Below are 57,671 nucleotides of genomic sequence, written 5' to 3'. Positions count from 1 at the left end.
ATGACAATCGCACCGGCTGACAAACATGGTCGTTGATTCGAGATGGGCGCCATTGTGGCGCGCCGATGGTCACTGGCGATCTTTGCCAAGTCAGCCATGTCGAAGGCCGGTGCAACGGTGTTTGCCTGTGGGCCATTGGCCACCGGCGGCCGTTTTCGCGAGGGGGGTTGCAACAGGCGCCCGCCACACGCCACGCCGGTCTCAGGGCAATCGAGGCAGGCGGGACGCGATGGTCAGGGGGCCGCTATACGCAGGAGAGTGTCCCTATGGAATCATCGCATGCCAGCGCATTGTTGACCAAGCACGCCGGTCTGGAAAAGCGCATTCAGCAGGAAATGACCCGCCGCCCGCCGGACCTCTCGATGATCAAGGCTCTTAAGAAGCAGAAGCTGCGGATCAAGGACGAATTGTCGCACGGTTGAGACCTTCGGCATGAACATGTCGTAGAGTCCCGAAAGATCGTACCGGCGCTGTGGCGATGAGGCTGCGGCGCCGGTTTTGCGTCTGATGTGGCCAAAGGAACCATCATCGACAGAAAAAACGTTTTCCTGGGGCGAATTCGGATGTGCTTGCCCTTGCTGGCGCGTTTGCAAAGCGCGCAACATGGGCTAACCCATGGGGCATGACCAACGCACCTCTGGGCCCGACCACCACTTCCAGCGCGGTCAAGGCCGCCCGCACCATCCTGACCCGCCTGCATGAGGTGATGGCATCGCGCAGCCATGCGCAGGCCAAACTGAACACCGTGGTCGAGGTGATCGGCGAAAGTCTCGATAGCGAGGTGTGCTCGATCTACCTGCTGCGCGAGGGGATGCTGGAACTGTTCGCCACGCGCGGGTTGGCGCAGGAGGCGGTCCACGTCACCCGCATGGCCATCGGCGAAGGGTTGGTCGGCACCATCGCCGCCAAGGCGGAAATGCTGAACCTGGCCGAAGCTGCCGCGCACCCTGATTTCTCGTACCGCCCCGAAACGGGCGAGGACAAGTTCCACTCGTTCGCGGGCGTGCCCATTGTGCGGCGCGAACGCTGTGTCGGGGTGGTCTGTGTGCAGCATGTCGATCCCCGCCGGTACGAAGAGGTGGAGATCGAGGCGTTGCAGACGGTGGCCATGGTGCTGTCCGAACTGATCGCCAATGCCGAACTGGTGGACGAGGAAGAGGCGCTGGGCCTGACCGCCGCCCAGACCGGGCCGGAGCAGTTGCGCGGCCTGACGCTGGTCAAGGGGCTGGCCAGCGGCGTGGCGGTGTTCCACCAGCCGCGCATCACCATCGAACACGTCATGGCCGAGGACACCGAGGCCGAGCGTCAGCGCGTATATATGGCCTTTGACAAAATGCGCGAGCAGATCGACCGCATGGCAGGCCAAGCCGAGTTTGGCGTGGGTGGCGAGCATGAGGAAGTGCTCGAGACGTACAAGATGTTCGCCTATGACGAAGGCTGGAGCCGCCGGATCAACGAGGCGATCGACAGCGGCCTGACCGCCGAGGCCGCGATCGAGCGTGTGCAGCAGCGCACCCGCATGCGCATGCGCCAGATCGACGATCCGCTGTTGGCCGACCGGATGCATGATCTGGAGGATCTGTCGAACCGCCTGTTGCGCATCGTTTCGGGCCAGTTGGGCACGGCGGCCAGCATGGGGCTGCGGTCTGACGCGATCCTGATCGCCCGCAATCTGGGGCCGGCCGAACTGCTGGAATATGACAAGCGCCGCCTGAAGGGCGTGGTGCTGGAGGAAGGCTCGCTTACGGCGCATGTGGTGATCGTCGCGCGGGCGATGGGCATTCCGGTGCTGGGCCGGGTCAAGAGCCTGCGCGGCATCGTGCGTGAGGGCGATCCGCTGTTGCTGGACGCGGATCAGCAATTGCTGTTCGTGCGGCCGACGCGCGACATGGCGATCGCCTTTGACGAACGCTTTGCCAAGACCAGGGAGCGGCAGGCGACCTATGCCGCCTTGCGTGAAGTTCAGCCGGTGACGGCCGATGGCACGCGGATTGTCGTCAATATCAACGCCGGCCTGCGTGAGGATATGCCCAATCTGCAACTGACGGGTGCGGATGGCGTGGGCCTGTTCCGGACTGAGTTCCAGTTTCTGGTCTCGGCCACGCTGCCCAGCCGCGAGCGGCAGACGCGCCTCTATCGCGAGGTTATGGATTCGGCCGGGGCCAAGCCGGTGATCTTTCGCACGGTTGATATCGGTGGCGACAAATCGCTGCCCTATCTGCGTCACGATGGTGAGGACCACGAGGAAAACCCGGCGATGGGCTGGCGCGCGCTGCGCGTGGCGCTGGAGCGGGACGGCTTGCTCAAGGTGCAGGCCCGCGCGCTGCTGGAGGCGGCGGCGGGACGCACGCTGCACGTCATGTTCCCGATGATTTCCGAGCCTTGGGAGTTTGACGCGGCCAAGGCCGTGTTCGAGGGCCAGATCGCCCATATGCGCAACCTGAAGAAGGCTTTGCCCGAGGCGGTGAAATATGGCGCGATGCTGGAAGTGCCCGCGCTGGCAGAGGTGCTGGACATCCTGTTGCCCAAACTGTCGTTCCTGTCGATCGGCACCAATGACCTGACGCAGTTCCTGTTGGCGGCCGACCGTTCCCATCCCAAGCTGGCCGAGCGCTATGACTGGCTTTCGCCCGCCATCTTGCGCTTTATCCGCCGCATCGCCGCCGAAGGGCATGCCCATAACGTGCCGATGACGGTGTGCGGTGAAATGGGGGGGCGTCAGCTCGAGGCTTTGGCCTTGCTGGGGCTGGGCATCCGGCAGTTGTCGATCACGCCTGCCTCGGTCGGGCCGACCAAGGCGCTGGTGAGCAAGGTCAACCTGCCCGAGATCACCGCCGCGATGGCTGGATGGCTGGCCAATCCGCCCGCCGACATGCGCGGCACGCTGATGGCATGGGCGGTCGAGCGCGACCTGTTGGCCGACTGATTCGCGCCGTTCGTCCAAAGAGTGTTTTCGCCGCCCCCGTTTCGCCTCACTGGCCGGGGGTGATGGGGGCTGTTGCATTGTTGCTGGAAACGATTTCCGCACCCACGCTGCACCTGCGCGCGGTTTGTGCGGCCGCAACGACGCAACCGCCGCAAGACTGTTGACTTTTATGTGCTTATCCCTTTGTGTCCCGTTCGGGGACGCAAACCGGGCATTGGGATTATTATGGGCGGGGACGATACGGACGTGCAGATGACACCCTCAACGGCCAGCGGCAAACTGGTGGCTGCGCGGCAGGCTTTGGGGTTGAGTGTGACGGACATTGCCGCCGCAACCCGCATTCCCGAACGCCACCTGATCGCGCTGGAAGCGGGCGATTTCGCCAGCCTGCCGGGGCGTACTTATGCGGTGGGTTTCGCGCGTTCCTATGCCCGTCAGGTTGGGCTGGACGAAGAGACGATCGTGCGGGCGATGTCGGCCGATTATCGTGGCGCCGCGCCATTGGCCGATCTGCCGACCGCGCCTGCCTTTGCCCCCGGTGATCCGGCCCGCGTGCCCAGCGCGCGTTTCGCCATGATCGCGGGCGCGGTGGCGCTGGTGGTGGGCATCGGCGGTTTCGCTTGGTGGCAAAGCACGCTGCCCGGTGCCGCCGGGTTGCCCTCGCTGTTGCCGGACGAGACGGCCAGCGCGGCCGTGAGCGCGCTGCCCAGCGTGGCCGCGACGCAGCCAGCCGGGCCGGTGGTCTTCACGGCGCAGGACGACAACATCTGGGTGCGGATCTATGATCAGGCCGGGACGGTCTATCTGGAAAAGCTGATGACCAAGGGCGAGAGCTTTACCCTGCCGTCAGACGCGCCCGCGCCGTTGATCCGTACCGGGCGCCCGGATGTGATCGACATTACCGTGGGCGGTCAGGTGATCCCGCATCTGTCGGACAAGTCTGAAATGATCCGCGATGTGCCGGTGTCGGCGCAGGCGTTGCTGGCCCGCGCGAGCGCCGCTGCTGCGGCCGCGGTGGCCTCGGCCGCGCCCAGTGCGGCCGCCAGCGCCGCGCCTGTGGTTACCGCCAGTGGCGCCGCGCCGATCCCCGGCGCCGCGCCCACGCCCAGCGCCAGCCCTGCGGCCAAGCCAAAGCCTCGGCCCAAGCCCAAGCCGCGTGTGACCGCCAGCGCCACCCCGGCGCCGGCAGCCACGCCTGTGGTGGCGGCCCCGGCCGTCCCTGCGGCTGAATAAGGGCTCGGCTGGGCGATATTCCACCATTTAGGAACGGGGCTCGCTCGACAGGAAGGGCGGCCCTGTGGCATCTTTATCAGCCGTTAATGCGATAGACGGACCGGCCCTTGCGTCTTGTCACGCGGCCCGTCCGGCAAGTGGAGCTGTGACAGCATGAAGGAACTGCGGCTTTGGCATAAGGCAGGCGTGGCGATGATCGCGCTGGTGGGCGTTGGCTCACTGGCGGGGATCCCGGCGCTGGCGCAGGATGGCAACAGTTTGGACCTGCGCCTGCGCAAGATCGAGGCTGAGGTCAAGGCGTTGCAGCGTCAGGTGTTCCCCGGCGGCGATCCGCAATTCTTTCCGCGCGATGCGCAACAGGGCGGCGGCCCGGCACCGGCCCCCGCCACCACCGCCGTCACCGATCTGTTGACCCGCATGGACGCGATGGAGGCCCAAAATGCCCGCCTGACCGCGCAGGTCGAGGAATTGTCCAACCGCGTCCGCATGGCCGAGGCGCGCGCTGCCGCCGTTGCCGCGCAACAGCCGGTGATCCAGCCCCAGCCTGCCCCGGTCGCGCAACCTTTGCCGGCGCCGCAACCCGCCCCGCTCAAGCCTTTGGCCGCGCCCAAGCCTGCGCCCGCTGGCCCTGTGGCCAAGCCGTCGGCGGCGCGCGTCGCGGCGGTCAAGGCGATCGTCAAGCCCGACACAGGGGACGTCGGTGAGGACGAATACACCTATGGCTACAAGCTGTGGGAGGCCAAGTTCTATCCCGAGGCGGCGCAGCAGTTGAAGCTGTTTGTCGACCGTTACCCCAACCACAAGCGCATCAGCTTTGCCCGCAACCTGCTGGGCCGGGCACTGCTGGACGATGGCAGGCCGAATGACGCCGCGCTGTGGTTTGCCCAGAACTATCGCGCCGACCGTCGCGGGGCCCGCGCGTCCGACAGCCTGCTGCTGTTGGCCGACACGATGGTGCGGATCAAGGACACCAACCGCGCCTGCATCGCGCTGGCCGAATTTGCCGACCATTACCAGCCTGAGGCGACTGGCCGACTGAAGGGCCAGTATGACGAGGTGCGCACGCAGGTGAAGTGCAACTGAGCCACGTGATCGAGCGTTTTGCGCAAGACTTGGCGCGCGTCTGGCCCGAAGGGGACGCGGACGCGCAGGCCATTCTGGGCGTGGCGGTATCGGGCGGGCCGGACAGTCTGGCGCTGTTGCTGATGGCGGCGCAGGCACGGCCCGGCGCGGTGCGGGCGGCCACCGTGGACCATGGGTTGCGCGCCGACAGCGCGGCCGAGGCGGCGATGGTGGCCGATTTGTGCGCGCGGATCGGTGTGCCGCACGCCACGCTGACGATCACCGTGGCCGATGGCAATATGCAGGCCGAGGCCCGCGCCGCGCGTTACGCCGCGTTGGCGCAGTGGATGGAGGCGCAGGGCATCGCCGCGCTGGCCACCGCACATCATTCCGATGATCAGGCAGAAACGCTGGTAATGCGGTTGAACCGGGCCAGTGGCGTGGCGGGGCTGGCCGGGGTGCGTGACCGCGCGCCCGTGCCGGGGGCTGATTTGTTGCTGGTGCGCCCGGTGCTGCATTGGCGGCGGGCGGAATTGGCGGCGGTGGTGGCTCAGGCTGGTGTGGCGGCGGTGGATGATCCCAGCAACCGCAATCCGGCCTTTGACCGCGTGCGGGTGCGCGGGGCGCTGGCTGATGCCGACTGGATCGACGTACCCGCGTGGAGCCGTGCGGCGGGCCATCTGGCCGATGCCGATGCCGCTCTGGATTGGGCCGCCGACATGGAATACCGCGCCCGCGTGCAGCGCGAAGGCTTGGGCGTGATCTATCGCCCCGTTGCCCCGCGCGCGATTGCCCTGCGCGTCATGGCACGGGTGGTGTGCGACATCACCGGAGAGGCACCGCGCGGCAGCGTACTGGCCCGCGCCTTTGACCTGTTGATGGCGCGCCAGCCCGCGCCGATTGGCGATCTGATCGTGCGGCCGATGCCCGGCGCGTTCAGCTTTGTCCGGGCGCCCAAACGTCGGACGCCGCCCGCTTAATCCACCAGCGCGTCGCCCAGCGTGATTTTCTTGCCCCGGGTGATGAACACCTTGTCGCCCAGACGGGCGGCGGCGAACAGCTTTTGCGCAAAGGGCAGGGGCACGCCGATGCAGCCGTGGCTGGCATAGCCATTGCGCACGTTGGACGCATGGATTGATATGCCGTCATTGGTCAGCCGCATCATGTATGGCATCGGCGCGTCATACAGGCTGGAGACGTGGTCCTTGTTCTTTTGGCTGATGGGAAAGACGCCCAGCGGGGTGGGTTTGTCCTGTGTGCCCAGCAGCACAGCCGCGGCGCCAATCTCGTACCCGCCGCGAAAGATCGACAGGACGCGGGCCTGAAGATCCACGGCGATGACGATCGGGCCTTCGGGCACGCCGCTTTCGTCCCAATGCCATTCGCCATATTTGATCGCGCCGCTGATCGGCAGGATGCGTTTGACCACCAACGAGCGGTCCACCGAGAACGGGCTGGCGGTGGAGCGGGGGGCGGGGGCGTCCTCGCCTTCGCCGGGGGCGCGGTTGGCGATGGAGGTGGCCTCGTCGTCCGCGATCGGTGCGCCGGGTGCGTCTTCCAGCACGAGATCGGGGCGGTGGGCGCGCAATTCGGCCCATGACAGATGCGCCGTGCCCAGCCGCTCGTCCGCGCGGATCAGGGCGATGCCGCCCAGCGCCGTGGCCACCGCGCCCACCGTCAGAATGCCCAATCGCGCCATCTGCACGGGCGATATCGGCGGCGCATCATTGGGGGCATAGGTGGTCATCGGCGCAATGCGTGCGGGGGCGCACGCCTCCATCTGAATGGTTAAGTCAGATGGTTACCGCGCCGTTAACCTTTGGCCAAGCGAGTCGGCGGCGCCGTCCCAGTGTGGGACAGTGCCGCCTTTGCGCGGGCCTCAGCCGTGGGCGCCGAATTCGTTGGCGATGGCCGTGCCGATGCGCAGCGCCAGACCATAGGCGCGTTCGATCGGCTCGATATAGTCGCGGCGGATCGCGCTATAGCCGGTGGCCGCCTCGTCCGGATAGTCGGCCGGTTCCTCGACATGGAAATCGGTCAGGCTGGGGAAACTGGTGGGGAAGGCGCGGCGCAATTGGCTTAAGGCTTCGTCCACGCGCAGGGTGAACACCATCTCCAGCACGTCCTCGCGCGCGATGTCGTTGGCGCGGCTGAATTGCGGCACCATCACCACCCGCAGGAACATATGCTGGAACAACGCAAGACGCAGAGCCTGCAACACCCCGATCATGCGGCGGGTATGCTCGCGGTCGGGCAGGGGGGCTTCGTCGGGGATCAGCGCCAACAGGCGGTGGAGCTTCATCGCGTCCACCCGCAGGCGCGTGGACAGGCGGCGGAACACGCCCGCACGGTCATCGCTGGTCAGATATTCGGCCAGCGCCAGACAGCCGTCCTCGATATGCTCTTCATGGCCGCGATAGGGGCGGCTGGCCCAATAGGCGCTGTTGAACAGCTCGCCAAAGGCGGTGACGGTCTTGATGCTGGCCAGCGCGTTGGCCGCCCGCACCAGTCGCACCAGTTGCCGCCCGCGCGCGCTGTCGCGCAACAGGCCCGCCAGCGCCTCGATATTGCCATCTGCCGCCGTGCCAAAACCGCCGATGATGTTCACCGGATAGCCCAGCTGTTGCAGCACGGCATTATGCGGGATGGCGCGGATCTGGCGCAGCGACATGTTGCGGTCGGCGGCGATGTCGGACTGGCGGCGGCTTTTGCGGCTGCCGGTGTCGTTCAGCAGGCCCAAGCCAAAGGCCGTCACCGCGCGAGAATAGGTGCCGCTGTTCAGATGGCGCTGTTGCACCCGGCGGATGGCGCGATAAAAGTCCAGGCTCAGATCGGTGCGGCGATAGAACGGGTCGGTCGGCGCATAGGGATCGGTTTCGGCGGGCGAGAGTTCGATGAAGCGGGTGAGGGTGGCCAGCGCCAGCGCATCCGTGCCAAAGAACAGATAGCCATCGCCGCCCTGAAAGCTGACCTCTGGTTCCAGCCGGATGCCCGCGCGGACAAACCGCCGCCGCGCCCAAGGTGACAGCGGCCACGCCAGACGATCGGCCATGCTGGCCGGATGCGCGCCGCGGCCCATGCTTTCGCCATGGGTGTTGAAAATCAGCGCCGAGACATCCGACAGCTCATTGGCGGCCATTGCTTCGGCCAGACGGCCTTGCAGGCGCTCGATGGCCAGCGCCGCCGGGATCTGCCCGACAAAGCGGCCCGCGTCGGAAAAGCCGGTCTGGATCGCCACCCGCCCCCGCGCGCGGGCATAGGTGCGATAGGCAGGTTCGGCCAACAGCGCGTCCAGAAAACGCCCGCCATGCTCCAGCGCGGTCTCGGTTTCGAACAGGGGGGACACGTCCACCTTGTCTTCCACCCCGAACAGCTTGGCGAAATAAAGCGCGGCCAGCACGGTGGTGGGCTGTTCGCATTCTGCCACCAGCATGCGGATCGGGCTGTCGGCGTCGATGTGGTGCAGGATCTGCGCCATGGTCAGGAACAGGCGCACAGCGGTGCTGTTCTCGATCGCCAGTGCCGCGAAATTGGCGCGCAGCGGGCGGGCATTGGCCAACAGCTCGCGCATTTTCATCAAGGCGGCCTGACTGGCCAGATCCAGCGTGCCATCGGGATCCATGCGGCGGCGGATGGCGTTTTGCAACTGGCTGGAATTGACGCGGAAATGCACCCAGCCCATGCCCAGCCCATCGGCCCGCATCGCGGCCGCGGCAGTCAACAGGGCCTGCGCGTCATCATCGCTGGCCCCGGCGGCCATCGCCTCGATCTCGGCCAGCACGGGCGCCAGCGAGATCAGCTTGTCCGGGTGATCGGCGGTCAGCGTGTTGGCGGCGGCCGACAGGGCGTCGGGATCGGTCATGTCACCGGCAAACAACGCGGCCATTTCCTGCGCGCGTTCGCTGGCCGACAACAGGCGCGTGGCCAGATCGGGCGCGGCATCGGCCAGCATGGTGGCATATCCGGCCAGCCGCTGGCTTTTTTCCATCAGGCGATAGCGGATGCAGGTGTTCCATCCGATGTCGGTCCGCCCGTCCATGTCATAGCCGACCCAGCTGGCAAAACGCACCGGATTGGGCGACAGGCGGCGCCAATCCTTGGGCCAGCGGGTGCGGGCGGTGTCAAACAACGCGGTGTTCAGCCGGTCCCGCGCGCTTTGGCCACGAGCGATGGCAGCCAGCGCGGCGTCATGTTCGCTGTCCAGCGTGATGGTGTCGCGTGCGGCGGGGGCGGCGCAGGCGGTTGTGCCAAAATCGCCGGTGCTGGCGGCCCGCGCAACGGCCTCGGCCTGCGCCTTGGCCAGCAGGAAGGTGGGGTGGGCGGTGAACACGATATGGGCGACAGGGCGGCTCCACCGCGCGGCAAAACCGGCAAAATCGCCCGTTTCGGCCATGGCGCGCACGCGTTGCAGATTGGCGTCAGGCTCGACCGGCTCGATCAGGCGGTGCAGGCGGCGGGCGCGGGCGCGTAGCCCCTCACAGTCCAGTTCGGCCACCAGATTCTCGATCTGGTCCAGCGACCATTCGCCGCCCTCGATCTTGCGCGAGATTTCCAGCGCCAGTTGGAACACCGGATTGAACAGCGGCGTTTCGGCGGTGCGGCTGTGCAGTTCCTGCAAACGGGCATCAAGAGCGGCGATCTGGCTCATGCGATGGGTACTCCCTGACGGCCGCAAGGCCGTGCGTTTTGGCCGAACGTTCCCTCCCGCCGGGGTCTGATGCCCCGCCGGTCAAACGTAACCTGTCATTGTGCAGTGCGAAAGAGGGCGCGGGCGAAAAACCGGCGCCCCCTGTCGTTCAACGCGCCAGCGCGGCGGCGGCCGCGGCCGCGGCGGTGACCTTGGCGGTGTCGACCTTGGCGCCGTCAAACACGTCCTTGCCCACCATCCAGCTGCCGCCCACGCACAGCACGGGTTCCAGCGCCAGATAATTGGGCGCGGTGGCCAGCGTGATGCCGCCGGTGGGGCAGATCCTGATGCCGCCAAACGGGCCAGCAATGGCCTTCAGCGCGGCGGTCCCGCCCGATGCCTCGGCCGGGAAGAACTTGAAATGCGAGAGGCCAAGGTCCAGCCCCAGCATGATGTCGCCCGCATTGGCGGTGCCCGGCAGGAAGGGGATACCCGCATCCACCGCCGCCTGACCCAGCGTCGGCGTCAGACCGGGCGAGACGATGAATTCGCTGCCGGCATCAATCGCCTGCGCCAGTTGGGTGGGGTTCAGCACCGTGCCAGCGCCGACGATCGCGCCGGGGACCTGCTTCATCACGCGGATCGCCTCCAGCGCGCAAGGGGTGCGCAGCGTCACCTCCAGCACCTTCAGGCCACCAGCCACCAGCGCCTCGGCCAGAGGCAGGGCGTGGGCGATGTCATCAATCACCAGCACCGGAATGACGGGCGCGGTGCGCATGATGTTTTCGATGGGCGCGGTCATGCGGCGTGTTCCTTGTGAAATGCGGCGGCCGCGCCCAACAGGCCCGGCTGAGGATGGGTGATCAGACGGACCGGAATGGTCGACATCAGCTTTTCAAAACGGCCCTTGGCGCGGAAACGGTCGGCAAAGCCGCTGGCCATCAGCGTGTCCTTGATCCGCAGGCCAAGCCCACCGGCGATAACCACCGCGCTGGCGCCATGGGCCAGCGCATAGTCGCCCGCCGCGCTGCCCAGCGACAGGCAGAAGCGGTCAACCGCCGCGGCGGCCAGCACGTCCTGCTGGCGGCCTTCGGCGCTGGTGCCGCGCGTCCAGATGGTGCGATCATCCAGCGGGGTGAACGGGCGGCCTTCGAGCGCGGCCAGCGTTTCGTATATGTCGACGATGGCGGGGCCGGCCACCACGCGCTCGACCGACACGCGGCGGTGGCGCTGGCGCAGGCGGGCCAGAATGGCGTCCTCGATCGCGTCCAGCGGGGCAAAGTCGATATGCCCGCCCTCGGTCGATTGGACGTGATAGAAACCGCGCCCGCCGTCCATCGCCGCATCGCGCCACACATGCGCCACGCCCAGACCCGTGCCGGGGCCGACAACGCTGATCGTGCCATTGGCGGGCAGATCCACGTCCGGCCCGGCCAGATGGATGAAATGCGCATCCCCCGCGCGCGCCACCGCATGGCCCACCGCGCCAAAGTCATTGATCAGCGTGACCGCATCGACGTTCAGCCGTTCACGCAACTGCCCCGGATAGATCACCCATGGGTTGTTGGTGAACTGGATCGCCTCTCCCCCGACAGGGGCGGCCACCGCCAACGACACCGCACGCGGCAATGCGCCGCCGTTCAGTTCGGCAAAATGCGCCCATGCCGATTCAAAGCTGGCATGGTCGCGGGTGTGCAGCGTGGTTTCGGGCTGCAGATGCACCACCCCATCCGCCCCGACCGAAGCCAGCGCGAAACGGGCATGTGTGCCGCCAATATCAACAGAGACGAGTTCCATGTGTTTGCCGTCTATCCTCAAAGTCCGGCCAATGCCAGCATCGCCGAGCCGCCCTGTTCCGCGCCATCGGCCGCCATGCGATACATGGCGAACAGTTCGCGCCCCATGCCCTGTGCGGGCGGCGGCGGGACGGCGGCGGCACGGCCCGACAGGTCGGCCAGCACCTCCAGTGTGCCGGAATGGGCGCAAACCCGCACCACATCGCCATCACGCACCAGCGCCAGCGGGCCGGGGCGACCGGCCGCGTCCGACAGCGCTTCGGGCGTGGCGTGGATGGCACAGGGCACCTTGCCCGATGCGCCCGACATGCGCCCATCGGTCACCAGAGCGACCTTGAACCCCTTGTCCTGCAACACGCCCAGCGGCGCGGTCAGCTTGTGCAATTCGGGCATGCCATTGGCGCGCGGCCCCTGGAAGCGCACAACGACGACCACATCGCGCTCCAGTTCGCCCGCCTTGAACGCGGCCTGCACGTCCTCTTGGGTGTCGAACACGCGGGCGGGGGCCTCGATCGTCCAGCGCGAGGGATCGACGGCGCTGGATTTGAACGTGGCACGGCCCAGATTGCCCTGCACCAACCTCATGCCGCCATCGGGGGCAAAGGGCGTGGCGACCTTGGCCAGCATGGCCGGGTCCAACGGATCGGCGGGCGCGGCACGGAAGGAGAGCGTGTCGGCTTCCAGATGCGGCTCGGTGGCATAGGCCGCCATGCCGCCATCGGCCACGGTCAGGATGTCACCATGGCACAGGCCCGCGCTCAGCAATTCGCCGATGACATAGCCCATGCCGCCCGCGGCGTGGAAATGGTTCACATCGCCCGAGCCATTGGGATAGACCCGCGCGATCAGCGGCACCACGCTGGACAATTCGTCCAGATCGCCCCAGTCCAGAATGATCCCCGCCGCGCGCGCCATGGCTGGCAGGTGGATGGCGTGATTGGTGCTGCCGCCGGTGGCCAGCAGGCCGATGCAGGCGTTGACGATGGCGCGTTCGTCCACCATCTGCGCCATCGGGCGCGGATCGGCGCCCTTGCGGGTGATCGCCACCAGCCGGTGCACCGCCGCCCGCGTCAGCGCGCTGCGCAGCGGGGTGTTGGGCGGCACGAACGACGATCCCGGCAATTGCAGGCCCATCATTTCCATCATCATCTGATTGGAATTGGCCGTGCCAAAGAACGTGCAGGTGCCGGGCGAGTGGTAGGAGCCCATCTCGCTCTTCAGCAATTCCTCGCGGCCCACCTTGCCTTCGGCGTACAATTGGCGGGTCTTCTGCTTGTCCTTGTTGGCGATGCCGCTGGGCATGGGGCCGGACGGCACAAAAATCGCGGGCAAATGGCCAAAGCGCAGCGCGCCGATCACCAGACCCGGCACGATCTTGTCGCATATGCCCAGCAACGCCATGCCGTCGAACATCGCGTGGCTCATGGCAACAGCGGTGGACATGGCGATGGTGTCGCGGGAAAACAGCGACAGTTCCATCCCCGCATAGCCCTGCGTCACGCCATCGCACATGGCGGGCGTGGCGCCGGCGACCTGCGCGGTGGCCCCCACTTCGCGGGCGTAGATCTTCATCGCGTCGGGGTAGCGGCCATAGGGCTGATGCGCCGACAGCATGTCGTTATAGGCGGTGATGATGCCCAGATTGGCCGCGCGGGTGAAAGCCATGGTGGGCTGGTCACTCTCTGCCCCGGCATAGGCGTGGGCCAGATTGGAACAGCCAAACGACGAGCGGTCGCCATGGGCATCGCCCTCGCGCGCCATCAGGTCCAGATAGCGTTGGCGGCTGTCGCGCGACCGGGCGGCGATGCGCGCCGTGACGCGGGCGATGGTGGAGTGCAATTGGGTCATGTCAAAGGTGTCCGGGGGTTGGGCTGACAAGCGGGCGGGGGAACCGCCTCATTCGTGCCAGCTGACGTTGTCGCGTTCGGCCAGCGCCACGGCGGCCGCAGGGCCCCAACTGCCGGCGAAATAGCTTTTGGGGGTAATGGCGTTCTGTTCCCACACGGTGCGGATGGCGTCGATCCACTCCCATTGGGCCTCGACCTCGTCGCGGCGGACGAACAGCGTCTGGTCGCCCTCGATCAGGTCCAGCAGCAGCCGTTCATAGGCGATCCGGCGCTGCGGCCCGGCAAAGGCATCGTCCATCGCGATGTCCAGCGGCACCGGACGCAAACGCACCCCGCCACGGTCCAGCCCCGGCACCTTGGTCATCAGCGTCAGGGTGATGTTTTCTTCGGGCTGGATGCCGATCACCAGTTGGTTGGGCTCGGCCCGCGCGCCCTTGCCGGCAAAGATCGAGTGCGGGATCGGGCGGAACTGGATGACGATCTCGGTCACCCGGCGGGTCATCCGCTTGCCCGTGCGCAGATAGAAGGGCACACCCTTCCAGCGCCAGTTGTCGATATGCGCCTTGATTGCGACAAAGGTCTCGGTGTCGGACGGCTGGCCCAGTTCGCTGGCATAGGCGGGCACCGCCTTGCCATCGATCGCGCCCGCGCCATACTGGCCGCGCACGGTTTCCTCGGGGCTGACCATGCGCAGCGAGCGCAAGACCTTGACCTTTTCGTCGCGCACGGCGGTGGCGTCATATTGGGCAGGCGGCTCCATCGCCACCAGCGCCAGCAATTGCAGCATGTGGTTCTGCACCATGTCGCGCAGGGCCCCCGCGCCATCGTAAAAGCCGACGCGGCCCTCAAGGCCCACGGTTTCGGCAACGGTGATCTGCACATGGTCGATGTGCGCGGCGTTCCACAAAGGCTCGAACATGATGTTGGCAAAGCGCAGCGCCAACAGGTTCTGCACCGTTTCCTTGCCCAGATAATGGTCGATGCGGAAGGTCTGCTCCTCGGGGAAGGCGCGGGCGACGGCGTCATTGATCACGCGGCTGGAATCCAGACACGTCCCCAGCGGCTTTTCCAGACCGATGCGGGTGCGTTCGCCCGCCAGACCGCTAGCCTGCAGACCTGTGATCGTCGCCTCGAACAGGCTGGGCGCGGTCGACAGGAAAATCGCCAGACCATCGGCATCGGGTCGCACCTTGGCGGCCAGATCGTGGTAATGGGCCGTCTCGTTGGCATCCAGCGTCTGATAGCTCAACCGGCGCAAAAAACCCTCGATCGCTCCCTTGCGATGGGCGGGCAGGAACCGGTCCAGCGCGTCTTTGGCAAAGTTGCGGAAGCTCTCGTCGGTCATGTCCGAGCGCGCGGTGCCGACAATCGCCAGCTTGTCGCTGACCAGCTTGTCGGCGTGCAGCGCGCAAAGCGAGGGCAGCAACATGCGCTGCGACAGGTCACCTGTCGCGCCGAACAGCAACAGGTGGTCTGCTGTATAGCTCATGTTGTCTCCCCTTTATGTTTGGCATCGGGCGGCGGCCTGTGCCGAGGTTTGGCGGTCAGGCATGCCCGCCCTTGCGGCATGATCTGCACGGCATACGAGCGCGAACCGCCGAATGCCGCCTGATCAGAGGTTTACCAGCCCTTGCCGAAATGCGCCAGCGTGGCACCGGCCACCGGGGGGCGATCCATGCGGTTCACATACGAATTTGCCGGATGAATACGTTTTGCGCTTTGCCCCCTATGGGGTGGATAGGTCAGGGGCGGGGCGGATTGGCACAGGGATGTTACATATGTCGGCGCTGCCGGGCGAAAGGATGTAGAAGGAGTCGCGCCGATGGATGCGCGCGCTGACATAGTCGCGAAAGCTGTCGCTGGTGGTTGAGAGAGATTGCAGGCGGGGCTGTTGGGCGGGCGGCAATGCGCTGGCCAGCCGGATCGACAGGATGGGCGTGTTCTTGGCCTTGTCGCCATACATCCCCATCGGTGCGGGACCGCGGGGCAGGCTGGAGAGATGTTCGATTCCGGCGATCACCCGCCCGACCACCGCGATGTTGCGGTCCAGTTGGCGCGGCGGCGTGCCGATCACGGCGTATAGCTCGGCCCCGGTGCCGGTGTCGGGCGAATTGTTGCGGCCCACGCCGATGGTGCCATAGCAATGGGTGGGCCAGACATTCTGATGTGTTGATGGGGGCAGGGGCTTGCCCGTCCTTGCATCAACGATAAAGTTCTCGCGGATGTCGCGCGCGGTTGCCATCGGCCAGCCGTTGAGGAATAATGCTGTAGTATCAAAGGTTTCGGTGGTGATGCGGCGCGTCGTCAGCGCGGATAGGGTGGTGATGGGCAGGCGGGCGGCATAGGCGCTTTCGGGCATCACCGCCAAACCGGGCGGCAGCGGCTTGGCATGCGGGGTGTCTTCGTCCGGATCGCCAAATTGCGCGACGAAATTGTCCTGCACGCGATAGACGGCGGTGTTGTCCCACCAATGCGCGGTGGCCAGTCGGCGGATGTTGCCGATCCATCCCTGGCTGAATGGCGCGGGCAACAGCTGGATCACCACCCGGCGCGGCTGTCCCGCAGCATCGGGTGCCAGCGTCATCACCAGCAGGTCATCGGGGGCGATCGTCACCCAATCGCTGTCGGGCGCGTCTTTGATGATTTGCGCGGCGGAGCGTGTTTTGGGCGCAGGCGGCGGCGGGGCGGCCCGCGCATGGGGCGGGATCAGGAGTGCGGCAGCGGCCAGCCAAAGGAATTTGCGCATGGCGTGAGTGTGCCGTGCCGCCACCGCTTGCACAAGTGCGCGGATGACGCTAGGGGCCTGCCTTCCAGAGCAATGCGGAGCGGTGGCCGAGTGGTCGAAGGCGCTCGCCTGGAAAGTGAGTATACGTCAAAAGCGTATCGAGGGTTCGAATCCCTCCCGCTCCGCCATGAAATACAATAAAAACAACTATTTCATACGGGTGACCTGGTTCCATGCCCATTCTCATGCCCACTTTGTTCGCGGATTGATGAGAACAGGTGTGGCCGGTTATGGATGACGACCGAAGGCCATCGGCAAACGGATCAACGCTGCTACCGCAAGGTGGTTTTGGCAATGACGATCTCGTACCTCATGTGGCATATACAGAAACCCCGCCGAGGCCAATGGCCTCAGCGGGGCTGCTGCTGGAATATCGTGTAACCTCTCAATTGGGCGTTAGCGGGCGATGCTGACCACATTCTCGGCCAAGTCCATCAATGACTTATTGCCCGCCTGGTCAATCCGGCAACCCTTGGTCCGAAAGATGTGCTCACGGATTTCGCTAAGCGGCGGGATAATCGCAATCTTTGACTTGTTCGTACGGCCCGGAAGCTTTTCGGTCACCACGTTGGCGTTAAACCATTCACCGACCGCCTTTTGGATCTTGGGGATACTCACCTTGGCGCGGTCGCCCTGAAACGCGGTGCGCAACTCAACCGTCAAGGCCTTCCTGAACGTGATCAACTCGACGCGGGTGGGCACCTGCTCGTTCAATTCGATGTAAGAATCATCAGATTCATCGCAGTCGTTAAACCCATTGGCGATCAGATCATGCATAAACCGGTCGATGCCCGACATCGATTCCATCACTTGATTTTGCAGGCCGACAGTCTTGGGGGGCGTACGAAGAGAATTCCAGCCTTTAGCCGGAACGAAGTGCAACAGATCATACAGCATCGCCTCACAGCCGCCGTTTTCCATCTGATCGACCATGTTTTGGAAATAGGGGGTGTCTCCCTGGCGTGAGTCACCAAAGGAAAAGACCGCGAAGCGGCGCTCGTCGCCCAGCGACGCGGGCACTACCCACTGCTCGTTCGAGATCATAATGACCCGGGTGAAGTTTTTGGCCATGCGGGCGTCGAGACCCTTTTGTTCAATGGGCAACTTGTCGCCGGTGATGAGGTCCTTCAATGTCCCTTCACTCGAGCGATCGCCAGCCCAGAACGCCTCTTCGCAAAGAAGCACCAACGCCTTTTCCAGATGTCCGTTGAACGCGCCAGTGATGTGCTTGGCATTGGTGGCCTTGAACAGGTAAGGGCCAAGAATGCGGGCGATGAAATCAAAAATGATGGATTTACCGGTGCCCTTCTTTCCCGTGATGACCAGCGCTACGCCGGGCTTATCACCCGGGCATTGGATCAGGTGGGCGAGATAGGTCATCACATATTCGAAGTATTCCTCATTGCGGCCGCACATCTGCTCAAAAATGTGATTGCGCAGAAGCTGCCAATCGCCCTTCCTCGGCTGAATCGACCAGCCACGGAACAGGTTGTAGACATTCGAGGGAGCGCCATCCGGCGCAAAGCGAACGTCCTCGTACCGCTTAGCTTCGTCAGACACCAGCCAGGCATCAAACGCAGGCTTCAGCTTCACCGAACCGTCCTTTTGTTCCTCGGCAATGGTGCGATTGCGGTACAAATTGCGCGTCCCAGTCACATCTGCGAATTGGAGCTCGCCGAACGGGCTATCAGGCTCCACCAGGATAAAAGTTTTCCCCCCCTTGCGCGCGATCGAAAGTTTCTCGTTGAAGAACTCCAGATGCTCGACCTGATTAGAGGCTGACGCGTTCTCGGCACCCGAGGAATTCCGCACATTTTCTGACCGCGACCCGACCACCGGCGCGTGCTGGTTCACAGGCCTTGACCCGTTGGCCGCAAAGGAGAAATCCTCCTCCTCTTCATCGTCGTCAAGTTCGAAGAGGTAATCCGTGCAAGTAATGTCCTCAAGATCAATCAATTCCTGATCGATCATTGCCTTAAGGAAATCCAGCCGCTCGCGATCCGAGCATGCGTTGTGGGTGCAATGGATAACAAAGCCCGACTCGCGGCCTTCATCGAGGGCATCTGACGCGTTGACGACAAAGGTGCCATTGCCGCCAAAGGCGCTGTGTTCATCCTCAAAAGGGCAGGAAATATGGACGCCCGCCTTGCTGCCACGGTCATCCCTGATCATGCCGGGCTGCGCGTCACGCAAGAGTGCCTCAATTTCGAAACGTTTGGCATATTTGGCGGCCCAACGCCTAAGGTTGTGGCCTCCGTTGGCCGTGTCGAAACGATTAGCCTGCTCGTATTCACCTTCACCGGCCATAGCGAAGGGGTTGTTGGCGGTCACGGCCTTGCGAGCATTTTTGCCGTGACGCAGTTTGACCCGCTCGTATTGGTTGATGTCCAGCGGTTGCCCGATGATCTGCCACGAGCCACAGGGCTTCCCCTTTGCATGCCGGGGGAAGTAGAAAAGGCGTGCCGGGTCGACGCATGACTCGTCGAACTGCAGGCCGAGTTCCGTGCAGAAACCCGCGTAGCGTTCTTTCCATTCATTGATGGCATCGCTTTGCGTGCCGCCGCGCTTTGCGAAGACGAAGGGTTCATGCAGCGGAAAAACGGCCCTGAACTTAGGGATCGGGTTGTGCTGCACGAGAATGACTACGCCATCCTCAGTGTGCTGAGCTTCGTCTAAGATTTGCAGCGTGGACAGGATCATCGGCAGGATGCCCTTTTTGACCCGGAGGTACTCGCGGAGGCCATCGATGTCGCCGACATCATACTTCCCATCGGCCCACTTGATGAAGGCGTCGCGATTAATAACGCTCGTATCCTTCATATGGCTGTGCGTCGTATAGATCACTGCCTCCAGCCCCGCATTGCGGATGGTCTGCAACACTTCTTCCAAGGGTGCGCCGGTATCGAGGTCGACTCCCAGCACGTAGTTGGCAATCATGGCTGCTGCCTTACGGGTGCCACCGGCGCACTCGCCTTGCACAAAGCCGGGGCCATCCTTGAGGCCTTCCTGGTGCTCCAACAGCAAATCAGTAAACTGCCCGAAGCGGCCGGGCTTTGCCTTCCATTTGCCGGGCTTTTCCCGACTGCTCCTCCCAGTGGACAAGCGGATCTCCGCTTTGCTGGAAGGCGTGCTCAAGGCAATACCAGTGGCAAACTTGGTAGGCGACATCTTGGGGATATTTGCCCAAGGGAAGACGTGTTCGCCTTGGCGACATCCCTCTACGACTTCCTGATCGAACAGGTAGATCATGCCGTGCGCTGCGCTTGCCGAGGGCGTGGGGGACGCGCTCTCGGCGCTTCCCCAGAAAAAATGGCCGATTGCTTCCCCGTCAGAGGTTACAAGATCCAGCCTAGGGTCGTGGGCGTGGTCGATGAAGTGGGCAATCTCCTCCCAATCGTTGGAGGAAATGCTACTGCCGTTGTGTTCGTCGAATACCCGGATTTCGCCTGCGGCGTGGGCGAAAAGGTCTTTCAGCATATGAAGCGTGTCAGGCACGTTAGATTTTTCTCACGTTATGGGGATGGGGCATGGCGCGCGCTAACTCGATCGGCGGTTGGGCCGATTGAGATACGTGGCGAGCTTCGGTGAATTCCCGCGAACTGATTCGGCGGCTGAAATGTGCGTTATTTCAAATTGACCGCATTGTCAATCAAAAGTTACCATTATATATGCCCGTCAGCGAATCGCGTGCACACATAGAAGGAGCAATCTGAATGACGGGATCGAAAATTTATCAGGTAAACGGCGTCGAGGATCTCGCGACCATCGGCGGGCGCATTGCTTCGGCTCGGGCTCGCAAGGGCTTGTCGGCAGCGAAATTGGGTGCGTTGATCGGCCGAACAAGGGCTGCAGTGTCTTTGTGGGAGGCCAATAAAAATGTCCCGCCAATGTCGATGATTGAGGCTATGTCTGAGGTCTTAGAGGTGCAGAGTAGCTGGCTTTGGAACGGCGTTTTGTATGGTCCCGCGCTCCAGGTCCCTGAGGGTGGCTCGATCCCGGCTCTGGACCAAATCCCCACGTCAATTTCCGGGTCTTTGCGCCTGGGCGGTTATAGCAAGGTCGATCGAATGCTGGAGCAAATGCCTGAGGCATTTTCCGGTGTTTTCAGTTTTGCCCGCTTGGGGGCTGACGCGCCTAACTTTAACCTCAGGCAAGGTGACCTTCTGCTGCTTGGCGACAAGAATGTACCGGTTCAGTCGGACGGAAAGCTCTATGCGGTCGAGTCAACGGTGGGCGTGGTAGCGGTTAGAAGTGAACCGCTGCTCGATAGTCAGGCTGAGAGTGGTGGCGAAGGGCGGCCGCTGCAGATTACGACGGGCCATGGGCAGAGCTACCGCACTGCGCGTGAAGACCTTGATTCCCTCGGCAAGGTGAATGGCTGGCTACATAAGGAAGAGTGAGCTCTTAGTGCGTCACTGCCAAAGAGGTTAGTGCCTATTGGTTTATTCCTGGCGCCATGATTCTCGAGCTTTTAGGTGCGCTGATGGTTCATCATCAGTCGTGAGTTTTTAACTTTCTGCTATTTTTGAGCTTTTTGAAAACCTAGAGCAGCTGCTCACCTTTGTGTGTGACCGGAAGCTCCTCAAGAGGTTGGGGGAAATCGGCAAAAAGTGGAAAAGTGATCCGCGATTGCAACACTGTTCGATAATGTCAATTTTGTATTGACATTGTGTGACTGCTTTGCTAATGAACGGCTGTGTCCAGGGGTGATTCCGTCCGCACATGCGGAAGCTAGGATTCTCATCGTTCTGGACAAATTTGCATCTGGAAGGCGCTGGTGATGCTGCCAATCCATGCTTGTTTTTCATCCAAGTCCAGGAAAACCGACTAAATGCCGATCCAACCTGTTTCGAATGTGGTAAACCAGAATGCCTATCAATCGCACCTCCAGCCGGACCGGTTGCTGCGACTGAAACAGGTGATGGACATTGTTGCCTTGGGCAAGACCATGATCTATCGCCTGATCAGCGAAGGGCGCTTTCCGAAGCCGCTTAAGCCTTGCAGCAACGCATCTCGGTGGAGTGAGGGGGAGGTATATGCCTGGGTAGCAGGGCAATGTTCCAGGCGCCAGTAGCATTGCGGGCTTTCTTTAATTCCATCACAGACGGATACCATAATGCCCATCATGCGGGAGGTCTGTGGCGGTACGTTCCCTTGAGATGTCGATTTGACCTTCACGCATCGCGCATGCGATTAGCGCATTACATTGTCGGCGTGGAAAGCAGACCGAGTTGTCTTCTCTGGGCTGTGAATTGGGTCGAGCCGACCTTCATTCACCCGGCGCGAAATCGGCGCCAAATAGACCTAGGTGGAGTGCATGCAGGAAAGGCAGGTTGCGAAACCCAAAAGGTCACGAGCGGCCGTTCCTCAGTTCGGTGTTAGGGGCAGCTAGCGACCAGCTTTCGTCGTTCCGCAACCGGCGCGTCAACGACCGCTCTTGCCAAAACCGATCATTCGCCTGCTGTCGAGCTAATGGACTGCAATCGCCCCAGTTACGCCGGTTGAGAACTAACCATCGCATCGTATGGCAACAGCGCGATCGCTGATCGACAAAGGTGTCGTTAGCAAGACCCCGGGAGCACTCGATAGCGGCTTCCATTTGGCCTCCCCTGACCGAGGTCGGTCTGGCCACGCGCGAGCGGCTGATCGCGGAAGCAGGAAGCGTTGATGCCTAGTGCTATCGCCCCAACGGCAATGGACGCTTTACCCGCATGGTGAATGTTCTGCTCGACGGCCTGAACGGAAGCCCCGAATGCAACCCGCGCGCATTAGAATGCTCTTTTGCTTGTTTTACAGGCCAAAAGTGATGATGGTGACGGGCACGTTCAACCGTCAAATGATGGAACTACATGGCCATTTCAGAGGACGAAGCCGCGAAGTTGATCGCACATATCGAAACGACGTTGCGCGAGGTCGCCAGCGATCCGAGGTATGCCGGCATCATCGACCTGTTAAACCAGTGGCGCTCGGATGTCGAAGCTGGCCGCCGCGTCGACCGAAAGTTGCCGGTCCATCAGAGCCCCGGCGTCGATGTGCTCACCGAGGTTCCCCGATCCCGCACCACGACCAGTGGCGAGTTTGTCGGCAAGGAGGATTATACCGCGATAGAGCAACTCGACCTGCTCGTCGCCGCGCTCGGCGTCGCCTTCCTTGCACCGCAGATGATGGCCACCAGATTCCTCAATGCTATCACTACATATGGCGGGGATTCGGGCGCGAAGATTGCCCATGAAAACCCGCAAATTCATTTGGTCGGCGTTGGCGACACCGGCGCGGTGGATTCGGGGCCGCGAATTTCCAGCAACGCGATCGCGCAGTCGCGCGACGCCGTAATGACGCTGGCTCGCCTGCTCGACGAGGTGACGCAGGAAGGCAACCTCACCGCGCGCAATCTGAGCGCAGAAGCGGAGATCGTCTGATGCCGCTCCGACCGCAAATGTGGAATGACATCACCGCCGCGCTTGGCGCAGCTACTAGCGCAAACCTGTCCGCCGCGTCGGCCGGCGACGATCTCTACGAATGCTATGTGTGGTCCCTTTTGCTAGAGGCGGCGCGCCGGCAGGGCGCAACGATCCGCTTGAAGGATCGCCACGGCAACCTTGCGACGAGTTTCTATTTCCGCACGTCGCCGAGTTCGATCTTCTCAACGTTGCATGACTATTGTCACGCAGAGATTCAGTTTCCACGCGTTCCAATTCTCGAAGCGCATATCGGCATCTACGTCTCAGGCAAATCTCGGGTGAACCATGAATGCGACGTCGCCGTGGTCGACCAGGACGAGGCTAACACCTGCCGGGCCAACAATGTGCATCCCCGTTCCAGCAAGGTGCTCTTGTCGGTTGAGTGTAAATACTATCTGAGCAGCACGCTCGGGGTGGGATTGGGGAGGTCGTTCCTGGGGCTAATCGACGATATATACACGGACGGGCGCTTCTTTGTATCGACACAGAATAAGGGCTCGGTTGACAAGCTCTTCTCGCGGCACCGAAAAGAGTATGAGGTCGGCCTCTCGCCGCTAACACCTGATCAGGAGATTCGACTTCGTGGCTCCTTTGAGAAGATTTTTCGAAATTACCAAGCGCGTTAAGGCAAATGTAAACATCATTGATCGTCGTTTGCGCTGCATGGGGCGAATACACTCACAGCTCGTCAAAATTGTTCAACTGCCGGAGATATGGTGGCGCAGGGACTCCGTTCGCGCATGAACGTCAAGGCGAACCAACATTTCCGGCGAGAAGGGCATACGGTCTTACGCAGAAGCCGCAATACCAGGTTCGGACTGGAACGACGGCGTCGTCCCAAAACGCCGTGATCGGCTTCAGCGAAAGCGGCGACGCGGCGTGGTCGGCACCCGACCAGTTCACGTCGTTCCAATGGTGTACCAGAAACGTCAGTTCGCACCAATATCAGTCAATCCGCGATTTATTTGGTGCCAATCAGACCATCAAGCTCATCACGGCACCGACACCGAAATGATCAGCGGCCGCAGCAAGCCCGGCTTGATTGATGGTTTGGGACGCTAGGACCGACAGACGTACCGTTGGGCTCGAAATTGCGACATAGAAAAGGCTGCGCGCGCGACGCCCCCCCCCCCCGCGATCACCAAGCGGAGCGCGGTACGCGCGCTGGAGACTTGGCTCTGGCCGCGAAGGTAGGAGGTCGCCCTCCACTCAGACCTGCAACTGTTCGCTATTTACGGGCGCCTTTGTGAGCGAGGATCGTCATCCGCATGGCACGAAGCCGCGCAGCGGGTTCGTGCGGAGTGAAGCGGAGATAGGGCCGTGCCCGCAGGTCGCTATCGGATTGTGCTGTCAGTAGCCTGCTTCTGCGGGCCGCATTTCTGGGAAGCGGCTGATGATCGTTGCAACCTTGGCTGTGATATGCGCGGAAGCCCCCCTCTGATCGAGAAGATGGTCCAGGCATTGGAGAAGGGCCTTGAGCTTATTGGCCTGTGCTGTCGGAACATTATGGCGCTGCAACCTAGCGGGCTGCTTCTGAAAGCTACGGTTAAACAGACGATCATGATGGGCGCAGAAATTACGCAGGTCAACGAGGCATGAGAGCCATTGATTGAAGGTCTGGTCGCTGGGAACGCCGAACTGGTTTGCGACCTTGGTCCGAAGGGTTCCTTCGAAATATTGGAATATCCGGACCGCCGCGCCGAAGGTCAGAAACTCCTTCATGGTCCAGATTGGCGGCAGCGCTGGGTCAGTGTAGGTATTCCGGTAGTGTTTCGCGCGTTCGTCCTTGGTCTTGGCGTAAACGGAGGCGAAGCTCTGGATCGCCTCCAGCCTCGCTGCATCGTCCTTGTATACGGCAACGTTGAAATAAGGATGGCTTCCGAACGCGTCACTAAGGACTTCGGAAATGGCGTTGCGGAACAGGATCTCAAAGCGACCGACTGCCGAGAAGCAGGCGTCCCGCAACAGCATGTCGCATTCATAGAGGCGCAAAATGTGGCTGTAGGTTGTGCCTGGGGTAAATGGTCGATTGGGGAGATGTGTCTGACGGCGGCTAATGAAATAAATGCGGAGACGTTCGTAACCGATCATATCAATCTTGCGCGCAGCTACGTTCGGTCTAGCGACAATGAGGCCCCGCGAGCGGAGATGCGCTACCCGCTGGGTGGCCGTTGCATGCGGCTTCGTGTAAGGGATCAGTGCCATTCAAAAAGAAGGGCCGCCCTTTTGCACTCCCCGAAGGGGACGTGTGGCGGCCCATGACTTTTTCAACATAGAGTTGAATCCTTCAAAATGCAATCGGAATTTCCGAGCATGATTCCAATGTCGATTTTCAGGCATGAAATTAGCCGCTTTTACCCTTCTCCGCTTTAGCTACCTTCGATCACGAAATCACGTGCGAGGGCAGTGGACTTGTAACGGATTTGTGCCGGTCACCTATCTCACTATGCCACCTTGGCTTCGAATGCGAGGGGGTTGATGCCGCCCAGGCAGCTCAACGAATGGTCGGTATCTGCGTAACCGGACGATCCCGAAGGCCGTGCCGACCGACAAAAATGCCCCATTTCTCGCCTAAGCCGCTGCCTTTGCTCGCACATCCGCAAAGATTTCCACGATCTTTTGGGCTACGGCCTGTGGGAACACGCCGCTGATCCCTTGGCCGTGGAAATCAGTTACGAGGCTCTCATATAGCCGCGCTGCTTGCCATAAGCAGTTATACAACGTTATTCTGGTGGCGACGACCGTTTGCGGGGATAAAATGAACAATTTACTCGATATTATTCTCGGGGTTCTGAACCTCGTTTACGGGGAGCGATGGGTTGCTCCGTTCATTTTGCTGCCAGCGATGTTGTTGGCGGCGGCTTATGTGCATTACAAAGCCGCCTCCATCACAAAACCCTACCTCTCTGCGGCGGCCTATCGCGTTCAGGCTCTCAAGGAAGCGCTCGGCAAGGATAGTGATCCGGTGGCGGAGCGAGCGTCATTCGCCCAGAACTATATCGCTACATCCGCCAAAATGAATGAGGAGGGCGAGGGTGCATACGGCCTCGTCCTTGCCTGGCGAGAGTTTCAGGAAGCTATGGTCGATGAAACGACATCTCCCATCCGCAACACCAACCGGCCGACCGCGTTCTTCAACCGCGCCGCGCCAAAGCAGACAATGCTGACATTTGCCTCGAACATTTTTGTCGGCGTTGGCCTTATCCTCACCTTTCTTGGCCTCATTGTCGCGCTGAATACGGCTGCCAAAGGAATGGCGGGGCAGGATGTGAATGTGGCCAAGGAGTCCTTGCAGCATCTCCTTGTGGTTGCCGGTGCCAAATTTTTCACATCGGTGGCCGGCTTGGGTGCATCCATTTGGCTGCGTTTTGCCGAGCATGGTCTGAGCAAACGGGTGCGCCATGAAACCGATCTGCTCTGTGAACTGCTCGAACGCGGTTTGCTCTATGTTTCACCGCAGCGCTTGGCTGTTGAGCAGCTTGAGGTAATGCAGGAACAGCGTGACCAGCTCAAATTCTTCAACACCGACGTTGCCCTCCAACTATCGGAGCGGATTGGCGCGCAATTCACGCAAGCAATTGCGCCGGTAGCGGCATCGCTTTCGACCCTTAATGACAATATGGCGTCGGTCACTCAGGGCATCGGTGCCGGGGCGCGTGAGGCCATTGAAAAGGTCAGTGGCGATCAATTGCGCGGCTTGAGCGAGACGCTCAATGAGCTTCGCGGCCGGCTCGATCAAATCGGAATGGCAGTTAATTCATCTGGAGACGATGCGGCGCAAAAGATCAGGCTTGCCGGTGAGGACTTCGCTGCGGCAGCCAAGGACATACGTGAGGCCTTTGCCGGTCTGACGACGCAAGTTGAAATCATTGGCAAGGACATGACCTCGCGCGGTGAGGCGGCCAACGAGGCCCAGAATAGGGCGCTGGAGAAGATCCTTGGCAGCATCGAAGAGGCTCAGACGAAGTCGGTGGGCATGGTTTCCGAGATTCTTGAAGCGATGAAAAAGGGCGGCATCGAAACCGCTGACCGTATGCGTGAAGCAGTCGGCAACACCCTCAAAACGGGGGTAGAGGCCAGTCAAGAAACCTTCCGGATTGCAATTGAACAGTCGGGACAAGCGCTGAAGGACACGGCAGCTGGCCTGAGCCGGGCGGTCGGTGAAGCAGCGACGCAGGTCGAGCGGGCGGCGGTCGGCCTCTCCCGCACAGGCGATGGAGCAGAACGGACTGCAGACGCAATTCGCTCTGTGACCGATAACGCGCGTCTCGTTGCATCGTCTCTTGGCGACGCGTCCACGGGCTTCAGTCAGGCTGCAGCACCTGTTGCCGAGGCGGCGCGATCGGTCAATCAGGCGACCACTCAACTTACAAAGACGATTGCGGAAGAGCGTGCTGCGGGTGTTCAGACGCTGAGTGAGATGAAGGGGCTGGCCGAAGACATCCGGGCAACCCATTCGGCGGCGGCGGGTGCCTGGCAAGATTATCGCGCAAGGTTCGAGGGCGTTGATCGCTCCTTGGCAGATGCCACGGACAAGCTTGCCCAAACGCTGGCCGACAGCCTTACGCAATTCCGTGATTTCGCCCAGAAGGTCGACCGCGAGATGGCGTCTGCAGTGGGCCGACTGGGAAACACTATGACCCAGATCGAGGAATATGCGGAATCCCTCGACGAGTTTGTGGAACATGTGAAGGGGCCAAAGGAGCCGGCTGAATGATCCTCGAGGAAGCCCAGGAGCTGGTTGCCGAGGAGGAGAACTACTTCGTCTCGATGACCGACCTTATGGTCGGCCTGGTTTTCGTGTTCATCATCTTGTTGATGTATTTCGCGCTCCAATTTCAGGACGTGACCGAGGAGCTGACGGGGGCCAACAAGACCAGAACGAAGATCCTAGAGGAAATTCAGCATAAGCTGAAGGATCAGGGCGTTCCGGTCATCATCGACAGGGAGAACGGTGTCCTCCGTTTGCCGGACTCAGTGCTGTTCGACAGCGGCCAGCGAGATTTGAAACCGGAAGGCCGCGCGAATGTCGATCGCTTGGCTGCGGCCTTGATCGACATTTTGCCCTGCTACAGCGATGGTGTAGCGAAGTCGGCTAAGTGTCCGTCGAGCAAGCACAAACTGGAGTCTGTCTACATCGAGGGACACACCGACAGCGACCGCTATTCCGGCGGCGGAGGTTTGAAAGACAATTGGGATCTTTCTGTGGTTCGGGCGACCAACACCTACCGCTCGTTGATAGAATTTCAGCCAAACCTTAGCGGCCTCTGCGCCCAAAAGCTTGGACGGTGCGACCCGATCCTGAGCGTCAGCGGCTATGGGCCACAACGCCCAGTGCCAGATGGCAAGGGAAGTGACCAAGAGCGCAAACAACAGAACCGACGGATCGACCTCCGATTGATTATGATGGCACCGGATGCTGGGGAAGCAGAGCGGGCCGTCGCAAACCGGATCAAAGGCAAATGAGCCACCTTGGAAAACTGCTCAGCGATCCGAAAGCTCTGGTCACGCGCATGCGCGTGGGGAGCATCGAACCTACAGGTTTGAGCAAAGCTGTCGCAAAGCTTGAGGAGCGAAATTCCGCCAATGTAGTGGGGCACGCGACAGTGGCCGAAGTTCAGCAACGGATTGCCAACCTGGCTCCAGCCGGAGCGATGTCACAATTGTCCCGGCGTGAGCTTCGTGTGGGATGTCAGGCTATTTTGCATCCGCCGATTCCCCCAGCTGCAGATAGCATGGCATTGAACGCCCTCCTTTCGGAGGTCGATCGGAACAAGCGGCGAGCAGCCTTCTTCGCCGTGATTGATGCCTATCTCGACGGTTTTTCAAGCGAGGACGAGACCGTCTTGTCGCTGGCAAATAAACTGCGGACAATGAGCGAGGCGTGGCCTTGGCGTGAAAGCGATGTATGGCCGGGCAAGTTCAAAGCCTTTGCGTTGCTTGACCCATCACGGGCGCCGGGATTACTCGCTGAACGTATTCTGACGGCTGGGGCAGACTCCGCGGCCATATTCAGGGAGGCTGGCCTTGATACCGCTGGCCGTAGATTTGGTGGATTAGCAGAGTCAGTCTTTCGGTCCGCATGTCTCCGCGTCAAGCGATTGAAGGGGCAAGAGGCCGTTGAAGGCCAGAGAACACTGATCAATTTCGCCGCCAACGATAAAGGGAAGTTTGCTTTTCCCAGAGTGTGGCCGGAGTTCGTAGAGGCCAGCCTCACGCCTTGGGAAATCGTCGAGCCGACCGAGGCGCACAAGTCCGCGTTGCTAGAGATGCTGGAACGGTTTGGCGAAGGTGACCCGCGCGCTAAACCTCAGCTTTGGCGTGTTGTTATGGACAAAGCACCCGGTGCCTATGCTGTGCTTATGCGCTGGCTGACGAGGGCGTCGGTTCTTCAGTTCCTCGACATCGTCGACCGCTTGATGCCGGACAGTGCATCCAAGCTGATGTGGGACTATCGTCGTGCGTTCTGGATGTCCTATCTCCTGAGCGACGGCAATTCTCCGGGTATTGATGCGGCTTGGGTAGCCTTTGGAGATGAAGGTGCAAGGTTGGCCACCAACGCCGCTCGCTCAAGCGGTGATCGCTCCTTTGCTGCGTTCGGAAAGCAAGTTGACAAGTCGTCTCAGCATGCGGCCTTGATCCTTAAGATTGGTGATTTGACGATCGTGGACTGGAGCCACTCAGCAAAGTATCAGGTGTGGAAGCGTGGAGATAAGGGGATCCCGCAACTCTTTCAGCAGCGTTATTCTTACGGCGCCCTTTACTCTGCACCGATCCAAGAAAGTCACGCTTCCCCCTCCACCTACTCATGGCAGAAGAAATTGGCCAGCTTGATAGAAGGACGCGCGATCTTCAACCCGAAACCGACATGGAAGCCAAAACGTGTTTAAGCGGATCTTTGGAAAGCCGACCCAGCCGACATTCGCCTGGCGCGAAGATGGGGCCGATGTCGTTGTCAGCCTCGACAAGGCAGGAAAGAAGATTCCATTAGACCAGTGGGCAGTTGCGCGTCCTGATGTCGCGGCAATCTTACCTGACTTGATTGCGTCGAGCGAAGATGGCTATGAGATTGAGGGGCGCGGGATTGTTGCTTGCGAAGACGGACTCAGTTTCTGTCCGAAAGCACTAGCCGGGCTCGACACGCTTTCGGCAGCCCTGCTTGGCCTTCCATCACCAACACCCCTTGCTCTCGATCTCCGTGCGCAAAACCGGATTGATCAGGATGATTTTCGTCTAGCCGTTCGCTGGGTCCGTCCTGGAGGTCAGCCGGTTCGTGCGAAGCTGAACGGCGCAATCCTGCTGACTGAAGCGGGTCCGCGTCGTGTTCCAGAACCTTTGTGGTCGCTCTACTCGGCGGCAGAGCCGCTGACACAGGCGCTACCCAGCACGGAACGATTTCAGGCTTTGGCCAAGCTGAAGCAGCATTGGCCTGATGACCCACAGCTTAGTGTTGAGACCGAGGGCTATTTGCAGGACCTACGCGTCCACTACGCATCCAGCTTCTCTCTCAAGATCAAGACGCTTACGCCTGATGTCACCGAATTTGATCCCGTGCTTTTCAGTGCGCGATCGGTGGCCGAGGCGAATGATGAAGGTCAGGTGCTTGACGAAGAGGCTGACAGCATCCTCTCATCGTCATCTCAGCGGCTATTCGCGACCGACCGCTTCAGGAGGGAGAACGAAGCTCGACCTGTCTATGTGCTCAAGAACGGGGAATACCTGTTCATTGACGAGGCCCTTCGTCCGGCATTGGGGGCAATAAGGCGTTTGCAGGATGCGCCGGAGCCACAACGAAGAGCCTTCGTCCTGAACCCGCGCAAAATCCTTCGCGATGCAATCGGCGATGACGCGGCGGAAAAGATTGGGCTTGAAGGCCTGTTCATCGAAACGGAACAGTTTTCCGATCGAGTGGCCGGCGTCGATGTCTGGCGGGCACCTGTCCTGCCCTGGATTGTTCCGTCCCAGAAAAACAGCTGGATCCCCGAGAAGTTTGGCGTCCGAGTCGGCGAGGACTTCTTTGGGATTTCAGCCTCGAACGTTGCCGAGGTCATCAATCGGGTCGAGGAGGCAGCCAGCAAAGGGGAAGTGTTGGCAAACGTAGTTGGGTTGCTTGACTCTGTTGACGAGAATGCCGCCCCTCCTCCAACCCAAATTCCGGTAAACGATCAAAGCCGGGCTGCTCTGGCCAGTCTGCAACCGTTCGTCACTTCTTCGGAGGCAGATGAAAAACGCAACGAGGGCGAGGAGCACGAGGCCTCCGATTGGGATGCAGCAACCCAGGGCAAGCTTTTCCTCGTCGTCCACGACAACTTTGAAGAAGTCGACTTTGCGCCGGTTGGCCTCACCGAAACTCTGGAAGATGAAGTTCTTGAGCCTGTTGAACCGCCGCAGCGTCTTTCTACTTCGCTTAAAATGCATCAGCGCGATGGTCTGAATTGGTTGGCGCAGAACGCTTCTGTCGGTCGTCCGGGTGCTCTGCTGGCTGACGACATGGGGCTCGGCAAGACCCTTCAGGCCATCGCCTTTATGGCGTGGCTGCAGGACGAAGCTGAAGCCGGTCGTCGGCAACGCGCGCCGTTTCTGATTGTCGCTCCGACTGGGCTACTGGGCAATTGGCGCGCTGAGATTGAAAAACATCTGCAGGCTCCGCTTCTTGGCTCGCTCATTCCTGCTTTTGGCGGAAATCTTCGCCTTTTGCGAGACGAAGATAGCTTTGGGGCGAGAGACATCGAAACCGGCAAGGCTTCGCTCGACGCCGCGAACTGGCGTGATGCAGGGGTTGTCCTCACGACCTACGAAACCCTGCGTGACTACCATTTCAGCTTTGCACGCACCCGGTTCGGCCTGATAATTTTCGACGAGATTCAAAAGCTCAAAAACCCCGGCAGTCAAGTCACGCGAGCGGCCAAAGCGCTCAATGCCGAATTTACGTTGGGGATGACTGGCACGCCGGTCGAAAACAGGCTCCAGGATCTCTGGTCGATCATGGACGTGGTCGCCCCCGGCTTCCTTGGTGCCAGTCGTGATTTCGAAAAGAGGCATCCATCCGATGATGTGGTAGCTTTGGCACGGCTGAAATCACAACTCACCGATCCCATCAAGGGGCGTCCGCCGTACATGCTGAGGCGGCTGAAGGGTGAGGTGCTTGACGGCATGCCGGCCAAACATATTCACGCGCTCGAAGCACCGATGCCCGCTGCTCAGGCCAACGCATATCGCGAACTCGTTGTCAGGGCTGCAGCCGCTGGAGCCGCCGGAACCTTGGGTAAAGGTGGCATGCTGAATGCTCTGAGCAACATGCGGGGGGTTTCGCTCCACCCGACCGACCCTCGTCAAGCCCCGGATGATCTGGCCACGTATGCGCAGGATTCGGCTCGCTTGTCTCAGACTTTAGCTATTCTGCAGAACGTGGCCGAGAAGGGTGAGAAGGCTCTGGTCTTTGTTGAAGACCTTGCCATGCAGGATCGGCTTGCGGGCCTCATTCAGCAACATTTTGGCCTGCGTTCTCGTCCAATTCGCATAAATGGTGGCATTGCAGGGCATAAGCGGCAGTCATTGGTCGATGCATTCCAGTCCCAACCGGGTTCTTTCGACGTCATGATCCTGTCCCCGCGCGCTGGTGGCGTCGGCCTGACGATAACGGCAGCAAACCACGTCATCCATCTCTCGCGCTGGTGGAACCCTGCGGTGGAAGACCAGGCGACCGACCGCGTGTTTCGGATTGGCCAGAACAGGGACGTTCACGTTTACCTGCCGATGGCGGTTCATCCGGATCCCGATCTGGCCCCATCGAGCTTTGATCTTCGCCTTAACGCACTCATAGAACGGAAGCGTAATCTCACCAGAGACCTTTTCTTTCCGCCCGATGCCAGCGATGGTGAACTCGGCGACCTGTTTCGCGAAGTGTCGCTTGAGCGCGAGATTGAGCCCGGAGCTGCGTCCCAGAAAGCTTCGGCACACGAGCCTGCCGATGAGGTGCTTCCGGAGGCATCCGCATCAACGGAGGAACCAACCTCGGTCCAAACGGCCCCGCCTCCCAGGGCCAAACTGTCTTTGCCGAAAGTGGCCGTTGAAGCACAGGTAAAGTTGTGGCGAAGAGCGGCAGGCGAACCGCGTCCAACCGAGGAGATCCTCGCCATATTTTCGGGCAAGCACGTTGTGCAGGTGGTTATACGGGACCCTTATGCTCTGGGCACTGCCGTATCTCGGGAAGCTCAAATCCACTTCATCGCAGACCTAAAGCAAGCAGCCGCATCCTTGGAAAGCGTGCTGATTGAGTATGCCCCGGAGGTTGACGGCGACCTTGATGAAGTTAGCTGCCGACGAGATTTCGGTTCGACGTTTGCAGCTGAATTTGCAGGCTTAGCTCCTCGTCTTACCTTGGGTCGACGCAGCAAGCGCGCCCGTGACGATGATTTTCATGACCGCTTCATTGAAATCGATGTTCGCCATGCAGGCAGTGCAATCAAGCGGCATGAATTGACCATTGGGCGAGGTCTGGAAGCCTTGTATAATGACCGACGCCAGTGCACAGTTACTTACGTTCCCCCCGGAGCCTAGAGCAGAAAACCGGCAGCAGGCCAGAGCGAGGGCCTTGTCCGGAGGGCAGTTTAGGCGGCGAGCAACCAGTGTCGTCAGCACCGATGCTAGTTGGCTTTTAGGTTTATTACGTTTGCGCGGACAGGAAGGCCCCAGCGTCTGCTTATGGCAGAAACCGGACTTTCTCCGCCTCGCAAATAGCCGCAAAGTCCCACTACGCGGCGTTCCGCCTACCGTGGCAGGCGACCGCCTTCCACCAGACCCCGGCATTCCAGAGCACCGCGATGATATTGAACCTGCGACCGGATCGGATGCCGCTACAGGGATCTTGGACGTCAGCAATTGGGGGTGGCAGGCGCCCTCACTCTTGCCTCGAGAGCCGGCCAGTTGCCGGATCATAGGAGTAATTGAGGATTGAACGATCCCGGATGCGCTCCACAGCTTCATCGATCACCTGTACCGGCACAAGGAACCATTCACGAGGCTTCACGACGTGGCCGAACCTATCGGGTATCGCCAATTCGATTTGCGCGGCAGCAAAAACCTTGTGGATCAGGGTCTCCAGCTTCTGGCAGTTCACGCCATACACCTTGTAGGTCGCGACGACATCCACGCCGGCGAGCAGGTAAGTGGCGCTTTTCTCCGCGCCTGCGATCCGCGTCTCTACTGAACCGCTGGTAACACCGATCTTGTGGATTACCTGGCGGTGTTCAGCAACCAACGGGTGGTCCGATCGGCTGCGCAGCACGTAGATCGTGCCTGTTTCAATCTCGCCTTCCTCGGCCTTATCGGCGAAAAGTGGCCCGGCCTCGGGCTCTGTTACGCGCCGACCAGCCTCGTCTTTGTACAGGGCCCGCTGTAGTGAGCGGAGTAGCAGGTTGCTCTCGGTCCCGTTGGAATAGATGACCCTCAGCCGCGCATCCACTTCGCCGTTCGGTGCCTTGAACGGTTCACCCAGCTCGGCAACATAGGCAAATTGCCCGCCCAGCACGAAGAATTGGCCCCTGGTGATGTCTGCTTTGAGGAACCCGGCGTCCTTGACAAACGGTCGCGTCGATCGCGTGCCATCTGCAATGTCGCGCTCTACCTGATCGAACAATGGCTTGAACTGAGCGAAATCCTGGCACTTTTCACGATTGGCGACCTCCTCGGCCGCCCGCTTTTCCTCGGCGGAGCGCACATGGCGCAATTGGGTGATGTCATCGCCTTCGCCAAGCCCGGCCAGTTCCGCCATGAGGTCGTCGTCGTCCAACGCCTCCTCGTCCGGAACAGCTGCATCGCCACCTGTCAATAGGCCATGCTTGTCGAAGCCCGCCAGCAGTTCCCGGCAATCCTCCTGAGCGCGTAACCTATCCAGACGCACCGCATAAAGGCGCTCGAAAATGTCGCGACCTTCGCCATGGCGCGGCGAGCGGCCATGTTCCTCGTAGAAGCGCTCAATATCCTCGAAGCCCGCTATGATGCGTTCCTCGCGGGCGGTGTACGCGGCTTCCTTCTTCTTGGCGGGGGCAAAATCGGCCAGTTCGCCGGCCAACTCGTCTAGATCAAAATCAGACATAGCGACCTTCCTCCTTGAAGCGCATGAAGGCGGCGGCCCCTTCGGCAAGGCGCTGCTCCCAGGCGTCAGACGCTGTGATCGACGGCAGCCGCCCACGCTCCCGCTTGAAGCGCACTGCTCGGGCAGCCAGATCCTTGGCGTCTTCCGGCGTGATCTTGGTTCGCTTGGCGGAAATGGCGGCCTGAACCTGCTTCAACGTGCCTTCGTTCATCGATTTGGCGAGCACGGTATAGGCCGATTGCCAAGGGTTGATGCTGTCGATCATATCGATGTCCAACTCGCGCACATCCATAGCAAATTGGCGCACGCCATCCAACAATGCGGTATTGGCGCGTTCCTCGCCGCCTCCAGCAGGTGCCAAGTCCATCGCCAGCCCCTTGGCCTTCTGCGTGAGATTGAGCGCGGCGATGGCGTGCTGGCGAACCGATTCCTGATCTTCAGGGGTTAGTTCGGGGTAGCGGTCACGAACGATCTTGCCCATGGCCACTTGGGTCAACTCTTGGGCCGGGGTCTCCTCGTCAAACAGGCCCCGTTCGGCAACGGATTTGGTCTGAACGAAGGCAGCGATGACCTCGTTCAGATCTTCCTGCACAATACGGGTGGCCTCCGGGCTTTTGGGCTCGACCAGTCCCGCGATTTCAAAGTGGAACTGCCCGCGTTCTTCATTCACGCCGACATTGGTACGCCCCGGTTGGTAGCCATCTGGCCCATAATCGAAATCGTCGAGCGGCTTGTCGCGCTTGGGCGTGAAGGTAAAGCGTGGTGCCAGCACTTGCTCCATCAGCAGACTGGCAGCGATGGCCTTCAGCGTATCGTTGATCGCCTCGGCGACGGCTGCTTCGGAGGCATCCGGCTCGGCGATCAGGTTGGTGAAGGTGGCAACCTCCTTGCCCGGAGCATCACGCGTGGCGCGGCCGATGATCTGGATAATTTCGGTCAGGCTCGAGCGATAGCCCACCGTCAGCGCATGTTCGCACCAAATCCAGTCGAAGCCTTCCTTGGCCATGCCCAGTGCGATGATGATGTCCACATGGTCGCGGTTATTCTTGTGTACGGGGTCTTTCAGCGCGGCAATCACCTTGGCGCGGCGGGCGGGATCGCTGTCATCTACCAGATCAGCGATTTTCAGAATGCGCCCATCAGGCATCGCGACCAGCTCAAACCCCGTCACGGAATCGGCGCCGGTCCATTTGCCGAGGTAATGTAGGATCTCGTTGACCTCGGTCACCTTGTCCTTGGTGCTCTCTCGCGCGTTGACCGACGGGATGTGGACGATGGTCTTGCGCGCCGGATCGAGACAATGCTCGATCGCGTCCAGATAACGGCCCGTGTAGAAGAAATAGCCGATATTGAGCGCCTTGAGGTACTCATAGCCATTGAGTTGCTCGTAATAGGTGTAGCTGACGGTCTCGAACCGCCCTTCGTCCTCCGGCGTCAGCACGGGCGCGGCGTCACCACGGAAATAGCTGCCCGTCATGGCGACGATATGCACCTTGTCGCGCTCGATGAAGGCTGCCAATTGCGCGCCTAGGCGGTTGTCCGGGCTGGCAGAAACATGGTGGAACTCGTCCACCGCGATCAGGCGATCGTCAAAAGCCTCAATGCCCAGCGCGTCCACGGCAAAGCGGAACGTGGCATGAGTGCAGACCAGCACCCTGTCATCGCTGGCAAGGAACTGGCCCACGGCCTTGGTCTTGGAGGGATCGACCCGCTCTTCATCAGCCCCCGGCGCATTGCACAGGTTCCATTGCGGCTTGACCTCCCAGTCCGCCCAGAAACCATATTTGCTCAGAGGTTCATCGGCAAAGCTGCCGCCGATCGACTTTTCCGGCACGACGATGATCGCTTGGCGCAGCCCCTGATTGTGCAGCTTGTCCAGCGCGATGAACATCAGCGCGCGGCTCTTGCCCGAGGCGGGCGGCGACTTGATCAGCAGATATTGCTCGCCGCGCTTGTTATAGGCGCGCTCCTGCATCACGCGCATGCCCAGCGCATTGGCCTTGGACGAGACGCCGGTGCGGGCGGTCTGGAAGCTGACGGCGGGGATGGGTTTGGACGTGGTCATCAGGCTTTCATCCTGCCTTTGGCGGTGGACTTGGGCGCGGCGGCGGCGCTTGCTGTCATCTTGGTGTAGAGTTCGAAGAGTTTTTCGAGGCGTTCGGTGTCGTTGCGGAAGCGGCGGCCGATGTAGATGCGTTCCAGCACTTCGTCGTTGCGGTCGTGGGCGGCGCGCAGGTCTTCGGGCATGGCCTCTGGGTCATAGAGGTCTGCGATGGTGGCCGGGAAATGGGCCTCGCGGGCCAGCAGGATGTCTTCGGCGCAGCGGGTGAGGTCGGCCTTGTTCTGCTCGGTCAGCGTGGGGACGGGGAAGGTGTTCCAGCCAAGGGTGTTGGAGTAGGAGAAGTCGGTGCGCATGCGGACGCAAACGGTGCCGATCCAGACCCAGTGCAGGCGCGAGGCGATCAGCGCCATGTTCCACAAGGGGGCGTCGTATAGGGCGAAGTTTCGGTCGCCGACGATGGTGCCACCCGCCACAAGGCCAACGGGCAAGAAATCGCGGTTTTCCGAACTGACACGTGGAACTAGAATAGTATAAGCGCTAGGCTGATGTCGGATTTCACCAAATTTATGAGGCCATGCAGCGGCTTCTTTGGTCTGCGCCTTGCTACTGCTCGATCGCATGGAGACCACCAACGAAAGTCGGTTCGCGATGAAACGCACATCGTTTGCTAAAGCTGCTTGATCGTCAGAAATCCAGAGGCAGTAACGGAGCTTGCCGTTTATGAGTTCCTCTGAGCCAATATAGGGACGAACAAATTGGCGATAGGCGACCTTGTTCTCAGCCTCCAACTCCGCCGCTTCTGTGGCATTCAGAAGCAGGCCCCCACCGTCGATGGCACTATCGCCTCGATCCATCGGGGTTACGTGTGTCAGCGGTGAGGTAGATTTTTGCAGGTCAAGATTTTGCCCCGCAACGAGGTAAGCGTTGATGTGCTGCACTTCCTTTGCAAGCGTCTCGCCTTCACTGCCAATGGAGTAAAGTCGGCGAACTACACTTCGGTCATTTGAAATAGCTACAATCGCAACGGTAACGCCGGCGTTATGACTGGCCAAATTATTCCACTTGAAGGACGTGTGGGCAAAGATGATCTCATGCTTGGTCGCAAAAATCAGAGGCCACAGGATCGGCACCTGTTGCCCTTGGCAAATGCTGTTGGTAGACACGAAAGCCGCCGCTGCGCTGGTCTGCGTGCCATAATCCGCCGCCTTCATGAACCAGCCCGCGACATAATCGAGCGACTTCCAGCTTTTGGTGCGATGGCCGAAGATGCGCTCCAGATCGGCCTTCTGCTCGGCATCCTGCCACGTTGAGCCAAGGTAGGGCGGATTGCCGCAAATATACGTCTCCCCACCCTCGTTCTCGAAGTCGATCTCGGTCTGATTGAGGGGTGTGCCAAACAGGTCATCCGCCTGCACCTTTACGCCGGTGCCGGTGGGCGGGCACAGGCTCAGCCAATCGAGCCGCAGGGCATTACCGCAGGTGATCCAGTTCTCGCTGCTGAGCGGGAGGAACACGGCCAGCGCCTCCTTTTGCCCGCGATAGAGTACGTCGCACTGATATTCGGCGATGATCAGCGCCAGACGGGCGATCTCGGCGGGGAAGCTGCGCAGTTCGATGCCGCGAAAATTGGTGAGCGGAATGTCGCTGCGCCGCTCCGGTTCGCCGCGCCGCCGGTTAATCTCGGCCTCGATCTCGCGCATCTGCTTGTACGCAATCACCAGAAAATTGCCCGATCCGCAGGCCGGGTCAAACACGCGGATCTTCGCCATGCGCTGGCGCAGGTTCAGCAGCTTTCGGGGATTGTCCTCCGCCTCGGCCAGTTTGGCACGCAGGTCATCCAGAAACAGCGGGTTCAGCACCTTCAGGATGTTGGGCACGCTGGTGTAATGCATGCCCAGCGCGCTGCGCTCGTCCTCCTCGGTGACGGCCTGGATCATCGAGCCGAAAATGTCGGGGTTGATCTTCTGCCAATCGAGGCTGCCGATGTGCAGCAGATAGGATCGGGCGATCTTGCTGAAGACGGGGCATTCGGTGCTGCCCGAAAACAATTGCCCGTTCACATAGGGGAACTGGTTGGCATAGCGCTTGATGCCTTGGGCCTCGCGCTCGGCGGGCTTGGTGTCCATGGCGCGAAAGATCTCGGCCATCACCAGATGGGTGATGGAGTGATCGTTGGCCGTCATTTGCTGGATGGTCTTGCTGAACAGGCCATCGCCGAGGAAAATGTCGGTGTCTTCGGCAAAGAAGCAGAAGATGAGGCGCGCCATGAAGTGGTTCATGTCGGTGGGGCGGCGCGCCCAGTCGGGGTTATCCTTCAGCAGCTCGATATAGAGCTTGTTGAGGCGGCCGGTGGCCTTAATGTCGAACGAGCTTTCGCGGATTTGCTCGACGGTGGTAATGCCAGCCAAGGGCAGGAAGAAGCCGAAGTGGTCGGGGAACTCGGCATATTTGCAGGCGACCGTGCCGCCGCCATTCATGTCCTCGGCAGCGAAAGCCTCGCCATCGGTGGCGAGGATGAACTTGGCCTTTTGCGATAGGGTCTTGGGGCTGGTGCGCAGGGCAGCCAGCGTTTCGTCCACCGCCCCTGGGGCGCAGGTGGCGATATGGATGTGGCCGCGCTGGAGCACGCCGCCCACGTCGGACTGATTGGTATTGCCTGCCCTCAGCCGTTGGAGCGCGGTCTCCTTGTTGCCAAAGGCCCGCAGAAACTGGAACGGGAACTCGGGCCGGTCAAAGGGCTCAAGCGCAAGATTCGATACGGCTTCTTCGATTTCAACGGGATTCATGGGGACTGTGTACGGGCTACATTCGGCATCGCCAAGTCAGCCTTTGCAAAACAGCCCATCATTCCACCATCCCTTCGCCCGTGAATTGCAAGGTATGGACTTCTAGTTGATCATGGGGGAGCCTAGTGATGAGCTTCCAGTTTGACAGCCATACCCCCTTTGGGTCCCTCTCCCCCCTACCTCTTTTTTCTCAGGGCCGTTGCGCGGCTGCCCACGTCGATACCTGGGCCACTAAACCTGAGGGTTGGGCTAGGTGCTTCCGGCTTTCTGCTTACCCGACGCGGATCGCGTCCGATCAAAATGACTTTCGTCATTTCCGAAAACGCCCAGTTCAATTTTGCTTCGGGGAGATCGCATTGGCGTTCGGAGGCGGGACGAAGGTGAAAACATATAATTGTGTTGTGACTCAAAAACGTGTATTTGCTGATTCGTGTAGTTAAGGAGGTCAAGATGGTGAAAAATAAAATCAAGGAATTCAGAAAGAAGGCAAAGCTGACTCAGCGTGAGTTGGCCAAACTTGCCGGAACCAGCCAGCAGCAAGTTCAAAGGCTGGAGGCTGGGGTGCAGTCGGCCAGACTCCAAATGGCGGAAAGCCTCGCGAATGCGCTCAATTGTTCGGTGCACGCGCTATTTCCGGCCGAAGCGTCTGGCCGGGGCGCTATTCAGTCCCCAAAGAGCATTGCTGGCAGAGCGGTCAAGCCCGACGACGAGGGTTACGAAATGTGCTATCGGGAAATGCAGTTGCAGCTCAGCAATGGACTGGGATTCAAGCTGCGTATTGAAGATCGAGAGATGGACCGGATCCGAGCCCATGTCTTGAATTGTGATGACGAAAAGGATGCATTTTTCCTGGTTAGCACGCCTCAGGAAACCTTTGCTTTCAACCAATCTGTGATCAATCGGATTGTGTTTGACTTTGAAGAATACCTCAATGTTCTCGATGACGAAATTGCCGACGGCATCCGGGAGCAGGAAGGTTTAAAAATCTGGTTTAAAGGGCAAGATGTTGCTGAGTGCTTTGGCGTTGATGCTGATGATTTCTACCAATCTGAAGAGGTTGGTCCTCTTGCCAGTTTGATGATGGAGTTGGATTTTTACGAAGGTGATCGTGGGACCATCAACTTTGAGACCATAGACGACGAGGAGATTGCACTCTTTCCTCGGAAAATTGCCGCGATTTCTCTACCGAACCAGTTTTTGTCAAAAGAGTTGGCCGATGCCCAAAGTGAAGGCTTTGCTGAAGACGAGGAGCTTTGACGGCACATTGAACCGGGGTGATGGCGACAATTGTGCAGATTAACTCGGGACGGAGGGGGCAGCCGGAAACTGGGCGGGGTCAGGTGACTGCATCCCCATTTTTGGGCGCGGATGCCAAATAATCAGCCCAATCTTGCATCAGTTCGCGCCTACGCTCAATCGCTGTGGTCCGGCGATAGGCTGCCATGGCCTTATTTTTGATGACGTGCGCCAATGCCAGCTCAGCCAAGTCCTCTGGGTGCTTAGTGGCATCCCCGACCCAGTCGCGAAAAGTGGACCGAAAGCCGTGCACGGTCACGTCCTCAATTTTCATCCGACGCAACACAGTTGCCATTGCCATATTTGATAAGCCGCTATCTTTGTTGCGGAAGATGAAGCCCTTCCGCTGACTTTCGTTCGGCTGAATTTGCAGCAGCAGCCCGAAAGCGGCGCCGCTGAGAGGGACGATGTGCTCGCGCTCCGCTTTCATCTTTGCGGCTGGTATGGTCCAGATCTTTTCCTTGAGATCAATTTCCTCCCACTGGGCTTCGATGACGTTGCCCGTGCGAACAGCGGTTAAAATGAGAAACTCCAATGCCTTGGCTGCGACTCCGCCCCGGCCTTGCAGTTGACCGATGAATGTCGGTGCCTTTAGATAAGGTAGGGCGCGATGGTGTCCCCTCGAAAGTTTCCCCTTTTTGGGCAAGAGCAACTCAAGATGGCCCCGCCATTGGGCCGGATTTGCAGCATCCTTCGGGCGAAATCCTTGCGCCTTTGCGGCACTGAGGATTTTTTCGATCCTGTTCCGAACACGGTCTGCCGTTTCCGGAACCTTGGACCAGATAGGGCGCAAAACCTTCAGGACGTTGTCCGTGCTGATCTCGTCGACAGGCAGATCCGTGAGGGAACTGCAATAATCGCGGAGAGTGTTTCGCCATTGCTGCCTGTGCTTGCTGTTTTTCCAGCCCTCTTCAACGCTTGAGATGTAGTCGTCCGCGAATTTGCCAAAGGTTGGAATGGCAATCGCATCAGAGAGCGCCGCCGGGGCAATAACGCCTTTGGGGTCGCGGTTCGTCGCCACTGCCTCGCGCATTTTTTCCGCGATTTCGCGGGCCTTCGCGAGTGTCAGCGACGCATATGGGCCCAGACCAATTTCCTTGCGACCGCCACCACCTTTTCCGGTCATGAACACCCAGGATTTTGCCCCTTGCTTGGTAATCCGCAGGTAGAGGCCGCCGCCGTCAGAGTGGCGGCCGGGCTCCTTGAGGTGCTGAATCTTCTTGGCGTTCAAGAGGTGGATTGGGCGGGACATACCATCCTTTCAGTGGTTGACGATGCCCACTTTCATGCCCACTAAAAATCTGGATGTCAACGGAATGGATGGGTTCTGCGTGAACCATGGTGAACGCTATGTTAATATTAATGCAATGATATATAGAGATAAAATGGATGGATCTGGTCGAGCGTGGACGATCATGAACAAGGTAGTTAGGCGGACTCCCGCTCCGCCACCTGGGTATTTCACCCCGTCGAAATGCACGGTAATCAACCTTTGGTGTCCCATAAAATGCGAGGGGACAATGGGCCGTCTCAGCGCCACTTGCGTCAAGGCTGATCGGGCGCCGGGGCGCTCCGATGACGACCGATTTTGCCTTGTCGTCGCGCCCGGCGGCGGCTGAGGCGTCGGTTTGCCGGGGCCTGAAATGGGCCACGCGCAAACTGGGGCTTCGGGCGGGCACGCCATGCTTTTCCCCCGCTGCCCTTGCTGTCCAGTCAGGTCGCGATGCTGATGAATTCGCGCCAATGCTGTTTGCCATAATTGGTTGAAGTGACTGAATCCGCCGTGGGTTCAGGGTGTTTGGCAAGGATGTCTGGCTCGCATCGTGCCGTGCGGGCGGAGCGGTGGGACATGCGCGGCTTGGGATATTACCGCAGGGCATAACAGGATCAGCATAATCTATTTCCCTTTATAACCGATGCCGGTCAAAACCGAGCCATTGCGCAATGGCAAATGGCGCGACAATGGGGGGAAGCGCATGAAGGGATCTTGCCCATCGGGCCAGAGGCAGGCTGTTGCCTTTGCCCGGCCTGCTGTCTGGCCTGACCATTCAAGGCGCCTGTGAGGCAGCCGATGCGCCGTATTCCCAGCCTTGCCGCCCTGCGCCAATTCCGCCTGCTGGCCCAGACCAGCAGTTTTAGCCGCGCGGCCGAACTGGCGCATGTCACACAGCCGGCCTTGTCGCGCACGGTGCGACTGCTGGAAGAGGAACTGAACGCGCGCCTGTTTGACCGGGACCGGCGGCGGGTGACCATCACCCCGGCGGGCGAAGCGCTGTTGCGGCTGACCGAACGCCTGCTGGACGATGCCGAGGACGCCTTTGGCGAATTGGGGCAAGTGTTGGCCGGCGCGCGGGGGCGGGTGGCGCTGGGGGTTCTGCCTTCGTTTGCGGTGGGGGGATTGCCCGCGATCCTGCGGGGCTATTGCGATGCCTGGCCGGGGGTGGATGTGGCGGTGCACGAGGGGCTGGCGGGCGCGCTGTTTGAACGGCTGCGTGACCGGCAAGTGGACATCGCCGTCACCACCCCGCCCGATGCCGGAGTGGAGACTTTCGCCTTTCAGCCTTTGTGTGATGACCCTTGCGCGCTGGTCTGCCGCCGGGGCGAGGCGCCCGATCAACCATCTTGGCACAGCTTTCTGGAGGCACCCTTTATCGCTATGGCGCCGCACAGCAGCGTGCGGCAATTGACAGATGCGGCCTTTGCCCGTGCCGGAATTGCGCCGCGCCCGATGTATGCCTGTGCCCAGCCCGCGACGGTGGGGGCGTTTGTCGCGGCGGGGCTGGGGTTCAGCGCCCTGCCGCTCTCGACGCGGCCGATGGTGGCGGGGCATGATCTGGAATGGCACCTGCTGGACGATCCACAGGCGCGGCGCGTCATCGGCGTGGCGCGGCTGGCGGGGCGAACGCTATCACCTGCCGCGCGAAATTTGTGGGCGGCGCTGATAAAAGACAAGGGGTAGGGATATGCTGGCGCTTGCCGGGTTGATGATTGTGGTGGTGATGCTGGCCGCGATCCTGACCAACCGTTTGTCGCCCTTGGTGGCGATGATCCTGATACCTGTGCTGGGGGCGGTGCTGCTGGGCAAAGGGGGCGAGGTGCCCGCCTATGTCGTGGCCGGAATTGCCAAGATCGCGCCGGTGGCGGGCATGTTTGTCTTTGCCATCCTGTTTTTTGGCGTGGTGTCGGATGCGGGGCTGTTGGCGCCGCTGGTGCGCGGCGTGCTGCGGCTGGTGGGGCGGCGGCCCGCGCGCGTCACGGTGGGGACGGCGGCGCTGGCGCTGTTGATCCATCTGGATGGATCGGGCGCGGTGTGCTTCCTGATCACCATCCCGGCGCTGTTGCCGCTGTATGACCGGCTGGGGATGGACCGGCGGGTGCTGGCTTGCTGTGCCTCGCTGGCGGCGGGGGTGAATTTCCTGCCGTGGACCGGGCCGACGATCCGGGCGGGGGCGGCGCTGCATCTGCCGGTGGGGGATATTTTCACCCCGATGCTGCCGGTGCAGGCGGTGGGGCTGGTGTTTGTCTTTGGCGCGGCATGGTGGATGGGCCGCCGCGAGGAAGCGCGGCTGGGCCTGCGGGCAGACGCCGCCAGTCTGCTTGAACCGCATGCCGATATGGCCGCGCTGGGCGATCCCGCGTGGCAACGGCCTCGTCTGTTCTGGGTCAATCTGGCGGTGACGGCGGTGGTGGTGGGGCTGATGGTCGCGGGCAAGGCCGAGCCGGTGGTGATCTTCATGGGCGGCACGGCACTGGTACTGGCGATCAATTACCCCCGCGCCGAAGACCAACGGCTGCGGATAGAGGCCCATGCGCGGCCCGCGATGCTGATGGCGGGCGTGCTGTTCGCGGCGGGGGCCTTCACCGGCATCATGAACGGCGCGGGGCTGATCAAGGCTTTGGCGCAGGCCAGCGTTGCCATGGTGCCGCAGGCATGGGGCGGGGCGATCCCTGTGGCGCTGGCGCTGGTAGCGATGCCGCTCAGCCTGCTGTTTGATCCCGACAGTTTCTATTTCGGCGTGTTGCCGGTGGTGGCGCAGGTGTCGGGCCATTTCGGCGTGGCCCCGGCACAGGTGGCACAGGCGGCCTTGCTGGGCGTGCACACGGTGGGCTTTCCGGTCAGCCCGCTGACGCCCGCGACCTTTCTGGTGGCGGGGCTGTCGCGGATCGAATTGGGCGCGCATCAGCGCTTTGCCTTTCCGTGGTTGTACGCCGCCTCGCTGGTGATGGTCGTGGCGGCGGTTGTGATGGGGCGGTTGTGATGGGACGGGCAAGCATTCGCATCGGCGCGGGGGCGGGCTTTTCGGGCGATCGGATCGACCCTGCGGTGGAACTGATCACGCGTGGGGAACTGGATTTCCTGTGCTTTGAATGTCTGGCCGAACGGACGATCGCGCTGGCGCAACTGGCGCGGGCGCAGGACCCCGATGGCGGGTATGACCCTTTGCTCAAGGCGCGGATGCGGGCCTGTTTGCCAGAGGCCGTGGCGCGCGGGGTGCGGATCGTCACCAATATGGGCGCGGCCAATCCGCTGGCCGCGATGCGCGCGGCGCTGGCGGAGGCGCGCGATCTGGGGTTGCATGGGCTGCGCATGGCGGCCGTGCTGGGCGATGATGTGTTGCAGGCGGTGACAGGACAGGATCTGCCGCTGATCGACCGGCCGGGCCGGCTGGGCGACATCGCGCCACAGGTGGTCTCGGCCAATGCCTATCTGGGGGCGTTTCCGATTGCCCGTGCGCTGGATCAGGGGGCGCAGGTGGTGTTCACCGGGCGGGTATGCGATCCGGCGCTGTTTCTGGGGCCGATGATCCATGCCTTTGGCTGGGCGGTGGATGACTGGACGCGGCTGGGGCGTGGTACGGCGGTGGGCCATCTGCTGGAATGTGCGGGCCAGTTGACCGGCGGCTATTTCGCCGATCCGGGGGTAAAGGATGTGGCCGATCTGGCGCGCTTGGGCTTTCCCTTGGCGGTGGTGGAGGCCGATGGCCACGCCACGCTGACCAAGGTGGCCGGGACGGGCGGGTGTCTGACCGTTGCCACCGCCAAGGAACAGTTGATGTACGAGATTTTGGACCCTGCCGCCTATCGACAGGCCGATGTGGTGGCCGATTTCACCGGTATTACCCTGACGCAGACAGGCCCCGATCAGGTCCGCGTGACGGGCGCTGACGGGCGGGCGCGGCCTGCTGAGGTCAAGGTTTCGGTCGGCTATCGTGATGGCTTTATTGGCGAGGGGCAGATCTCCTATGCAGGGCAAAGCGCGGTGGCGCGGGGGGAATTGGCCATTGCCATCATCCGCGAGCGGCTGGCGCTGTTGCAGGCGCCGGTGGATGAATTGCGCTGTGATCTGATCGGGGTGAACGCGGCCAATGTGACCGCCCATCGCCCAGCCCCGGCAGAGGTGCGGGTGCGGATCGCGGGCCGCGCCGCCAGTGCCCAGGCCGCCCGCATCATCCCGGCTGAGGTCGACGCGCTGTATCTGAACGGCCCGGCGGGCGGGGGCGGGGTGACGACCAGCCTGCGCGAGGTGGTCGCGGTCGCTTCGGTGCTGTTGCCGCAGGGGGCGGTCGTGCCCACCATCCTGCATGAGGTGGCGTGATGCGGCTGGGTGAGCTGGCCCATGCCCGCACCGGGGACAAGGGCGACACCTCGCAGATCTGTGTTTTTGTCCATCATCAGGCCGATTATCCGCGCCTGCTGCGCCTGTTAACCGCGCCCCGGGTGTCGGCTCAGCTGTGCGGCCTGTCGGTGGAACGGGTGGAGATCTATCCGCTGCCCGGATTGGGGGCGGTCAATCTGGTGCTACATGGCGCGCTGTCTGGCGGGGTGACACGCTCGCTGGCACTGGACGCCCATGGCAAGACGCTGGGCATGCAATTGCTGGATATGGAGATCGGGGAGGATGACAATGCGTGAACGGCTGAAGGGCGCGGGGCTGGTGGCGGTGGCGCTGATGGGGGCGGGCATGGCGGCAGGCGGAGCGCAGGCGCGCGTCACCCGGCTGCATATCGACAGCCGCGCCGCCCTGCCGGTCAAGCCGGGCGAACGGCCCTATGAAATCATTCAGGGCACGTTCGAGGGCGAGTTGAACCCTGCCGATCCGCATAATGCGGGCATCACCGATCTGGTCGCCGCGCCGCGCGATGCGCGGGGGCAGGTGGTGTACCGCGCCACCTTTGCCATTGCCCGCCCGGTGGAGCGGGGCAGCGGGGTGCTGTTCTATGACGTGCCCAATCGTGGCAATGGCCGTGTTGCCCCGGACGAGGATGGGCATATCCGCGTGATCAGCGGCTGGCAGGGGGATCTGGATCCCGCGCCGGGCCGCCAGACGCTGACCGCGCCGGTGGCGGCGGGTGTGACGGGCATGGCCTTTGCCCGCTTTACCGACATGGCGCCGGGCACCACCAGCTTGCCGCTGGTAGGCGGGATTGGCGTGCCGGTGGCGCGCCCGTTGGCCGCTGATCTGGACACCCGTCATGCCCGCCTGTTCAGTCAGACATCGGACCGCGCCCGCCCGGTGGAGATCGCGGCCGACCAATGGGCCTTTGCCGATTGCCGCAATGCGGCCTTCCCCGGCACGCCAGACCCCGCGCGCATTTGCCTGAAGGGCGGGTTTGATCCCAAATTGGCCTATGGTCTGGCCTATCGCGCGCGCGATCCGCGTGTGTTGGGGGTGGGCTTTGCCGCCACGCGCGATTTCAACGCCTTTTTGCGCCATGCGCGGGCAGATGATGCGGGCACGCCCAACCCGTTGGCGGGCGAAGTGCGCTGGAGCGTGGCGGCGGGGACGTCACAATCGGGCAATTACCTGCGCAGTTTTCTGAATCAGGGGTTCAACGCCGACGAATCCGGGCGGCGCGTGTTTGATGGGGTGAATGCCAATATTGCCGCGCGCCATGTGCCGCTGAACGTGCGCTTTGGCGTGCCGGGCGGGGCTGCCAACCTGTACGAGGTCGGCAGCGAGGGCGTGCTATGGTGGACGCCCTATGCCGACACCGCGCGCGGGCGCGGCACGCACAGCCTGCTGGACCGGTGCAAGGCCAGCCATACCTGTCCGGTGGTGATGGAAACCTTCGGCTCGGCCGAGTTCTGGGGATTGCGCATGTCGCCGGTGCTGGTGGGCACGGGGCGGCCGCGCGATGTGCCGCTGCCCGCCAATGTGCGGCGCTATTACTTTCCGGGCGTGACGCATGGCGGGTCGATGGCGGGGGGAATTTCGCTGGATGGGGACAAGCCGTGGCCGGGCGCGCCCGCCTGCTCGCTGGCGATGAACCCCAATCCCTCGGCCGCCACCATGCGCGTGCTGATGCGGCGGCTGGTGGCGTGGGTGCGCGAAGGCAAGGCGCCGCCGCCCAGCCAATACCCTCTGCTGGCGCGGGGCGATCTGGTGGCGCCCAATGCCCGCGCGATGGGCTGGCCGGCCATACCCGGCGCGCCGCGTCCTGATGGGCTGATCAACACCATGCTGGATTATGATCTGGGGCCGGGCTTTCGCTATCGCGATGTGGCGGGCGTCATCACGCGCCAACCGCCGGTGATCCGCCGCGTGATCCCCTCGCTGGTGCCGCGCGTTGATGCCGATGGCAACGAGGTGGGTGGGGGCATCCCCTCGGTCCAGCATCAGGTGCCGCTGGGGACCTATCTGGGCTGGAACGTGCTGGCGCAGGGCTATGGCGCGGGGGGCGAATGCGGCTTTATCGGCGGCTACATCCCCTTTGCCCGCACCCGTGCCGAGCGGCTGGCCAGCGGTGATCCGCGCCCCTCGGTGGAGGAGCGTTATGGCAGCCATGACGGCTTTGTCGCGCGGGTGCAGGCCGTGGCGCAACGGCAGGTGCGCGATGGGTGGCTGCTGCCTGATGACGCCGCGCGCCTTGTGGCACAGGCTCAGGCCAGCGACGTGCTGAAGCCACGCCCCTGATCCGGTCCGGGGCCAATTGGCATCCCGTTTTTCGGCCCGCTCCCTATGACATGTGGGAGTGGGCCTGCGCGCGCCATTGTTTAGATTATCGATCGTTGAACGAAAAAGGACGTGACGGCCTGAATCCGCGCGTCCGGCGAAGCCTGTGGTTGGGAGACGGATGATGAGTGAAGGTCTCAAGTGGGATCTGGAGGTGGATGTTGCCGTCCTGGGTTCGGGCGGCGCGGCACTGACTGCGGCCGTTTCGGCGCATGACTTTGGCGCCAAGGATGTGGTGATTCTGGAAAAGACCGGCATGGTTGGTGGCACCACCGCGATGTCGGGCGGCATGCTGTGGATCCCGAACAACCACCACCAACAGGCGCTGGGCGTCCCCGACAGCGATGAGGAGGTCGTGGAATATCTCGATTCGCTGGCGCCCGGTCAGCTGGATCCCGAAACGCTGTGGGCTTTCATGCAGAACGGCCCGGAAATGCTGCGCTATCTGGAGGACAAGACCCCGGTGCGCATGTCGGCCTTTGCCGATTTCCCCGACTATCAGCCCTATTCGCCCGGTGCCAAGCCGGACGGCGGCCGCAGCCTCGACAATGATGCGTTCTCGTTCGCGCGTCTGGGCAAGGCGGCGGGGCGCGTGAACCCCAGCAAGATGGCCTATCCCCTGCGCGGCAGCCTGATGGAGGCGATCCGCGGTTCGTTGAGCGAGGCCGAACTGGCTGAGCGCGAGGCGGGCGACTATCGCGGTCTGGGGCAGGCGCTGATCGGCGCGCTGTATCTGGCGGTGCTGGAGCGCAACATTCCGGTCGAGTTTGAAAAGCGCGCCCGCCGTCTGGTCAAGGATGGCCACCGCATCATCGGCGTGGTGTGCGAAGATGCCAGCGGTCGTGAATTTGCCGTGCGCGCCCGTCGCGGGGTGGTGATCGCTACCGGCGGCTTTGAATGGAACGAGGCGCTGGTCAAAACCTTCCTGCGCGGCCCGATGACCGGCCCCGTCAGCGTTCCCGAGAACGAGGGCGACGGCCTGATCATGGCGATCGAGGCGGGGGCGCAACTGGGCAACATGCAGAACGCCTTCTGGCAGCAGAGCGTGCTGGAAATGAAGCCCCAGCGCGGCGCCAAGCCCAACTATCTGCTGGGTTCGGACGAGCGTGCGCGCCCCGGCGCCATTCTGGTCAACCGCAAGGGCAAGCGTTTCATCAACGAAGCCACCAATTACAATGCCATGGGCAAGGCCGTGGTGGCGTTTGACGCGGGCGAACATACCTATCCCAACCTGCCCTATTGGCTGGTCATCGATCAGCGCAACAAGGACAAGTATCAGACCTTTAACGCGGCGCCCGGCGCGCCCGCCCCGTCCTTTATGGTCAAGGGCGACACGCTGGAAGAGCTGGCCGAAAAGGCGGGTATCGATCCGCAGGGGCTGGTCGCCACGGTTGAGCGCTTCAACCAGATGGTGCGCAACGGCAAGGATGAGGATTTCCACCGTGGCGAGAACACCTACGACAACTTCTATATGTGGGGCGACATGGATTTCGAGCCGCCCTATCGCACGCTGGGCGTGATCGATCAGGGCCCGTTCTATGCGGCCAAGATGGAATCGGGCGCGCTGGGCACCAGCGGTGGTCCCAAGACCAATGCCGATGGGCAGGTGCTGGACTGGAACAACAATCCCATTCAGGGCCTGTATGCGGCGGGTAACGTCATGGCGGGCGTGCTGGGCGAAGTGTATGGCGGCGCTGGCGGTACGCTTGGGCCGGGCCTGACCTTTGGCTATATCGCGGGCAAGCATCTGGGCCAGCATCTGGCCAACGTCTGATCCTGTGATCCCGGCCGGTGGGCGGCGATGCCCATCGGCCGGGGGCGGCAGGCACGAACTGCGCAATAGGACAGGTTGGAAGGTGGCGGCGAATGGATGCACCATGACGCCACGAACTCTGGGCGCACCCGCCGGGTGTGGGCATCAGGGCGGCGCTGCTCCTTGGCAGGCCTGACATAAGGATAAAACACATGGGACGGTTGGACGGAAAGGTCGCGGTCATTCTGGGCGCGTCGGATGAACGCAGCATGGGCTTTGCCACGGCCCGCCGCTTTGCCGAGGAGGGGGCCAAGGTGGTGCTGGCGGCGCGGCGCGGGGATGCGGCGTCGGCACTGGCCGCGCGTGTGGGCGGCATTGGCGCCACCTGTGACATCACCAGCGAGGCTGACCTGGAGGCGCTGGCCGCCCTGGCGATCAACACCTATGGCCGGTTGGACGTGGCGGTGAACTATTCGGGCGTGGATGTGGCCGAACCGGTGCTGCAATCCACCGCCGAGGGCCTGCGCAAGTCGAGCGAAGTGCATTTTGTCGGCGCGGTGCTGTTCATCAAGCAGATGGCGCTGGCCATGGCGGATGGCGGCTCGATCATCACCACTTCGTCGATGACGGTGCTCAATCAGGCGCCCAATTACGCCGCCTATGCCGGGGCCAAGGCGGGGGCGGACACCGCTGTGCGCATCGCCGCCAACGAGTTGGGTGAGCGTGGCATCCGCGTCAACAGCATCGCGCCCGGCTTTACCCGCAGCGCCATGACCGACGCCTATTTCGAGATGGAAGCGGTGACCAAGGCTTTTGCCAAGGAAATCCCGCTGGGCAAGTTTGTCACCGTGGAGGACATTGCCGAAACCGCCCTGTGGCTGGCGGCCGAGGCGCGGTCGACCACTGGGCAATTGATCGACGTGACCGGCGGCCAGACGCTGCGCCGCGTGCCGCTGCCGATTGATTTTGCCTGATCGGGCAGGGCGGGCGGCGGCGTAACGCCGTTGCCCGCCCGCCTGTGCATCGCGCGGCCGCCCGGATTGCTTTGGGACATGGGGCCGTGCAAACAAGGGGCATGACAGAGGTTCCCTTGATGGTTGGCCACGCCGATAATGGGCGTGCGTTGACCCCCCGGCAGGCCGAGCGCCGCCAGCGTATTTTTGCCAGTGTGCGTCAGTTGATCACCGCTCATGGGTGTGATGCGGTCAGTATGCGCGCGATTGCCGCCGACAGCGGCGTTACCGAAAAGACCCTGTTCAACATTTTCGGCAGCAAGGACCGTCTGCTGGCCGCCGCCGCATTTGAGCGCAGCGCCAGCGTGTTTGGTCAGGCCGAGGCCATGTCGCCCGAGCCGGGCTGGCCCCGATTGATCGCTTTGTGCGATTCGGTCGCCAGCGTCACACTGGAGGCGCCCGACACCGCGCGGGCCTTGGCTGTGCCGGTGATTGACCATCTGGCGCTGACGGGTTTGGACCGATTGTACAATCGGCATGTGGGTGATGCGCTGCGGGTAATGTTGGCGCAGGGGTTTCTGGCGGGGTCGGCACCGGTCGATCTGCTGGCCTATCTGGTGCAGTTGGGGATGGTGTCGGGTGTCGGCTTTTGGGCCAAGGGCGATGTGCAGGATGCTGAATTGGCTGACTATTTGCGAATGCGACTGGCTGAAACGCTAATGCCTCATGCCAAGGCGGGCGCGCCGGCCGTGCGTAACGCTATCACCACCGCCCAGCGCGCTTTGGCCGCGCGGTTCGCGCCGCCGGGCTGACCTGACCTTTTTTATAGCGCGCTGTAATTATCTTTGACAGATCGCGGCACAGCCCCTCATATTGGCCTTAGTTAAACTAAGGTCGGGAAGGGTGTGTGAACGGCGCGCCCGCGTATCCATGGCGGATTCGCGGCGGCGGACGGCTGCGCCCAATCCAGACCATAATAATGGGAGGGATAGAGTGAAGACATTCCGTTCGCGTTATCTGGCGATGTTGGCTGCCAGTGCTGTCGCTTTTCCTGTGACGGCCGCGGCACAGGACGCCCCTGCTCAGGGTGGCCTGTCTGATATTGTCGTGACCGCTCGCCGCAAGGTGGAAAACATGCAGGACGTGCCCGTGGCCGTCACCGCGATTTCCGCCGCGCAGATCCAGAAATATGACATGACCAATCTGGAGAAGATCTCGACCCAGACGCCGCAGTTCACCATCGGGCGCGCCTCGAACGGTTCGGGCGCGCAGTTGACGCTGCGCGGCATCGGGTCTTCGGCCAGCTCGATCGGCATCGAGCAGTCGGTGGCGGTCATTCTGGACGGTGTCTATTACGGTCAGGGCCGCGTCATCAACGAGGGCTTCCTGGATCTTGGCAGCGTCGAAATGCTCAAAGGGCCGCAGGCGCTGTTCTTTGGCAAGAACGCCACGGCTGGTGTGATCTCGCTGAAAAGCGCTGATCCGACCACCCATGCCGAATATATGGCCCGCGTCGGCTATGAAATGAAGGCGCGCGAAGTGGTGGGCGAGGTGATGGCCTCGGGCCCGCTGTCCGACACGCTGGGCATCCGCGTGGCGCTGCGCGGGTCCAAGATGTTTGGCGGCTATTTCGCCAATGGCGGTCTGAACAAGACCTATTCCACCTTTGACGTGGCGACCGGCATCACCACCCCGCATTTCGCCCCCGCGCTGACCAGCGACAACCCCGGCGCGCGTGCCCTGATCGGCCGCGTGACGTTGCAGTACAAGCCGACCAGCCGTCTGACCATGACGCTGCGCGCCAACGCGTCGATGGATGACAACGACAACAACAGCTGGAACTATGTGCCTTATGCCTGCGGCAATCCCAACGGCACCTTTGGCGCAAACCCCTCGATCCGCTGTGCCAAGACGTTCACTGTCTATCAGAACTATTTCCCGGCCGATCTGGCAGGCGCCAACCCGTTCTCGCGCGCGGATGGCAGCCTGTACAATCAGTACCGCAGCTGGGCGATCACCGGTCAGGTGGATTACAGCCTCGATCACCTGAACCTGACGCTGATCACCAACTATAACAAGAACGTCAACCAGTGGGCCTGCGACTGCACGATCGTTTCGGCCGCCGATCCGCTTTCGGCCCCATCGACCGAGCATTCGGTGTACAACGCCTTCTCGACCGAATTTCGCGCCCAGACCAAGTTTGACGCGCCGGTCAACCTGATGTGGGGCGTATTGTACCAGTCGACCAAGCGGAACCACACGCAGAGCGGCTCGTTCGGTGGCATTTCGGACAGCAGCGCGCCGGCAGCCTACAAATATCTGGGCTATTACAAGCGGTCGGAAACCGATGGCGAGACGATCACCACCTATGGTCAGGTGGAATGGAAGATCGTGCCCAATGTCACTGCCGCCGCGGGCGTGCGCTATACGCACGAGACCAAGGACAGCTATCTGACCCACCCCTATATCAACCTGGCGCTGCAGGGCCTGTTCCTGCAAAACCGCCCGGTTGTGGCCAATCAGGCGTGGGACAACTGGTCGCCCGAAGCCACGCTGACGTGGAAGCCGACGCGTGATCTGACGCTGTATGCCGCGTACAAGACCGCCTACAAGTCGGGCGGTTTCTCGAACTCGGGCTTTGTCAGCGCGACGACGGTGGCCAGCGACGTCGCGTTCAACCCGGAAACCGCGGCCGGCTTTGAAGTGGGCTTCAAGAGCACGCTGATGGACCGTCAGCTGCGCCTGAACATCGCGCTCTATTCGTACCTGTACAAGGATCTGCAGGTCGACTTCTTCAACGCCACGACCTTTGCCTTTATCACCACCAATGCCGGTGGCGCACGGACCAAGGGCGTCGAGGTTGAGTTCGAATATGCCCCGCGCGCGGTGGCCGGGCTGAACGTGCATGGCTCGGTCAACTATAACCGGGCGCGTTACACCAACTATGTCGCGCCTTGCTATGGCGGGCAGACGGTGGCGACGGGTTGCGGCGCGGGTGGTTTGACCTTCCATGGCGCGGACGCGCAGAACCTGTCGGGCACGCCGACGGCGGTGGCGCCGGACTGGACCGGCTCGCTGGGCATCAGTTACGAGGCCGAGGTGTCGCGTGGCTGGAAGAGCGGCTTCTCGATCGATGCGCGCTATTCGGGCGCCTATCTGGCCTCGGCCTTTGGCAAGCCGAACTCGCGTCAGGACGCCTATGTCTCGCTGGATGCGTCGCTGCGGTTGAAGACGGTCGATGACCGTTACGAAATCGCCCTGATTGGCAAGAACATCACCAACCGCTTTATCGTGGGCGGGGCGATCGACGCGCCCAACAGCGCGGCCGACACGCTGGGCTTTGTCAATCTGCCGCGCACGGTTCAGCTGCAAGGCACCGTTCGCTTCTGATCCTCCTTTCGGGCGCTGTGCGATGGCATGGCGCCCGATCCTCTTTGCCGCAGGACCCCCATGGACAAGATCGAAGCCCTGATCGCCCGCGATGAGATCCGTGCCCTTTCGGGGGCCTATATGCGTGGGCTGGACCGGCGCGATGCCGATCTGATGAAGGGCGTGTTCTGGCCTGATTCCACCACCGATTATGGCTTTTATCAGGGGCCGGGGGCGGAATTCGTAGACTTTGCCCAAACGATGCTGGCCGATCATCAGGCAAACCTGCATATGCTGGGCCAGATCAATATTGATCTGGACGGGCCGCGCGCTTTTGGCGAAGTCTATTACTTTGCCTGGCACCGGGTGGAGGACGATGGCGTGCCGACCGACCTGATCATCGCGGGCCGTTATGTCGATCGTTATGAACAGCGCGATGGCGTGTGGAAGATCGCCCATCGCAGCGAGCTGATCGATTGGGTGCGATCAGACCCCGCCAGTGAGCATTACCTGGCGCGCATCCCCGGCGCGTTGTTGGGCGGCCACGGTGCCGCCGATCGTTCCAGCCAGCGCGACTGGCTGGCTACCGCCTGATTTTTCAAGCAGAAAGAATGACAATGTCGGATAACAGGATTGCGTTGGTCACAGGTGCGGCTTCGGCTGCGGGGCTGGGTTTTGCCATGGCGCGCCGTTTGGCGCTGACCGGGCATACGGTGTGGCTGACCGATCTGGATGGCGATGCCGCACAGGCGCGCGCCGCCGAATTGCGCGCTGATGGTCATGACGCGCATGGCATGGCCCATAACGTTACCGACCGCGCCAGTTGGGACGCGGTGATGGCCGCGGTCGGTCCGCGCCTGAACGTGCTGGTCAACAATGCGGGCATTGCTGTGCTGCACAAGATCGAAATTCTGGAACCCGAGGACTGGACCCGGCAGATCGAGGTCAATCTGTCCAGCGTCTATCTGGGCTGCCGCGCGGCTTTGCCGGCATTGCGCGCGGCGGCGGCCGATACGCCCAAGGGTGCTTCGGTGGTCAATATCTCGTCGGTTGCGGGGTTGGTGGGGATTGGCGGGGCCAGCGCCTATGCCGCCAGCAAGGGCGGCGTGCGCCTGCTGAGCAAATCGCTGGCGATGGAATGGGCGCGTGAAGGCATCCGCGTCAATTCGGTGCACCCCGGCGTGATCTGGACCGAGATGCAGCAGGTGGCGATCCGCGACAATCCGGCGCAGTATGACGCGATCAACGCCTCGATCCCGATGGGGCGCATGGGCGAGCCCGATGACATCGCCCAGATGGTGGCGTTTCTGGCCAGCGACGCGGCGGGCTATGTCACGGGCGGCGAATTTGTCGTCGATGGCGGCCTGACCGCGCAATAATCCGCTACATAGATTACGGCCCCGCGAAACCCACAAAAAGGCGGGGTCGTAACGGTTTTATCCGCGCTCCATACCGGTCGCGGAACAGACAGGGAGAGGCATCATGAGCTTTCGCGGGCCGCTGGCTGATCGCGTCGCCATCCGGGAATTGATCGAGACCTATGCGCATGGGGTGATGACCCGTGATGCGGATCTGTGGGGGGCGACCTGGACGGACGATGCCTATTGGGCCTTGCCCGAATTCCCTGATCTGGGCGGTTTTTCCGGCAAGGCGGCGATCGTCGAGGGCTGGGTTGGTTCGATGAAGGTCTATGGCTTGGACAATTGCACCAAGCCGATGATCTATGTCGCCACCCCCGGCAGCATCGTGGTCGAGGGCGATACGGCCACAGCGGTGGTCTATACCAGCGAGATTTTTGACGATCCCACCAGTGGCAAGCGGCTGCGGGTGCGGGGGCGCTATGACGACGAACTGGTTCGCGCGGGCGAGGGCTGGCTGTTTCAGCGCCGCACCTATCGCACGATGCTGGTGGAATAGACGGCATAAAACACAAAAACGGGAGAGAATATGCTGACAGCTTCGATGACGCGCACGGTCGTGATGGTGGCTTTTGTGGTGGTGACGCAGGTGGCCGGTGGCGCCTTGCTGGGGCGCACGCAAGGGTTTCAGGTGCCAGTTTGGACGGCGGCCTGCATCGCGGTCTATACCGCCTCGTTCTACATGCTGGCTCGGCTGATCCAGTCGGGCGTGGCGCTTTCGCTGATCCTGCCGGTGCTGGCGGCGCTGGTGCCGCTGGGGACCATTCTGGTCGCCACCACGCTGCTGGGTGAAACGGCCAGCTGGGCGCGGATCGGGCTGTTGGTGGTGGCCTGCGGGCTGATCGGTACTGCCGCGACGCTCTGACAGACGACAGTCTTGCCCCCTTGGCGGAGGGGGTATGGCGCGCGTGCAGCCTTTCCTCCCAAGGGCTGCGCGCGTTGTCGCGCGTGGCCCTATCCGGCCCGGCGTTTAGTCGCCGTACAACCCTTTGAGCACCTGCGCGATCAGCTGGTTCAGGCGCGCAATGCGCTCCGGGCCCAGCACGTCGCCCATGATTGACATGCCCATATGGGCCGCCACCGCCAGATCGTTGGCCAGCTTCATCTCTTCCCAGTGGTCGCGCCATTGGGGAAAAGATTCGATCATCTCTGCCACCCAGACCTGATCGTAACGCCGGGCGGCGGGGCCGAAATGTTCCAGCAATTCAGCATCGCTGCGCGCCGCAACGGCCAGTTCCAAATAGGC

At 61.8% G+C, this 57,671-nt stretch carries 42 protein-coding genes and 1 tRNA gene (2 of these 43 running past the window's edge); 28 read left to right on the top strand and 15 right to left on the bottom strand.

Features of this window, described 5'->3' with window-relative positions:
• A protein-coding gene (locus GTZ99_RS16920) for a hypothetical protein (RefSeq protein WP_227711390.1) crosses the window boundary here: on the bottom strand, positions 1 to 98 show its 5' portion. It extends 196 nt beyond the left edge of the window; 98 of the gene's 294 nt are visible here — the first part of the coding sequence; it begins with the start codon at positions 96 to 98; the stop codon falls past the left edge of the window.
• 168 nt (positions 99 to 266) lie between these two features.
• Here GTZ99_RS16920 and GTZ99_RS14825 point away from each other — a divergent pair, with 168 nt between their 5' ends.
• From GTZ99_RS14825 to tilS, 5 genes are all read left to right on the top strand, one after another.
• Positions 267 to 422: a YdcH family protein gene (locus GTZ99_RS14825; protein WP_161720260.1), complete on the top strand. Its 156-nt coding sequence runs from the start codon at positions 267 to 269 to the stop codon at positions 420 to 422.
• A 200-nt stretch (positions 423 to 622) separates the two neighbouring features.
• Positions 623 to 2,926, top strand: a complete 2,304-nt coding sequence (ptsP, locus tag GTZ99_RS14820) for a phosphoenolpyruvate--protein phosphotransferase (RefSeq protein ID WP_161720258.1) — start codon at positions 623 to 625, stop codon at positions 2,924 to 2,926.
• Positions 2,927 to 3,178: 252 nt separating this feature from the next.
• Positions 3,179 to 4,159, top strand: a complete 981-nt coding sequence (locus GTZ99_RS14815; RefSeq protein ID WP_227711389.1) for a helix-turn-helix domain-containing protein — start codon at positions 3,179 to 3,181, stop codon at positions 4,157 to 4,159.
• Positions 4,160 to 4,312: 153 nt separating this feature from the next.
• A complete protein-coding gene (locus GTZ99_RS14810) occupies positions 4,313 to 5,242 on the top strand; it encodes a tetratricopeptide repeat protein (RefSeq protein WP_161720254.1) in 930 nt (309 codons plus the stop codon).
• Positions 5,233 to 6,201, top strand: coding sequence for a tRNA lysidine(34) synthetase TilS (gene tilS / locus GTZ99_RS14805; RefSeq protein WP_320076694.1), 969 nt, complete (start codon positions 5,233 to 5,235; stop codon positions 6,199 to 6,201). The genes GTZ99_RS14810 and tilS overlap by 10 nt, the downstream gene beginning before the upstream one ends.
• On the opposite strand, the gene GTZ99_RS14800 is transcribed toward tilS, so the two are convergent.
• From GTZ99_RS14800 to GTZ99_RS14770, 7 genes are all read right to left on the bottom strand, one after another.
• A complete protein-coding gene (locus GTZ99_RS14800; RefSeq protein WP_227711388.1) occupies positions 6,198 to 6,968 on the bottom strand; it encodes a L,D-transpeptidase family protein in 771 nt (256 codons plus the stop codon). The two genes, tilS and GTZ99_RS14800, sit on opposite strands and share 4 nt — an antisense overlap.
• 132 nt (positions 6,969 to 7,100) lie before the next feature.
• Positions 7,101 to 9,869, bottom strand: a complete 2,769-nt coding sequence (locus tag GTZ99_RS14795; RefSeq protein WP_161720252.1) for a phosphoenolpyruvate carboxylase — start codon at positions 9,867 to 9,869, stop codon at positions 7,101 to 7,103.
• A gap of 148 nt (positions 9,870 to 10,017) precedes the next feature.
• Positions 10,018 to 10,650 (bottom strand): bifunctional 4-hydroxy-2-oxoglutarate aldolase/2-dehydro-3-deoxy-phosphogluconate aldolase, encoded by a 633-nt coding sequence (locus tag GTZ99_RS14790; RefSeq protein ID WP_161720250.1) that lies wholly within the window; start codon positions 10,648 to 10,650, stop codon positions 10,018 to 10,020.
• A complete protein-coding gene (locus tag GTZ99_RS14785; RefSeq protein ID WP_161720248.1) occupies positions 10,647 to 11,645 on the bottom strand; it encodes a glucokinase in 999 nt (332 codons plus the stop codon). Before GTZ99_RS14785 ends, GTZ99_RS14790 begins: the two co-directional genes overlap by 4 nt.
• 17 nt (positions 11,646 to 11,662) lie before the next feature.
• Positions 11,663 to 13,492 (bottom strand): phosphogluconate dehydratase, encoded by a 1,830-nt coding sequence (gene edd, locus GTZ99_RS14780; protein ID WP_161720246.1) that lies wholly within the window; start codon positions 13,490 to 13,492, stop codon positions 11,663 to 11,665.
• Positions 13,493 to 13,540: 48 nt separating this feature from the next.
• The gene (zwf, locus tag GTZ99_RS14775) at positions 13,541 to 14,980 is read right to left on the bottom strand and encodes a glucose-6-phosphate dehydrogenase (RefSeq protein ID WP_161720244.1); all 1,440 of its coding nucleotides are present in this window, start codon (positions 14,978 to 14,980) and stop codon (positions 13,541 to 13,543) included.
• Positions 14,981 to 15,217: 237 nt separating this feature from the next.
• Positions 15,218 to 16,237, bottom strand: coding sequence for a peptidylprolyl isomerase (locus tag GTZ99_RS14770; protein WP_161720242.1), 1,020 nt, complete (start codon positions 16,235 to 16,237; stop codon positions 15,218 to 15,220).
• A gap of 76 nt (positions 16,238 to 16,313) precedes the next feature.
• On the opposite strand from GTZ99_RS14770, the gene GTZ99_RS14765 reads away from it, so the two are divergent.
• Positions 16,314 to 16,404 (top strand) — tRNA-Ser (locus GTZ99_RS14765).
• 268 nt (positions 16,405 to 16,672) lie between these two features.
• Here GTZ99_RS14765 and GTZ99_RS17080 read toward each other — a convergent pair.
• A complete protein-coding gene (locus GTZ99_RS17080) occupies positions 16,673 to 19,771 on the bottom strand; it encodes a DUF5906 domain-containing protein (protein ID WP_161720240.1) in 3,099 nt (1,032 codons plus the stop codon).
• A gap of 218 nt (positions 19,772 to 19,989) precedes the next feature.
• Between GTZ99_RS17080 and GTZ99_RS14755 the strand changes: the two genes are divergently transcribed.
• From GTZ99_RS14755 to GTZ99_RS14740, 4 genes are all read left to right on the top strand, one after another.
• On the top strand, positions 19,990 to 20,676 hold the full coding sequence (locus GTZ99_RS14755; protein WP_161720238.1) for a helix-turn-helix domain-containing protein: 687 nt from the start codon (positions 19,990 to 19,992) through the stop codon (positions 20,674 to 20,676).
• 431 nt (positions 20,677 to 21,107) lie between these two features.
• A complete protein-coding gene (locus GTZ99_RS14750) occupies positions 21,108 to 21,350 on the top strand; it encodes a helix-turn-helix transcriptional regulator (RefSeq protein ID WP_161720236.1) in 243 nt (80 codons plus the stop codon).
• A 775-nt stretch (positions 21,351 to 22,125) separates the two neighbouring features.
• Positions 22,126 to 22,695, top strand: a complete 570-nt coding sequence (locus GTZ99_RS14745; RefSeq protein WP_161720234.1) for a hypothetical protein — start codon at positions 22,126 to 22,128, stop codon at positions 22,693 to 22,695.
• Between the two features lie 17 nt (positions 22,696 to 22,712).
• Entirely contained in the window at positions 22,713 to 23,363 is a 651-nt protein-coding gene (locus tag GTZ99_RS14740) for a hypothetical protein (RefSeq protein ID WP_161720232.1), read from the top strand.
• A gap of 724 nt (positions 23,364 to 24,087) precedes the next feature.
• On the opposite strand, the gene GTZ99_RS14735 is transcribed toward GTZ99_RS14740, so the two are convergent.
• Positions 24,088 to 24,828: an Abi family protein gene (locus GTZ99_RS14735; protein ID WP_227711387.1), complete on the bottom strand. Its 741-nt coding sequence runs from the start codon at positions 24,826 to 24,828 to the stop codon at positions 24,088 to 24,090.
• A 640-nt stretch (positions 24,829 to 25,468) separates the two neighbouring features.
• Between GTZ99_RS14735 and zorA the strand changes: the two genes are divergently transcribed.
• From zorA to GTZ99_RS17075, 4 genes are read left to right on the top strand one after another with little or no spacing between them, the layout of a single operon-like run.
• Positions 25,469 to 27,454, top strand: a complete 1,986-nt coding sequence (zorA, locus tag GTZ99_RS14730) for an anti-phage ZorAB system protein ZorA (RefSeq protein WP_161720228.1) — start codon at positions 25,469 to 25,471, stop codon at positions 27,452 to 27,454.
• Positions 27,451 to 28,203 carry an OmpA/MotB family protein gene (locus GTZ99_RS14725; protein ID WP_161720226.1) on the top strand — a complete coding sequence of 251 codons (753 nt, stop codon included), beginning with the start codon at positions 27,451 to 27,453 and terminating at the stop codon, positions 28,201 to 28,203. The genes zorA and GTZ99_RS14725 overlap by 4 nt, the downstream gene beginning before the upstream one ends.
• The gene (locus GTZ99_RS14720) at positions 28,200 to 29,627 is read left to right on the top strand and encodes an EH signature domain-containing protein (protein WP_161720224.1); all 1,428 of its coding nucleotides are present in this window, start codon (positions 28,200 to 28,202) and stop codon (positions 29,625 to 29,627) included. The genes GTZ99_RS14725 and GTZ99_RS14720 overlap by 4 nt, the downstream gene beginning before the upstream one ends.
• On the top strand, positions 29,620 to 33,297 hold the full coding sequence (locus GTZ99_RS17075; RefSeq protein ID WP_161720222.1) for a DEAD/DEAH box helicase: 3,678 nt from the start codon (positions 29,620 to 29,622) through the stop codon (positions 33,295 to 33,297). The genes GTZ99_RS14720 and GTZ99_RS17075 overlap by 8 nt, the downstream gene beginning before the upstream one ends.
• A 340-nt stretch (positions 33,298 to 33,637) precedes the next feature.
• Here the strand turns inward: GTZ99_RS17075 and GTZ99_RS14710 are convergent, their stop codons facing one another.
• Genes GTZ99_RS14710 through GTZ99_RS14700 form a run of 3 tightly spaced genes read right to left on the bottom strand, consistent with a single transcriptional unit; the run spans position 33,638 to position 39,682 of the window.
• Complete coding sequence (locus GTZ99_RS14710; RefSeq protein ID WP_161720220.1) at positions 33,638 to 34,834, bottom strand: GIY-YIG nuclease family protein; 1,197 nt, start codon at positions 34,832 to 34,834, stop codon at positions 33,638 to 33,640.
• The gene (locus GTZ99_RS14705; RefSeq protein ID WP_161720218.1) at positions 34,827 to 36,899 is read right to left on the bottom strand and encodes a pseudomurein-binding repeat-containing protein; all 2,073 of its coding nucleotides are present in this window, start codon (positions 36,897 to 36,899) and stop codon (positions 34,827 to 34,829) included. Before GTZ99_RS14705 ends, GTZ99_RS14710 begins: the two co-directional genes overlap by 8 nt.
• The gene (locus tag GTZ99_RS14700; protein WP_161720216.1) at positions 36,899 to 39,682 is read right to left on the bottom strand and encodes a class I SAM-dependent DNA methyltransferase; all 2,784 of its coding nucleotides are present in this window, start codon (positions 39,680 to 39,682) and stop codon (positions 36,899 to 36,901) included. Before GTZ99_RS14700 ends, GTZ99_RS14705 begins: the two co-directional genes overlap by 1 nt.
• 450 nt (positions 39,683 to 40,132) lie before the next feature.
• On the opposite strand from GTZ99_RS14700, the gene GTZ99_RS14695 reads away from it, so the two are divergent.
• The gene (locus GTZ99_RS14695; RefSeq protein WP_161720214.1) at positions 40,133 to 40,939 is read left to right on the top strand and encodes a helix-turn-helix transcriptional regulator; all 807 of its coding nucleotides are present in this window, start codon (positions 40,133 to 40,135) and stop codon (positions 40,937 to 40,939) included.
• A 79-nt stretch (positions 40,940 to 41,018) separates the two neighbouring features.
• Here the strand turns inward: GTZ99_RS14695 and GTZ99_RS14690 are convergent, their stop codons facing one another.
• Complete coding sequence (locus GTZ99_RS14690; RefSeq protein ID WP_161720212.1) at positions 41,019 to 42,230, bottom strand: tyrosine-type recombinase/integrase; 1,212 nt, start codon at positions 42,228 to 42,230, stop codon at positions 41,019 to 41,021.
• A gap of 819 nt (positions 42,231 to 43,049) precedes the next feature.
• Here GTZ99_RS14690 and GTZ99_RS14685 point away from each other — a divergent pair.
• The 13 genes from GTZ99_RS14685 (at position 43,050) to GTZ99_RS14625 (ending at position 57,290) form a co-directional block, all read left to right on the top strand.
• Positions 43,050 to 43,937 carry a LysR family transcriptional regulator gene (locus tag GTZ99_RS14685; protein ID WP_161720210.1) on the top strand — a complete coding sequence of 296 codons (888 nt, stop codon included), beginning with the start codon at positions 43,050 to 43,052 and terminating at the stop codon, positions 43,935 to 43,937.
• Between the two features lie 4 nt (positions 43,938 to 43,941).
• Positions 43,942 to 45,237, top strand: a complete 1,296-nt coding sequence (locus GTZ99_RS14680) for a CitMHS family transporter (RefSeq protein ID WP_161720208.1) — start codon at positions 43,942 to 43,944, stop codon at positions 45,235 to 45,237.
• Positions 45,237 to 46,574, top strand: coding sequence for an acyclic terpene utilization AtuA family protein (locus GTZ99_RS14675; protein WP_161720206.1), 1,338 nt, complete (start codon positions 45,237 to 45,239; stop codon positions 46,572 to 46,574). The genes GTZ99_RS14680 and GTZ99_RS14675 overlap by 1 nt, the downstream gene beginning before the upstream one ends.
• Positions 46,574 to 46,891, top strand: a complete 318-nt coding sequence (locus tag GTZ99_RS14670; RefSeq protein ID WP_161720204.1) for an AtuA-related protein — start codon at positions 46,574 to 46,576, stop codon at positions 46,889 to 46,891. Before GTZ99_RS14675 ends, GTZ99_RS14670 begins: the two co-directional genes overlap by 1 nt.
• The gene (locus GTZ99_RS14665; protein ID WP_161720202.1) at positions 46,884 to 48,893 is read left to right on the top strand and encodes an alpha/beta hydrolase domain-containing protein; all 2,010 of its coding nucleotides are present in this window, start codon (positions 46,884 to 46,886) and stop codon (positions 48,891 to 48,893) included. Before GTZ99_RS14670 ends, GTZ99_RS14665 begins: the two co-directional genes overlap by 8 nt.
• Before the next feature lie 163 nt (positions 48,894 to 49,056).
• The gene (locus GTZ99_RS14660; protein ID WP_161720200.1) at positions 49,057 to 50,706 is read left to right on the top strand and encodes an FAD-binding protein; all 1,650 of its coding nucleotides are present in this window, start codon (positions 49,057 to 49,059) and stop codon (positions 50,704 to 50,706) included.
• A 191-nt stretch (positions 50,707 to 50,897) separates the two neighbouring features.
• A complete protein-coding gene (locus GTZ99_RS14655; protein WP_161720198.1) occupies positions 50,898 to 51,659 on the top strand; it encodes an SDR family NAD(P)-dependent oxidoreductase in 762 nt (253 codons plus the stop codon).
• A 101-nt stretch (positions 51,660 to 51,760) separates the two neighbouring features.
• A complete protein-coding gene (locus GTZ99_RS14650; protein ID WP_161720196.1) occupies positions 51,761 to 52,450 on the top strand; it encodes a TetR/AcrR family transcriptional regulator in 690 nt (229 codons plus the stop codon).
• A 181-nt stretch (positions 52,451 to 52,631) separates the two neighbouring features.
• On the top strand, positions 52,632 to 55,028 hold the full coding sequence (locus tag GTZ99_RS14645; RefSeq protein ID WP_320076693.1) for a TonB-dependent receptor: 2,397 nt from the start codon (positions 52,632 to 52,634) through the stop codon (positions 55,026 to 55,028).
• Between the two features lie 60 nt (positions 55,029 to 55,088).
• The gene (locus tag GTZ99_RS14640) at positions 55,089 to 55,601 is read left to right on the top strand and encodes a nuclear transport factor 2 family protein (protein WP_161720192.1); all 513 of its coding nucleotides are present in this window, start codon (positions 55,089 to 55,091) and stop codon (positions 55,599 to 55,601) included.
• 17 nt (positions 55,602 to 55,618) lie between these two features.
• Complete coding sequence (locus tag GTZ99_RS14635; RefSeq protein WP_161720190.1) at positions 55,619 to 56,386, top strand: SDR family NAD(P)-dependent oxidoreductase; 768 nt, start codon at positions 55,619 to 55,621, stop codon at positions 56,384 to 56,386.
• A gap of 103 nt (positions 56,387 to 56,489) precedes the next feature.
• Positions 56,490 to 56,924: a nuclear transport factor 2 family protein gene (locus tag GTZ99_RS14630; RefSeq protein WP_161720188.1), complete on the top strand. Its 435-nt coding sequence runs from the start codon at positions 56,490 to 56,492 to the stop codon at positions 56,922 to 56,924.
• A gap of 30 nt (positions 56,925 to 56,954) precedes the next feature.
• Complete coding sequence (locus GTZ99_RS14625; RefSeq protein ID WP_161720186.1) at positions 56,955 to 57,290, top strand: DMT family transporter; 336 nt, start codon at positions 56,955 to 56,957, stop codon at positions 57,288 to 57,290.
• 105 nt (positions 57,291 to 57,395) lie between these two features.
• Here the strand turns inward: GTZ99_RS14625 and GTZ99_RS14620 are convergent, their stop codons facing one another.
• On the bottom strand, positions 57,396 to 57,671 hold the 3' portion of the coding sequence (locus GTZ99_RS14620) for a TetR/AcrR family transcriptional regulator (RefSeq protein ID WP_227711386.1). It continues 363 nt past the right edge of the window; only the last 276 of its 639 coding nucleotides appear in the window; its start codon lies beyond the right edge, outside the window — the gene reads right to left on this strand; its stop codon occupies positions 57,396 to 57,398.

It is taken from the genome of Novosphingobium ovatum (genome assembly GCF_009909235.1).
GTDB lineage: Bacteria > Pseudomonadota > Alphaproteobacteria > Sphingomonadales > Sphingomonadaceae > Novosphingobium > Novosphingobium ovatum.
This window is presented reverse-complemented; position numbering and strand designations above follow the sequence as displayed.

What these genes read in the sequence shown, in the direction of transcription:
- GTZ99_RS14825 (WP_161720260.1), top strand. Translation starts at nt 267, where the DNA reads ATGGAATCATCGCATGCCAGCGCATTGTTGACCAAGCACGCCGGTCTG.
- ptsP (WP_161720258.1), top strand. Translation starts at nt 623, where the DNA reads ATGACCAACGCACCTCTGGGCCCGACCACCACTTCCAGCGCGGTCAAG.
- GTZ99_RS14815 (WP_227711389.1), top strand. Translation starts at nt 3,179, where the DNA reads ATGACACCCTCAACGGCCAGCGGCAAACTGGTGGCTGCGCGGCAGGCT.
- GTZ99_RS14810 (WP_161720254.1), top strand. Translation starts at nt 4,313, where the DNA reads ATGAAGGAACTGCGGCTTTGGCATAAGGCAGGCGTGGCGATGATCGCG.
- GTZ99_RS14800 (WP_227711388.1), bottom strand. Translation starts at nt 6,968, where the DNA reads ATGACCACCTATGCCCCCAATGATGCGCCGCCGATATCGCCCGTGCAG.
- GTZ99_RS14795 (WP_161720252.1), bottom strand. Translation starts at nt 9,869, where the DNA reads ATGAGCCAGATCGCCGCTCTTGATGCCCGTTTGCAGGAACTGCACAGC.
- GTZ99_RS14790 (WP_161720250.1), bottom strand. Translation starts at nt 10,650, where the DNA reads ATGACCGCGCCCATCGAAAACATCATGCGCACCGCGCCCGTCATTCCG.
- GTZ99_RS14785 (WP_161720248.1), bottom strand. Translation starts at nt 11,645, where the DNA reads ATGGAACTCGTCTCTGTTGATATTGGCGGCACACATGCCCGTTTCGCG.
- edd (WP_161720246.1), bottom strand. Translation starts at nt 13,492, where the DNA reads ATGACCCAATTGCACTCCACCATCGCCCGCGTCACGGCGCGCATCGCC.
- zwf (WP_161720244.1), bottom strand. Translation starts at nt 14,980, where the DNA reads ATGAGCTATACAGCAGACCACCTGTTGCTGTTCGGCGCGACAGGTGAC.
- GTZ99_RS14770 (WP_161720242.1), bottom strand. Translation starts at nt 16,237, where the DNA reads ATGCGCAAATTCCTTTGGCTGGCCGCTGCCGCACTCCTGATCCCGCCC.
- GTZ99_RS14755 (WP_161720238.1), top strand. Translation starts at nt 19,990, where the DNA reads ATGACGGGATCGAAAATTTATCAGGTAAACGGCGTCGAGGATCTCGCG.
- GTZ99_RS14750 (WP_161720236.1), top strand. Translation starts at nt 21,108, where the DNA reads ATGCCGATCCAACCTGTTTCGAATGTGGTAAACCAGAATGCCTATCAA.
- GTZ99_RS14745 (WP_161720234.1), top strand. Translation starts at nt 22,126, where the DNA reads ATGGCCATTTCAGAGGACGAAGCCGCGAAGTTGATCGCACATATCGAA.
- GTZ99_RS14740 (WP_161720232.1), top strand. Translation starts at nt 22,713, where the DNA reads ATGTGGAATGACATCACCGCCGCGCTTGGCGCAGCTACTAGCGCAAAC.
- GTZ99_RS14735 (WP_227711387.1), bottom strand. Translation starts at nt 24,828, where the DNA reads ATGATCGGTTACGAACGTCTCCGCATTTATTTCATTAGCCGCCGTCAG.
- GTZ99_RS14725 (WP_161720226.1), top strand. Translation starts at nt 27,451, where the DNA reads ATGATCCTCGAGGAAGCCCAGGAGCTGGTTGCCGAGGAGGAGAACTAC.
- GTZ99_RS14720 (WP_161720224.1), top strand. Translation starts at nt 28,200, where the DNA reads ATGAGCCACCTTGGAAAACTGCTCAGCGATCCGAAAGCTCTGGTCACG.
- GTZ99_RS14710 (WP_161720220.1), bottom strand. Translation starts at nt 34,834, where the DNA reads ATGTCTGATTTTGATCTAGACGAGTTGGCCGGCGAACTGGCCGATTTT.
- GTZ99_RS14705 (WP_161720218.1), bottom strand. Translation starts at nt 36,899, where the DNA reads ATGACCACGTCCAAACCCATCCCCGCCGTCAGCTTCCAGACCGCCCGC.
- GTZ99_RS14700 (WP_161720216.1), bottom strand. Translation starts at nt 39,682, where the DNA reads ATGAATCCCGTTGAAATCGAAGAAGCCGTATCGAATCTTGCGCTTGAG.
- GTZ99_RS14695 (WP_161720214.1), top strand. Translation starts at nt 40,133, where the DNA reads ATGGTGAAAAATAAAATCAAGGAATTCAGAAAGAAGGCAAAGCTGACT.
- GTZ99_RS14690 (WP_161720212.1), bottom strand. Translation starts at nt 42,230, where the DNA reads ATGTCCCGCCCAATCCACCTCTTGAACGCCAAGAAGATTCAGCACCTC.
- GTZ99_RS14685 (WP_161720210.1), top strand. Translation starts at nt 43,050, where the DNA reads ATGCGCCGTATTCCCAGCCTTGCCGCCCTGCGCCAATTCCGCCTGCTG.
- GTZ99_RS14680 (WP_161720208.1), top strand. Translation starts at nt 43,942, where the DNA reads ATGCTGGCGCTTGCCGGGTTGATGATTGTGGTGGTGATGCTGGCCGCG.
- GTZ99_RS14675 (WP_161720206.1), top strand. Translation starts at nt 45,237, where the DNA reads ATGGGACGGGCAAGCATTCGCATCGGCGCGGGGGCGGGCTTTTCGGGC.
- GTZ99_RS14670 (WP_161720204.1), top strand. Translation starts at nt 46,574, where the DNA reads ATGCGGCTGGGTGAGCTGGCCCATGCCCGCACCGGGGACAAGGGCGAC.
- GTZ99_RS14665 (WP_161720202.1), top strand. Translation starts at nt 46,884, where the DNA reads ATGCGTGAACGGCTGAAGGGCGCGGGGCTGGTGGCGGTGGCGCTGATG.
- GTZ99_RS14660 (WP_161720200.1), top strand. Translation starts at nt 49,057, where the DNA reads ATGAGTGAAGGTCTCAAGTGGGATCTGGAGGTGGATGTTGCCGTCCTG.
- GTZ99_RS14655 (WP_161720198.1), top strand. Translation starts at nt 50,898, where the DNA reads ATGGGACGGTTGGACGGAAAGGTCGCGGTCATTCTGGGCGCGTCGGAT.
- GTZ99_RS14650 (WP_161720196.1), top strand. Translation starts at nt 51,761, where the DNA reads ATGACAGAGGTTCCCTTGATGGTTGGCCACGCCGATAATGGGCGTGCG.
- GTZ99_RS14640 (WP_161720192.1), top strand. Translation starts at nt 55,089, where the DNA reads ATGGACAAGATCGAAGCCCTGATCGCCCGCGATGAGATCCGTGCCCTT.
- GTZ99_RS14635 (WP_161720190.1), top strand. Translation starts at nt 55,619, where the DNA reads ATGACAATGTCGGATAACAGGATTGCGTTGGTCACAGGTGCGGCTTCG.
- GTZ99_RS14630 (WP_161720188.1), top strand. Translation starts at nt 56,490, where the DNA reads ATGAGCTTTCGCGGGCCGCTGGCTGATCGCGTCGCCATCCGGGAATTG.
- GTZ99_RS14625 (WP_161720186.1), top strand. Translation starts at nt 56,955, where the DNA reads ATGCTGACAGCTTCGATGACGCGCACGGTCGTGATGGTGGCTTTTGTG.